The organism is Shewanella denitrificans OS217 (assembly GCF_000013765.1).
Classification (GTDB): domain Bacteria; phylum Pseudomonadota; class Gammaproteobacteria; order Enterobacterales; family Shewanellaceae; genus Shewanella; species Shewanella denitrificans.
The window spans coordinates 575786-633456 of sequence record NC_007954.1 but is presented as its reverse complement, the minus strand read 5'-3'; the positions used below and the strand labels follow the sequence as shown (position 1 = coordinate 633456).

At 45.6% G+C, this 57671-nt stretch carries 54 protein-coding genes, 1 tRNA gene and 1 pseudogene (1 of these 56 cut by a window edge); 15 read left to right on the top strand and 41 right to left on the bottom strand.

What is annotated here, in order from left to right; translation table 11 throughout:
- Positions 1-177 carry the 3' portion of a hypothetical protein gene (locus SDEN_RS02935; protein ID WP_011495015.1) on the top strand. Its footprint begins 822 nt before the window's first position, so only the last 177 of its 999 coding nucleotides appear in the window; the start codon falls outside the window, past its left edge; the stop codon is at positions 175-177.
- Positions 178-219: 42 nt separating this feature from the next.
- Here the strand turns inward: SDEN_RS02935 and SDEN_RS02930 are convergent, their stop codons facing one another.
- The 5 genes from SDEN_RS02930 to SDEN_RS02910 all read right to left on the bottom strand — a co-directional run bounded on the left by SDEN_RS02930 (position 220) and on the right by SDEN_RS02910 (position 4422).
- The gene (locus SDEN_RS02930) at positions 220-1515 is read right to left on the bottom strand and encodes an ATP-binding protein (protein ID WP_011495014.1); all 1296 of its coding nucleotides are present in this window, start codon (positions 1513-1515) and stop codon (positions 220-222) included.
- A complete protein-coding gene (locus SDEN_RS02925) occupies positions 1512-2216 on the bottom strand; it encodes a response regulator transcription factor (protein ID WP_011495013.1) in 705 nt (234 codons plus the stop codon). The genes SDEN_RS02930 and SDEN_RS02925 overlap by 4 nt, the downstream gene beginning before the upstream one ends.
- 2 nt (positions 2217-2218) lie before the next feature.
- The gene (locus tag SDEN_RS02920) at positions 2219-2647 is read right to left on the bottom strand and encodes a DUF3019 domain-containing protein (protein WP_011495012.1); all 429 of its coding nucleotides are present in this window, start codon (positions 2645-2647) and stop codon (positions 2219-2221) included.
- Positions 2648-2652: 5 nt separating this feature from the next.
- Complete coding sequence (locus SDEN_RS02915; protein WP_011495011.1) at positions 2653-3513, bottom strand: MipA/OmpV family protein; 861 nt, start codon at positions 3511-3513, stop codon at positions 2653-2655.
- A gap of 324 nt (positions 3514-3837) precedes the next feature.
- A complete protein-coding gene (locus tag SDEN_RS02910; protein WP_011495010.1) occupies positions 3838-4422 on the bottom strand; it encodes a hypothetical protein in 585 nt (194 codons plus the stop codon).
- 625 nt (positions 4423-5047) lie between these two features.
- Between SDEN_RS02910 and SDEN_RS02905 the strand changes: the two genes are divergently transcribed.
- Positions 5048-7621 carry a family 20 glycosylhydrolase gene (locus SDEN_RS02905; RefSeq protein WP_011495009.1) on the top strand — a complete coding sequence of 858 codons (2574 nt, stop codon included), beginning with the start codon at positions 5048-5050 and terminating at the stop codon, positions 7619-7621.
- Between the two features lie 156 nt (positions 7622-7777).
- Here SDEN_RS02905 and SDEN_RS02900 read toward each other — a convergent pair whose 3' ends face one another.
- Both SDEN_RS02900 and SDEN_RS02895 read right to left on the bottom strand, forming a co-directional pair.
- Positions 7778-8752 (bottom strand): pyridoxal-phosphate-dependent aminotransferase family protein, encoded by a 975-nt coding sequence (locus tag SDEN_RS02900; RefSeq protein WP_269571453.1) that lies wholly within the window; start codon positions 8750-8752, stop codon positions 7778-7780.
- Positions 8753-9013: 261 nt separating this feature from the next.
- Complete coding sequence (locus SDEN_RS02895; RefSeq protein WP_011495007.1) at positions 9014-9535, bottom strand: HPP family protein; 522 nt, start codon at positions 9533-9535, stop codon at positions 9014-9016.
- Positions 9536-9636: 101 nt separating this feature from the next.
- Here SDEN_RS02895 and SDEN_RS02890 point away from each other — a divergent pair, with 101 nt between their 5' ends.
- On the top strand, positions 9637-10236 hold the full coding sequence (locus SDEN_RS02890; protein WP_011495006.1) for a TetR/AcrR family transcriptional regulator: 600 nt from the start codon (positions 9637-9639) through the stop codon (positions 10234-10236).
- Between the two features lie 282 nt (positions 10237-10518).
- Here the strand turns inward: SDEN_RS02890 and SDEN_RS02885 are convergent, their stop codons facing one another.
- The 6 genes and pseudogenes from SDEN_RS02885 to SDEN_RS02860 all read right to left on the bottom strand — a co-directional run bounded on the left by SDEN_RS02885 (position 10519) and on the right by SDEN_RS02860 (position 13749).
- Entirely contained in the window at positions 10519-10902 is a 384-nt protein-coding gene (locus tag SDEN_RS02885; RefSeq protein ID WP_049762931.1) for an SOS response-associated peptidase, read from the bottom strand.
- 389 nt (positions 10903-11291) lie between these two features.
- Positions 11292-11812: pseudogene (locus SDEN_RS02880) on the bottom strand (transposase); the annotation flags it as partial.
- A gap of 145 nt (positions 11813-11957) precedes the next feature.
- A complete protein-coding gene (locus SDEN_RS02875; protein WP_011495005.1) occupies positions 11958-12206 on the bottom strand; it encodes a hypothetical protein in 249 nt (82 codons plus the stop codon).
- 10 nt (positions 12207-12216) lie between these two features.
- On the bottom strand, positions 12217-12708 hold the full coding sequence (locus SDEN_RS02870) for a hypothetical protein (RefSeq protein ID WP_011495004.1): 492 nt from the start codon (positions 12706-12708) through the stop codon (positions 12217-12219).
- 9 nt (positions 12709-12717) lie between these two features.
- Positions 12718-13041: a DUF883 C-terminal domain-containing protein gene (locus tag SDEN_RS02865; protein ID WP_011495003.1), complete on the bottom strand. Its 324-nt coding sequence runs from the start codon at positions 13039-13041 to the stop codon at positions 12718-12720.
- 623 nt (positions 13042-13664) lie between these two features.
- Positions 13665-13749: transfer RNA gene (locus tag SDEN_RS02860), tRNA-Leu, on the bottom strand.
- A gap of 344 nt (positions 13750-14093) precedes the next feature.
- Between SDEN_RS02860 and SDEN_RS20125 the strand changes: the two genes are divergently transcribed.
- A complete protein-coding gene (locus SDEN_RS20125) occupies positions 14094-14231 on the top strand; it encodes a DUF3149 domain-containing protein (protein ID WP_083759678.1) in 138 nt (45 codons plus the stop codon).
- A gap of 58 nt (positions 14232-14289) precedes the next feature.
- Here SDEN_RS20125 and SDEN_RS02850 read toward each other — a convergent pair whose 3' ends face one another.
- Complete coding sequence (locus SDEN_RS02850) at positions 14290-14901, bottom strand: superinfection exclusion B family protein (RefSeq protein ID WP_011495002.1); 612 nt, start codon at positions 14899-14901, stop codon at positions 14290-14292.
- Between the two features lie 195 nt (positions 14902-15096).
- On the opposite strand from SDEN_RS02850, the gene SDEN_RS02845 reads away from it, so the two are divergent.
- The gene (locus SDEN_RS02845) at positions 15097-16701 is read left to right on the top strand and encodes a sensor histidine kinase (RefSeq protein WP_011495001.1); all 1605 of its coding nucleotides are present in this window, start codon (positions 15097-15099) and stop codon (positions 16699-16701) included.
- A 6-nt stretch (positions 16702-16707) separates the two neighbouring features.
- On the opposite strand, the gene tcdA is transcribed toward SDEN_RS02845, so the two are convergent.
- From tcdA to SDEN_RS02830, 3 genes are all read right to left on the bottom strand, one after another.
- Positions 16708-17502, bottom strand: coding sequence for a tRNA cyclic N6-threonylcarbamoyladenosine(37) synthase TcdA (gene tcdA, locus SDEN_RS02840; protein WP_011495000.1), 795 nt, complete (start codon positions 17500-17502; stop codon positions 16708-16710).
- Positions 17503-17654: 152 nt separating this feature from the next.
- Positions 17655-18311, bottom strand: coding sequence for a thiopurine S-methyltransferase (locus SDEN_RS02835; RefSeq protein ID WP_011494999.1), 657 nt, complete (start codon positions 18309-18311; stop codon positions 17655-17657).
- A gap of 99 nt (positions 18312-18410) precedes the next feature.
- Positions 18411-18773, bottom strand: coding sequence for a hypothetical protein (locus SDEN_RS02830; protein WP_011494998.1), 363 nt, complete (start codon positions 18771-18773; stop codon positions 18411-18413).
- Positions 18774-18926: 153 nt separating this feature from the next.
- Between SDEN_RS02830 and SDEN_RS02825 the strand changes: the two genes are divergently transcribed.
- Positions 18927-20729 carry a protein kinase domain-containing protein gene (locus tag SDEN_RS02825; protein ID WP_011494997.1) on the top strand — a complete coding sequence of 601 codons (1803 nt, stop codon included), beginning with the start codon at positions 18927-18929 and terminating at the stop codon, positions 20727-20729.
- Between the two features lies 1 nt (position 20730).
- Here the strand turns inward: SDEN_RS02825 and SDEN_RS02820 are convergent, their stop codons facing one another.
- Positions 20731-24432 (bottom strand): response regulator, encoded by a 3702-nt coding sequence (locus SDEN_RS02820; RefSeq protein ID WP_011494996.1) that lies wholly within the window; start codon positions 24430-24432, stop codon positions 20731-20733.
- Between the two features lie 256 nt (positions 24433-24688).
- Complete coding sequence (locus SDEN_RS02815; protein WP_011494995.1) at positions 24689-26083, bottom strand: PhoH family protein; 1395 nt, start codon at positions 26081-26083, stop codon at positions 24689-24691.
- Between the two features lie 414 nt (positions 26084-26497).
- Between SDEN_RS02815 and rapA the strand changes: the two genes are divergently transcribed.
- The gene (gene rapA / locus SDEN_RS02810) at positions 26498-29404 is read left to right on the top strand and encodes an RNA polymerase-associated protein RapA (RefSeq protein WP_011494994.1); all 2907 of its coding nucleotides are present in this window, start codon (positions 26498-26500) and stop codon (positions 29402-29404) included.
- 178 nt (positions 29405-29582) lie between these two features.
- Complete coding sequence (locus SDEN_RS02805; protein ID WP_011494993.1) at positions 29583-30461, top strand: DUF3530 family protein; 879 nt, start codon at positions 29583-29585, stop codon at positions 30459-30461.
- Positions 30462-30548: 87 nt separating this feature from the next.
- Here the strand turns inward: SDEN_RS02805 and SDEN_RS02800 are convergent, their stop codons facing one another.
- Positions 30549-31355, bottom strand: coding sequence for a crotonase/enoyl-CoA hydratase family protein (locus SDEN_RS02800; protein WP_011494992.1), 807 nt, complete (start codon positions 31353-31355; stop codon positions 30549-30551).
- A gap of 325 nt (positions 31356-31680) precedes the next feature.
- Here SDEN_RS02800 and SDEN_RS02795 point away from each other — a divergent pair, with 325 nt between their 5' ends.
- Both SDEN_RS02795 and SDEN_RS02790 read left to right on the top strand, forming a co-directional pair.
- Positions 31681-32676 (top strand): response regulator, encoded by a 996-nt coding sequence (locus SDEN_RS02795; protein WP_011494991.1) that lies wholly within the window; start codon positions 31681-31683, stop codon positions 32674-32676.
- A 20-nt stretch (positions 32677-32696) separates the two neighbouring features.
- Positions 32697-33662, top strand: a complete 966-nt coding sequence (locus tag SDEN_RS02790) for a GGDEF domain-containing protein (protein WP_011494990.1) — start codon at positions 32697-32699, stop codon at positions 33660-33662.
- 77 nt (positions 33663-33739) lie between these two features.
- Here the strand turns inward: SDEN_RS02790 and rraB are convergent, their stop codons facing one another.
- The 8 genes from rraB to SDEN_RS02750 form a co-directional block, all read right to left on the bottom strand.
- Entirely contained in the window at positions 33740-34129 is a 390-nt protein-coding gene (gene rraB, locus SDEN_RS02785) for a ribonuclease E inhibitor RraB (protein ID WP_011494989.1), read from the bottom strand.
- Positions 34130-34170: 41 nt separating this feature from the next.
- A complete protein-coding gene (locus SDEN_RS02780) occupies positions 34171-34917 on the bottom strand; it encodes a 1-acylglycerol-3-phosphate O-acyltransferase (protein WP_011494988.1) in 747 nt (248 codons plus the stop codon).
- A 91-nt stretch (positions 34918-35008) separates the two neighbouring features.
- Positions 35009-35800, bottom strand: a complete 792-nt coding sequence (locus SDEN_RS02775; RefSeq protein ID WP_011494987.1) for a metal ABC transporter permease — start codon at positions 35798-35800, stop codon at positions 35009-35011.
- A 5-nt stretch (positions 35801-35805) separates the two neighbouring features.
- Complete coding sequence (locus SDEN_RS02770; RefSeq protein ID WP_011494986.1) at positions 35806-36753, bottom strand: metal ABC transporter solute-binding protein, Zn/Mn family; 948 nt, start codon at positions 36751-36753, stop codon at positions 35806-35808.
- A complete protein-coding gene (locus SDEN_RS02765; protein WP_011494985.1) occupies positions 36737-37975 on the bottom strand; it encodes a hypothetical protein in 1239 nt (412 codons plus the stop codon). Before SDEN_RS02765 ends, SDEN_RS02770 begins: the two co-directional genes overlap by 17 nt.
- Before the next feature lie 72 nt (positions 37976-38047).
- Complete coding sequence (locus SDEN_RS02760; protein ID WP_041405986.1) at positions 38048-38344, bottom strand: DUF2607 family protein; 297 nt, start codon at positions 38342-38344, stop codon at positions 38048-38050.
- A 143-nt stretch (positions 38345-38487) separates the two neighbouring features.
- Entirely contained in the window at positions 38488-38814 is a 327-nt protein-coding gene (locus SDEN_RS02755; RefSeq protein WP_198134625.1) for a hypothetical protein, read from the bottom strand.
- A 91-nt stretch (positions 38815-38905) separates the two neighbouring features.
- The gene (locus tag SDEN_RS02750) at positions 38906-39775 is read right to left on the bottom strand and encodes a MaoC family dehydratase (protein ID WP_011494982.1); all 870 of its coding nucleotides are present in this window, start codon (positions 39773-39775) and stop codon (positions 38906-38908) included.
- 341 nt (positions 39776-40116) lie between these two features.
- Here SDEN_RS02750 and SDEN_RS02745 point away from each other — a divergent pair, with 341 nt between their 5' ends.
- A complete protein-coding gene (locus SDEN_RS02745; RefSeq protein ID WP_011494981.1) occupies positions 40117-40584 on the top strand; it encodes a chemotaxis protein CheX in 468 nt (155 codons plus the stop codon).
- Between the two features lie 86 nt (positions 40585-40670).
- On the opposite strand, the gene alr is transcribed toward SDEN_RS02745, so the two are convergent.
- Entirely contained in the window at positions 40671-41762 is a 1092-nt protein-coding gene (gene alr / locus SDEN_RS02740; RefSeq protein ID WP_011494980.1) for an alanine racemase, read from the bottom strand.
- Positions 41763-41851: 89 nt separating this feature from the next.
- Complete coding sequence (gene dnaB, locus SDEN_RS02735; protein WP_011494979.1) at positions 41852-43258, bottom strand: replicative DNA helicase; 1407 nt, start codon at positions 43256-43258, stop codon at positions 41852-41854.
- A gap of 153 nt (positions 43259-43411) precedes the next feature.
- Between dnaB and SDEN_RS02730 the strand changes: the two genes are divergently transcribed.
- Entirely contained in the window at positions 43412-45607 is a 2196-nt protein-coding gene (locus SDEN_RS02730) for a S46 family peptidase (RefSeq protein ID WP_011494978.1), read from the top strand.
- Positions 45608-46720: 1113 nt separating this feature from the next.
- Complete coding sequence (locus SDEN_RS02725) at positions 46721-46996, top strand: hypothetical protein (RefSeq protein WP_011494977.1); 276 nt, start codon at positions 46721-46723, stop codon at positions 46994-46996.
- A gap of 72 nt (positions 46997-47068) precedes the next feature.
- Here the strand turns inward: SDEN_RS02725 and rplI are convergent, their stop codons facing one another.
- The 4 genes from rplI to rpsF are packed head-to-tail and all read right to left on the bottom strand — an operon-like array spanning position 47069 to position 48505.
- Positions 47069-47521, bottom strand: a complete 453-nt coding sequence (rplI, locus tag SDEN_RS02720; protein WP_011494976.1) for a 50S ribosomal protein L9 — start codon at positions 47519-47521, stop codon at positions 47069-47071.
- A 40-nt stretch (positions 47522-47561) separates the two neighbouring features.
- The gene (rpsR, locus tag SDEN_RS02715) at positions 47562-47789 is read right to left on the bottom strand and encodes a 30S ribosomal protein S18 (protein ID WP_011494975.1); all 228 of its coding nucleotides are present in this window, start codon (positions 47787-47789) and stop codon (positions 47562-47564) included.
- A 12-nt stretch (positions 47790-47801) separates the two neighbouring features.
- Positions 47802-48104, bottom strand: a complete 303-nt coding sequence (priB, locus tag SDEN_RS02710; protein WP_011494974.1) for a primosomal replication protein N — start codon at positions 48102-48104, stop codon at positions 47802-47804.
- Positions 48105-48112: 8 nt separating this feature from the next.
- Positions 48113-48505, bottom strand: a complete 393-nt coding sequence (gene rpsF / locus SDEN_RS02705; RefSeq protein ID WP_011494973.1) for a 30S ribosomal protein S6 — start codon at positions 48503-48505, stop codon at positions 48113-48115.
- A gap of 223 nt (positions 48506-48728) precedes the next feature.
- Here rpsF and SDEN_RS02700 point away from each other — a divergent pair, with 223 nt between their 5' ends.
- A complete protein-coding gene (locus SDEN_RS02700; RefSeq protein ID WP_011494972.1) occupies positions 48729-49484 on the top strand; it encodes a DUF481 domain-containing protein in 756 nt (251 codons plus the stop codon).
- Between the two features lie 93 nt (positions 49485-49577).
- The gene (locus SDEN_RS02695) at positions 49578-50957 is read left to right on the top strand and encodes an MFS transporter (protein ID WP_011494971.1); all 1380 of its coding nucleotides are present in this window, start codon (positions 49578-49580) and stop codon (positions 50955-50957) included.
- Positions 50958-51042: 85 nt separating this feature from the next.
- Here the strand turns inward: SDEN_RS02695 and rlmB are convergent, their stop codons facing one another.
- The 7 genes from rlmB to rplM all read right to left on the bottom strand — a co-directional run bounded on the left by rlmB (position 51043) and on the right by rplM (position 57504).
- Positions 51043-51783, bottom strand: coding sequence for a 23S rRNA (guanosine(2251)-2'-O)-methyltransferase RlmB (rlmB, locus tag SDEN_RS02690; RefSeq protein WP_011494970.1), 741 nt, complete (start codon positions 51781-51783; stop codon positions 51043-51045).
- 21 nt (positions 51784-51804) lie between these two features.
- Positions 51805-54258, bottom strand: a complete 2454-nt coding sequence (gene rnr, locus SDEN_RS02685) for a ribonuclease R (RefSeq protein WP_011494969.1) — start codon at positions 54256-54258, stop codon at positions 51805-51807.
- Positions 54259-54293: 35 nt separating this feature from the next.
- Positions 54294-54911, bottom strand: a complete 618-nt coding sequence (locus tag SDEN_RS02680) for a tetratricopeptide repeat protein (protein WP_011494968.1) — start codon at positions 54909-54911, stop codon at positions 54294-54296.
- Positions 54912-55026: 115 nt separating this feature from the next.
- Positions 55027-56322: an adenylosuccinate synthase gene (locus tag SDEN_RS02675; RefSeq protein WP_011494967.1), complete on the bottom strand. Its 1296-nt coding sequence runs from the start codon at positions 56320-56322 to the stop codon at positions 55027-55029.
- 67 nt (positions 56323-56389) lie between these two features.
- Positions 56390-56578 (bottom strand): DUF2065 domain-containing protein, encoded by a 189-nt coding sequence (locus SDEN_RS02670; RefSeq protein ID WP_041405984.1) that lies wholly within the window; start codon positions 56576-56578, stop codon positions 56390-56392.
- 90 nt (positions 56579-56668) lie between these two features.
- A complete protein-coding gene (gene rpsI / locus SDEN_RS02665; protein WP_011494965.1) occupies positions 56669-57061 on the bottom strand; it encodes a 30S ribosomal protein S9 in 393 nt (130 codons plus the stop codon).
- 14 nt (positions 57062-57075) lie between these two features.
- Positions 57076-57504: a 50S ribosomal protein L13 gene (gene rplM / locus SDEN_RS02660; RefSeq protein WP_011494964.1), complete on the bottom strand. Its 429-nt coding sequence runs from the start codon at positions 57502-57504 to the stop codon at positions 57076-57078.
- Positions 57505-57671: the final 167 nt, after the last annotated feature.

Sequence of the window (57671 nt, the reverse complement as noted above, 5' to 3'; positions counted from 1 at the left end):
GGTCAATTAAGTAAAACCGACCCCGCCCATGGCGCGCAGTTAACTTACTTTCGAGAAATGCTGGGCGCTGAAAAAGGTCCAGAGTTTTATTTCTTTACCATTAATGCAGCGCCTGCAGCCAGTATTCATAAGATGAAAAAAGCCGAGATGGTAAAATATAGCCTAATTACTGAATAGTAACCTCTGCTCAATTGCGCTCGCTCATTTCAATGCACTGTCTCAAATGGAGTGCGACTCGAAACTCAGCGATAGCCGAGCGCCACCTAATTCCGGCGCTCGGCTAATATGAAGCTTTGATCCCATCCATAAACCAATGCGCTCCACGATAGCAAGCCCCATACCATGTCCCATATTACCGCGGCTGTGCTTACCGCGCACGAAAGGCTTGACCACTTGCAGTGCTTCTAGTTCGTCGATGCCCTGGCCGTCATCATCCACGTGGATCCACAGCACTTCATCTTGGACCATTAGGCTTACTTGCACTTTTGAGCGGCTAAAACGCAGCGCATTGCTGAGTAAGTTATTTATCTGCATAGACAAATATTTAGGGTCGACATTCACCGTGACTTCATGAGGTAAAGGCAAAAACTCAAGCTGATGTTCAGCGTCATCACTCTCTAATAATTTATTTTGCAACCAAGCATTTAGCGCTATGTCTGTTCTTTCTAAGGGGATATCACCTTGGCCTAAGCGGGCGTAGCTTAGCAAGGTCATCACCAAGTCTTCCATGGTGTCTAAGTCACGATTCACCCGCTGAAAATACTTGGTTTTAAGCTCGGGGTTTTGGGTTTCTTCCAAGGCTTCAATGCCAAATCTTAACCTTGCAATAGGGGTTTTTAAATCATGAGACACGGCGCGGCTCAGTAATTTATTATCATCGAGTAGCTGCTGAATGCGGTCTGCCATACGATTAAACTCGGCTTCAATCGCGCCAATATAGGAGGTTTTACTCACAGCTATCCGCTGCTGCAAGTCTCCCATACCAAAGGCTTGGGTGACTTGACTTAAATTGATCAAACGGCGAATCAAGGGTGACACCCACAGCAGTAAAATTAACACCACACCAAGGTAAAACAGCATGGTATACAGCCTATTGAGGTTCAAACCACTATCGGCTTCTGTCACTAAAAGGGTATTGATATTGAGCACTTGGTCAGTACTAGGCAATAAATAGTGCAGCGATATGCCCTCGTCAGACTCTAACATCAAAAACTTATCGGCATTAAATTTCGCTTTTAGCGGCAGCGGTAAGATAAATTCAGCACTGCCCATTAAAGACAGCTGCTCAATATTGTGTTGATTCCAGCTAGCCAAAAAAGTTTGGCTTTGAAGCGGGTGATTATCTAAGGTTTTTGCTAACCCTGTGCCCATTAAGGTCAGCGCGGCAAGTTGATTGGCCGGATTAGTTTGCTCATCGTCTTTATCATAGAAACTGGCAAACTCACTGATAGACCAGCCTAGGCTGGCAATCGTCACCAACACCACAAGCACTAGAGAGACGATAAGTTTTTTCATGATTTGGGCGCTGCGTCATCGCGGCAAAACAAGTAACCTTTACCACGAATGGTTTTAACTTTATAGGGCTGGTCTTGAGCTTCTTGAAGTTTTTTACGCAGCCGCGACACGCGAATATCCACAGAGCGATCTAGGCCATCATATTCTATACCCCTAAGCTGTGACACTAAATCGATGCGACTCACCACTGTGCCAGCCTGCAGTGCCAGCAGCCATAACACATCGAATTCATTGTCATTAAGCCCTACAGCTTGCTGATGAACCGTGACGGTTTTCGCGGTAGCATTAAGCACTAGCGCGCCAAATACCAACTGCTGTTTAGGCTCTTCATCACTGGCACGGCGCAATAGCGCTTTAATCCGAGCCAGCAAGACTTGCGGCCGAATGGGTTTAGTGAGGTAATCATCGGCGCCCATTTCCAGCCCCTGAATTTCGTCGCCATCTTCAACGCAGGCCGTCATAAATAAGATAGGTCCAGAATAGAATTCCCTCGCCTCTTTGCAGACATCGAAACCATTTTTTACTGGGATCATGACATCAAGTAGCACCAAGTCAGGTAGCTCATCGGCAATCATTTCCAAGGCGTAATCACCTTGACTCGCAACTGTCACCCCATAGCCATGATCCAATAAATAATCACTGATCCACTCAGCCAGTGAGGTATCGTCTTCCACCACTAATATGTGTTTTTCAACTGTCATGGTTAGAACAATCTCCAGCCTGATTGACTCTGTTTTGGCGCCTTATAAACCCAGGTCACCACCACTTTAACTTGTGCCAAGGGCTCTGCGTTATCATCGGCGACCAAACTGAACGAGGTGGTTTTATCTCCTTCAAAACTATAGTGATATTCTTGTTGGCTGGCACCATTCCAACAGGTTATCCGCCGACCACTTTTACTCATTATTAAGCAATACTCACCTTGGCTCGGTGTCTGCCAGCGAAATAGTACCTCTTGATAACATATTTGCCCCTTATACAGGGCAACGCAGCGCTCAGGGGTTGCGGTGAAGGCGATGCTTTTATCCTGACTCCAAACGGAAGTAGCGGTAAAAACAGAGGCTAATATCGCAGTGTGAAACAAGGTTCGTCGCCATAGAAAAGCTAAGGGGAAATTAGACTTATTCATCATCCCCCCTAAAACACATAGCTGAACGAGGCGTTAAAAAACGACCCATAATCGGCTTGATTGAAGGGACTTGCGGTGATTTCTTTGGAAAGCACATTTAAGCGATACACGGTGCGAAACACTAATTTCTCACTCAGCGGGTAAGCCACCCCAAGCTCCATACCATAAGTCACGGCGCTGCTTGGCCGGTACTCAGGGAATAACTCAGTGGCTTCCATGCTTTCTACACCAAACAAGTTGCGGCTCAGCTTAGTCGATGCGTACTCGATACTGGCTAAGGCGTGAAAATTCCAATTGCGAACCTGCCATGATTTGCCCAACCGCGCTGTAGTTGAGATGCCTTGATCATCAAAATAGTCACTCACTATGCGATACTGGAACACATAATGATCGTCCCAGTAGCGCGTGACCCTAAAGCCTGCGCCAATAAAGATAGAATCTGTTTCCATTAGATAGGCATTACGCCCATCTTCATCTAACTGACTTAATTCAGTATTTTCACTCCGACCTGCGGAGCCTTGATAATTTACGGCCAGAAGATCTAAAGACCAATTATTTGAACTCCACAGATTGATGCCGAAATTAATCCCATCTTGAGATTGGTGGACCATTTCCGCAAACAGGCCCTTGTATTGATACATGCCGCTGATAAGCAAAGAGGGTTGTATTGATTCATGCTCAGTTTGGCGAATATCCAATTGATTGGTGCCGTAAACACTGGCTCCAAGTTCAAAATAGCCACCATCAGCAAGGCGCTGCTCACCGCCCTGAGTCACGCTAGTGGCTATGTCTGATGCCATAAGTAAATTAGGTGCTAACAACAAGCCCAATAACCAGCTTCTAAGTAAAATCACATTTATTTTATTCATATTCTTATCATGATATTAGTTTTATAGCGCAAAGAGTGAGTAGCATTTCAGCTAGAAGAATAAACTTACCGTGATTGACACCCATATGGGACTGTTTTCACGGTTTCGCTTACCTCCTTGTTAAAGCGTTATGATTAGCACTTTAGGATAGCAACCTGCAAAGTAAACAATAGCGCTGACGCTAGTTTGCCCTATTAGTCTCTGAAGTGACATCAGCGACCTAGCATAAACAGTATTTATCATACTCAAGTAATAATAGATGCAACCAATGCCAGATTAACGGCATTGGTGCTTAGCTGACTTTATACAGCACAATGTATGTGCTTAGGTTTTAGGTAACGTGACTTGTGGCAATACTGGCTTGGCTAACATGATGGCATCGGTGAGCTCGGTCGGCCATTGGGGCACCAAAGCCGTTATCTGTTCCCTGCCCGCTTGATGCACTTCATCTTTCACATCTTGCACCTTGTCATCGACTGTCGATTTGACCTTATCCTTTATTAACTTTTCGGCGAACACCTGTGGTGAACCACCTGTGAGCAACATCACTGCCATTTGGTTGTTTTCAGCGTTCCACACGAAACCTGCCTTTTCGGCAACCTCTGGGATAGGGCTATGTTTGGAGATCACATAATACAGCGGCCCTTGTTGTTGAATTTCATCGGCTGTCGCTAATATTTTCATGGTACTGGCATAATGCGGCCCTAATATGGACTGCATCCTGCCTTTGATGAGTGGCTGTTCGAACAGGCCCACATCGTTAGGATCTAAACCGACCATAGGCTTCATTAACGCCCACAACAATTGCCCCTGGGGCGACATTAGCAGCAGCGGTACCGCGCAGCCATTCAAAAAAATCAACAACCACAACAGATGTAGTTTACGGGTGATCAAACGAGTTTTACCCAAGATGGCATTTCCTATTTAGTACCTGCAAATGCAGGCGCTAGATTTTAGCCAATTTACTTGCTGCACACGAGCGGAGAATCGCCTTTATCTGGTTATTTTTTTACCAATTCCAATTTAAGTAATCGCTTATATTCTAGGAAAAGGCAAAGTGCGACCAACAGCGGTATCCCGGAATAAAAAGTAGAAAGTAACCGACACCTCTGTTAAACAATGTTCAGATGTACGTTAGCATCACAAATTTCAGGTGCAAGAAAAACCGGTACTGTGGTCGGTAATCTTTTCTTATTTTTAGGTACCGAAAAGAAGTTGTAGTGTCGCATATGGTGTTGTTCTAGTTTATTTTGTCCGTACTTACACTTCATTAACAGCCCTTCAACAACGAATTGACAACGCTGTCAATCTAACGTATAGATACAAAAGTTTAAATATTTGTTAGGACATGGAATTTTTAATGGGTGATAAATTTAATAAGGAAAGCAAGGTATTTTCCTTAAGTGCTAAAATAAAAACTGCAGATTTGCCCCTAATATGAATAGTTACTATGCCGTAGAGGAAAAAACCATCACGATTTAATGGAGTACTCAAAATGCATTCCAAACTATAAAATCACAAATTAGGAGTAAAAGTGGCTACTTTAAAAAGATTAATCCCTTTAGCTATTACACTTTCTAGCTTTAACGCATTCGCCAATTTTAGCCAAACAGAGTTAAACGAATTTGCCGAAAAAACGAGCTGGTCATGGCAAGTAATTGATAACTATCATAATGGCGATAAATCGCATCTCGCCAATATTGAGCTAGTCAACCAATCTCGTGTTGATTTACCTAAAGGCATAGCTGACTGGGTGATCTATACCAATGTTATTCGCCCAATTCTAACGAAAAAGTCCCAAGGATTGGCATTTCAATTTGTACAAGGAGATCTTTATAAAATTACCCCGACAGTAAACTTTAAAGGCCTTAAAGCTGGTGATAAGCTTACTATTCCCTTTGAAGCCGAAAACTGGGCATCTTCTCATAGCGACTTTATGCCTCGAAGCTTTATCACTCAACACTCACTTACCCCAGCAATCTTCAGATCTACTGATACCGAAGATAGCAGCAAATACATAAAGCCACTCAATCGGCCAGAACAATACCAACGTTATAATACGCCTAGAGATCACTGGGAAAAGCCCACCAGCGCATGGCGCTATGACCGCTATAGCCCTGCTCAAGAATATGCGCTTACAGAGGATGATGCCAAGCGAGTGATCATCCCTACCCCCAATAAAGTGAAGTACAGTAGCTCTAGCACTCTATTAACTGCTGATTGGCAAATATCTTATCAAGGAAGCTTAAAATCAGAAGCTCACTTACTATCAGAAACATTAGATAAGAAGCTAAAAGGTTCGCTAAAGATCACCCCAAACAATCTGCCAGCTCAAGATAAAAACCTTATTTCATTATCTATTTATAATGGTGATGAAAGCTGGAAGCCTGAGAGTTACAGCTTAGAAATTGAAAAAAATCGTATTGAAATTGTCGGCGCAGATAGCGCAGGTGTCTTTTATGCTATTCAAAGTTTATTGAGTCTGACACCAAGCGGCACGCAATCTCAAATTGAATTACCTCAACTTAGCGCCAACGATGCTCCACATTTTGAATGGCGCGGCTTTATGTACGATATGAGCCGTAATTTCCATGGCGTGGAGATCACCAAAAAACTCATCGACCAAATGGCGCATTACAAACTCAATAAGCTACATCTTCACTTAACTGAAGATGAGTCTTGGCGAATAGAAATTGGCGGACTACCAGAGCTGACGGATTTAGGTAGCCAGCGATGTTTTGACCTATCTGAAACTGAATGTATGTTGCCAACAAGAGGCTCGGGGCCTTTTAAAACGTCACAAACAAATGGCTTTTACAGCAAAGAGGAGTTTATCGATATTCTCAAGTATGCCAAGCAAAGGCATATTGAAGTCATCCCAGAGGTTGATATGCCAGGTCATGCCCGCGCAGCAATCAAGGCGATGGAACTTAGACACAATAAGTTAATAAAATCTGGCGATAAAACCGGAGCTAACGCCTATCTGTTGTCAGATCCACTGGATAAATCTGTGTACTCAACAGCTCAGTTCTTTAATGACAATTCCATCAATGTTTGTATGGACTCCACCTATAATTTTGTCGATAAAGTGGCTTATGAATTTCAACAAATGTACCGCGAAGCAGGTTTAAAACTCACGAATATCCATATCGGTGGCGATGAAGTCGGCGTAGGCTCTTGGACCGCGTCTCCTATTTGTAATGCATTATACCAAGCTATAGATAGCGGCGTAAAAGGTCCTGCAGATCTTAAAGCCTATTTCACTCGCCGCGCAGCAGAAGTATTAGCCGCGCGTGGGCTGAATATTGCTGCATGGGAAGATGGCATTATGTTTGACAGAATAACACCTTTCCCTATCGAGCAATTTGCTAATAATAAAGTCTACGTTAATGCTTGGGATAATATTTGGGAATGGGGTGTATCTGACCGCGCATATCGACTAGCAAATGAAGGCTACCATGCGATTCTTTCTATGGGCACCCACCTGTACTTTGACCACCCGCAAGAGCCCGATCCAGCAGAACGGGGGCTATATTGGGCAGCGCGCTATACCGATGTCGAAAAGGTATTTAACTTCATCCCTGACAATGTATACGCCAACGCTGACTTCACCCGTGCGGGTGAACCCATTGATAACTTAGAAGATCTAGTTGGACGCGCTTTACATCAGCTCAATAAGCCTGAGAATATTGCTGGTATTCAAGGTCAAGTTTGGAGTGAAACAATTCGCACTCCCGAGCAATTAGGAGAAATGATTTTTCCGCGAATTATTGCCCTAGCTGAGCGAGGATGGCATCGCAATACAGTGCTTGCCAGTGAGCAACAAGAGCAAGCGCGTCAATGGGCTAAGTTTGCGAGTGTGCTCGCACTGAAAGAGTATCCAAAGCTTGAAGAAGCTGGAGTAAGCTTTTACTTGCCAATTCCTGGTGCCAAACGTATCGACAATCAAGTGCATATAATCAGTCAATTACCTGGATTAACACTTGAGTACAGCTTAGATAATGGAGAAAACTGGCAAGTGTATAACAAGCCTATACGCTTACCTGACGCCATAAAAGTTCGCTCACGTTCAGGCAAGCATACGAGTCGTGTAGGAAGCTTTGAGTAGGTTCTATTAGTAAGCCTAGATTACACTTTGGGGCAAACGTTTTAAGGTGTAATCGTCTTTTGTCACACAAAAATATCTACAAGCTCCTTTATTGGTTAAAGTCCTTCGGCTATATATAAGAAAAAGAGCCAGATTGAGGCAATCTGGCTCTTGAGTTTAGGCGAAAGATTCTGTTTTACACTTAATCTTAACGTCGTCTTGTACTAGAACTTTCGATAAAGCACTAATCAATCTCTGCATATTCTCTATACGTGCTCCGTTACCCATCACACCAATACGTATGACCTTGCCCGCTAACATGCCTAAACCAGCCCCAATTTCTATATCGTAGGTACTCAGCAACGCTCTTCTTAGTTTTGCTTCATCCAAGTATTCGGGGATTTTTACCGTGATCAATTGTGGTAAGCGGTATTTATCTTCGACCAAAGGATGCAAACCTAATATTGAAAGCCCTTTGACTAGCTCCGCTGATACCGCGGCATGTCTTGCAAAGGACTTCTCATTGCCTTCATAGTGGTATTCCACTAGCGCTTGGTGTAAACCATATAAAGCATTCACTGGCGCGGTATGGTGGTAAGCACGTGCCTGTCCTGTCCAATATGAAGATACTTTCGTTACATCCAGAAACCATGATGGTATAGCTGATTTTCTTGATTGTATCTTATCTATGGCTCTTTGACTGAAGCTCACTGGTGATAAGCTCGGAGGACACGAAAGGCATTTCTGGGTTCCCGAAAAGATTGCATCGATTCCCCATTCATCAACACAGACTGGTATCCCACCAAGAGAAGTAACTGCATCAACAAGGGTTAAAGCCCCGTGTCGATTGGCTATTTCACAAAGAACCTTAGCATCATTCCTGACACCCGTTGACGTCTCAGCATGCACAAAGCTGACAATCTTGCAATTTGGTGTTGCTGACAATGCCTGCTCTAATTTTTCAGGAAGGACAGGTGTTCCCCATTCTGAGTGAACCTCAGTCACAATCCCGCCCACTTTAGCAACGCTTTCCGCTATTCGTTGGCCAAAGGCACCGTTGATACACACAATAACCTCGTCACCCGGTTCAATTAGGTTGACGACACAAGTGTCCATACCCGCGCTGCCTGGCCCTGATACGGGAAATAGAATTTGCCTGTCGAAGCCACGCTTCGCACTCTTCTTCAGAGTTCGTGCCTTCCGTAATTGAGATGCTCAAGCTGTAGGTAAAGCCGACTGTAGCTTTTCCAGCTAAGAACATTGAAACTGTATTGATGTCCACCCTTGTTACGCTGGGCTCTTTCCTTAGAACCCGTGATGTAACGTCTGTGAGTGCTTCAGCGATTTTTTCTAGCGTGTTTTTATCCAAAATCTCAGATAGAGACAGCGTTAGTAAAGGCATTGCTATTATCCTTATGTTTTACCAAATCCGTGCCAGTAGACAGGCCAACCATCTTTTACGCCATAGTTGTTTACAAGGGATGCGATAACAACCAGTAGTACACTGCCAACAAGAACCGGAGTAAATAAGAAGCTCAAACTGACCGCAGACTTGCCCGCAAGTATAATCACGATTGGATTGGCCCCAGCCGGAGGGTGTACCGCACGCAAAAATTGCATGGCTACGATTGCGACGCCGACTGCCACAGACATAGTAATGTATGAATCACCCAATCCGTAAAGTGCGGCTATACCGACAGATGCCGCGATAAAGTGGCCACCTATAACATTTCTTGGCTGTGCTAGAGGGGATGTTGGTGCGGCAAACAGGATGACGCATGTGGCGCCAAATGGCGCCATTAGCCAAGGAACTCCTGAGTACTGACCAAGAAGACATAAACAAAGAATTCCAAGTGTACCGCCAATTAATCCTTTTAAAAGTTGGAGCAGTGATGGGCGTGGTGGAAGTGAGCCGCCGCCTTTTAATTTGTTCATAATTAATTCCTCAAAAAATAACGATATATTTCAAATTTGTGATACATTAAGCTTAAGTACAGATCTGTACCGGTAGGGGATGATACAGATCTGTACTTTCTATGCAACCGTTTTATTTTAAACAATTTGGAAATTTGGAAATGGGCACAAAAGAACACATATTAGATATCGCCGAATCCTTGTTTAACGCGAATGGGTACACCGCCGTTGGAGTTGACCTCATTCGTGATACGGCTTGCGTATCGAAAACCTCGATGTATCGTCATTTCGGTTCGAAAAATAAATTGATACTCGCTGTTCTCGTTCGAAGACATTTACGCTTCGAAGATAAGCTCGGCGGCGCAATCTCGCCTGAAATGACCATGGAAGAAAAATTGAATGCGCTTATTGATTGGCACTTTAAGTGGTTTAATGCAGAGGATTTTCATGGATGTATGTTTATGCATGCAATGTCGGAATTTAAAGAATCCGATGACGCAATTGCTGATTCTGCATCTATGCACAAGAAGTGGCTTAAGGCACTGATCAAGCAGATTATTTCGAATACCCCAAATGACGATGAACAACTAGCGGAGTCAAAAGCCGAATCCATCATGGCGTTTATTGAAGGCATGATTGTACGAGCAGAATTCGATGATATCACTTCGTTTAGACCAATATATCGATTTGCGATTCAAACATTATCTAAAACAAATTTCTAAAGAAGAAAAATAACAATGCCAATGACGAGTGGAACACATCATATTGGATTAGCGCTATTAACATTGGAAGTGTAGTGAAAAATCAATGGGAAAATGCTCCTCAGCTCAAGAACTAGCTAGCTAATATTTTCATTTTATTATCAAGGCTATTGAGCAACAGATTTTCTCGCTGATTAAGTTCCGACTGAAATCACGCTAGCATCTACAGCAGTGGCATTCTGTGATGGCAAGGCCTGCATTCATCAGTTGGTGTTGTTGTCAGAGTAACCAACTGCGGCATCATCACTGGGATATAGAATGCACGCCATATACAGGTTCATTATCTTCATAACTAAATAGGTACTTTTGCTTCTTAGCGCCGTCTTCACCACGCCACTCAAACCAGCCAGAGCAAGGCACTAGGCATCGATGATGAGCAAAGGCAGAAGCAAAGGTTTTCTTTTCCGCCACAGTCTCGGCTTGGGCATTAATCAACAAGGTCTTTGACCAAGCAGGCTGTATGCCCCAAGTCGCCGCTTGTTGATCTAGGGTGTCATTATGCATCACTAGAGTCGCAATCTTTTCAGTGGGGCGTAAATCAAGGTTTTGCTGCACAGGAAAATCTAAGCCCAAGCGATTTGATACCGTTAGGCCGAGCATGTCATTGATATAGAGTCTTCCACACATAGGGGGTTTCCTGTTGGCGTTAATCACCTTAGCCTAATGAAGCTGAGCCAATAAGAAACGCCAAAGGTTAAGAAAGACTAAGGTTCAGGTTAAATAGCATATTCCGCCCACAATGGACCACTAAATACCATCGCTATGGGCATGTCGAACAAGCAATCGAGAAACACACCGAGCAGTCCAACGATAACGAGCTGGCAGCCTAAGCCAGAAACAACAAAGCCCGCACTGCGGGCTTTGACATCACTTTATTCACTGACTAATATTTTTAACAATGGGTGATGAGTAGCGAAATAAGCTAATATCAGTGAGAAATAGAAGTTTCAGGCAACAGTATCTCACCCCATGAAGTTTTAGAGGCCTAAGCATTCATTGCTGCGATATGATTTATGTCAGCCTGCTTTTAAGTGCTGACAACAACTAGCGAAGTGTCGTCGCCGCTTGTCTAAATGTTCACAATAGCGAGTCAGTTTTGAAGTGTGCCCACAGGATCATGAAATAGCTTGCCGAACTCTGTGGTGAGTTTGAGCCAGTTATCTTGAGGGATATTCAATCGGGTGAGTCACTTAGCGCTGCTAACATTAAGATCGCTGATAGCACCTCGCTTGTCGTTGCGAATAATTCATCCCGTATCATCGACCAATTCGAGATAATCTTGTAGCGAAAAGCCAATGCCTTTGGGCTCAACGATTTTCGAGTAAAGCTTGCGTTCATTAACAATGAAAGGCTGTAAGCTTAGTGGTTGCTCACCTTTTAATGCAGCCCTAATGCGCAATTGAATGCTGGTATAGTTTGATTGCTCTGGCGTGCCTGCAATCTTAGATCTGATTGGACTTTCTGTTAACAAAGAGTGGTCAACCTAAGCCAATCTAGCGAGCACTGCTGTATCATAGAGCTGGGCCTGATTTTTGTAAAAGAATAGGTAAACCTCCTCCCTCCCACGAAGTCGTCTGGAACGAATTTGAAAAACTTAAGCGAGACCGAAGGGGGAGCGCCATATATGGCCACATTTATTTAATTCTGCGTTCAATGACCTTGAAGCCTTTGCGCTCAAACGGTTAGAGTTTTGTGAACCAGCGCAAGCCGACCACACTGCGCAGTAGTTTTACCATGCTATGATGGCGCAATTGAAACAGACATCCAAGGCTGAAGCTGACCAATAAGCCAGAGGTCGATCCCATAAAAGCACGAACGCTTTGCGTCAATTGCAGATTACTGGCCAACAACAATTTTTGCTGTTGCTGGCTTTGCTCTGCTAGTTCAGTCAGGTTCAACTGCTGTTTTTTTAGTAACTTTTGAATAAGCATGCGGATGCTCCTATTGAGGTGTAAACAGCAAAAGGCGTAACTGTCGCCAGGTCTTTGAAAAGCCAGCTTGGGAAAGTATATAGCCGAGGCTACGCCAACACCAAAGCAATAAAACGAACTGCAACATGACTAACGCTGTAACCGTTATCAATAGCGAACTACTCAATTGAAATAGCAAATAACCCAGCAACAACAAGCTACTACCCCAGAATAAAATAATACCCGCACCAAAACAGACAACCAAAGCCGCTGCGATGAGCAGGCTACGCCCAGTTAACTGCCATTCTGCGGTTGCTATTTTTCCAGCCAGTTTTAACTGACTGATATATGCTTGCTTCACTGAGCTGCTCAGTGCTGCTATCTGAGCCAGCTGTTCTATCGCCTGTTGCATTACGTTATTCAGGGCAGACTGTGTTGATCCAGCTTGCCCTGTAAGATCGGTTTGCGCTGCACTTTGATCGGGTTTTTGCACTGGTGCCTCAGACCTTTCACGGTTTTGCATAAATCCACCTTAGCGACGGCGTAGCAAGGCCGTCAGCACTATACCCGCGGCAAACGCGATCCCTGCTGTAGCCAGTGGGTTTTGCGCTGCGAGTTCACGGGTTTTGCTCAATGAGTTTTGCAGTTGCTGTTTGATTTCCTCCTGTTTGTGCACCAGAGTTTCCTGTGAGCTGGCGGCTGTTTTACGCAATGTATCTTCGGCAATAGCGGCTTTCACTGCCACGGCATCAACTGCGTGATGCGTAGCTTCGCAGGCTTTTGCCGTGGTTGGCGAATTTAAAGCGCTGCTGCCTTTACTGTTAGATTGTTCTGTTGCACTTTGTGGACTGGCCATATGTAGCCTCCTTGGTGAACATTGTGAAATGCAGCAAATTGCCACACCTTGCATCTTAGCTAGTGCAATGGCTGCGCCAAATAATATAATTAAGTAAAACAGTACGTTAATTCCACCCCCTATTTAGCCCCACCTTTTTTAACAGTAGAAATTACCTGTTTCTGGTAATTTTTACCTGCTAAGGAAGGTGATAAAGAGTGAGCGAAGCCCAAGGCAGAACGGGGTTAACAAAACACTTATACTAAAGCTCAGGTTCACGCTGATTATCATATACCAAGGGTTAACTGAGTCATGAATAGGGTTCACATTTCGGGGGCTTTGCAGAATGAAAAGATGAATAACTCTGCCACTCAAGCATGGTTGAGCGTCCAATCAGGATGAGTGCTACTTAACAAGAAAAGGAATGGATCGCTTTGCTGACTGCTGGCGAGCATAACAATAATCTCGCCTTCATTTTTCAAGATACTCAATTAAGAAACAGGGTTTAAAATTTGCTACCTGAGGTCGCATCCCGCAATAGGAAACAACTGATACCTCTTTTACCAAGACACCGGCTGTATTCGAGTTTTCAAATTTCAGGCATTAAAAAACCCTGTTCAATTAAGAAACAGGGTTTAAAAATTTGGTACCTGAGGTCGGACTCGAACCGACACGTCTTGCGACAGGGGATTTTGAATCCCCCATGTATACCAATTTCATCACTCAGGCATCATGGAAGTTTACATCATCAGATGACTTAATCTGCCCTTGGGCTCATTAAGTGCTGGGGATTATACCTTTGCTAGCATCAATGGCAAGGGGTTTGGCGCGACTTTTAGTAAACTTTTGTCAAACTTTTATCAAAATAAGGTTCAACCGCTCAAATCTCAAACAGGTGTGCTTAAACAACAGCGAACAAGAGGTCAAAATCGCCCTAGGGCATTAATGTGATCTCCGCCGCAGCTCAGCGTTATCAGAAGGTTAGATCCTCGCAGAGATTGATCGAGATCAGTATTTAACTGTAAAAGTGCCGTTAGGCTTGAAGCTTAATGCACACTAAGGGGATGGCAATCATGGCATTTTGGTTAGATTTAATGTTTGGAAACTTTATCGGCTTGCTCTCTATGATTGTGATTTTTTGCACTATCGGCATAGCGTCTTATATCGGCTGGCTGTTTGTGGTTAAATCGGCACCCATTGAAAAGAAATAAGGAAGGGGCTGAATAGCCCCCTCAAACAAAAACCTGGTTGTGTCACTCAATCATTAGCTTATGCTGCGTGCTTTCGTTGCTGCACTAGGCCAGAGACAAACTGAGGTCTTGCCTTAATTAAATTTGATAGCTCTTCTTTACTTGGCTCACCAGCGGGTAATCTGAGCACATCACGATTGAGGTAAATGCGCGCTCGCATGGTAATTTTATATTCGGCGGTCGGCCCTTGAATCGCATAATGGCGCACATTACCGACGACTTCTAGAATTTGTGTCTCAACTAAACTTCTCACTGCCAATTCATCTTGTGGCAAGGTCAATATGGTGGCCCCTTGTAAGAAGAATTCTCTTAATAAGGCCCGCTCTGCTGGGTCAAGTAATTTTACCTTAGATTCTATGGTTTCGATTGAGCGCTTGTTATTGAGATGCACTATAGACTCATCGACAAAAAATCCCAGCAATTGGCTTAGAAAGTAGGCCACGCCAACAATTAATCCCAGACCAATAAAGTCTGCATAATGCGTCACGAAGTCTTGCAGTGATAATGCCACGAGGATTTTTGTTGGCATTAATAGTAAAGCACCACAAGCCAATACCCACCAAGACATAAAACTCATCAATACTTTTTTATTCGCCACTTGGGTCATGCTCGCTAATTTCATCTTCATCATGGTGTCACCTAGTCAGTGTCAGATTTTTGAACTCCATTGAGTCCATATGAGATAAAGCAAGAATGATGCCAATAAAAAATTAGCCGTAATGGGGATAAAGTACTAAATTTATAATGAAAAATTGACCCAGTTTGACGATAGCGACTATGATTAATACCACAAAACTCATAATAGACAACACGACCCAAGCAGCCTATGAAGCTAAGCACTAGCCAACTGTTAAAGAGCCCTATCGGCCGGCGACTCATGCTGTCAATCGTGCTATTCAGCTCATTTATTACTTTATTGACCACTGGCTATCAGCTCATTAATGACTATCGAACCGATGTCCAGCGCATTGACCAAGCCTTCTCCAGCATTGAAAAGGCAAACTTAGAGGTATTAGCGGCCAGTATTTGGGTTATCGATGAAAAGTTGATTAACACCCAATTAAAGGGCTTGAGTCAATTATCCGACATTACTTATGTATCGATTAAAGATGACAGTGAACAAGAATGGCAACTGGGCACAAAAAAAACCGCCAACACAATCGAAAAACAATACGATTTACTTTATCGTCCCGCCGATAATACTAAGGTCGGGACCTTAGTGGTGCAGGCTGACCTAAATTTTATTTATAACAAACTCTATGACAAAGCCATTTTGATCTTATTGTCCAATGGGGTTAAGACCTTTCTTGTGGCCGGTTTTATTCTTTTTTTAGTGTGGATCCATGTCACCAAACACTTATTAAACCTCAGCCAATATTGCAACGAAATCGATTTTAAAAAGCCTTTCACCCCACTCAAATTTGAGCGAAAAGCCTTCAAGGATGAATTCCATTCGGTAGCGCAAGCCATTAATCACATGCAACATCAGGTTCGATTGTCGCTGGATGAATTGCAAAATTCTAAATTCCAATTACAAGATTCGTTAGCCGACCGGGAGCGGTTACTGGAAATTGAACGCAGCTATAAACAAGAACTGGCAGCTCAAGTTAAAGCCCAAACGGCAGAATTAGAGCTCTCTTTAGCTAGGCTCAAGAAAGCCCAACAAGTCATGGTCGAGCAGGAAAAAATGGCCGCTTTGGGCGGCTTAGTCTCTGGGGTTGCCCATGAAATCAACACCCCTATTGGCATTTGCTTAACCGCTGCCAGTGCTCAGCTGGTGCATGTTGATGAACTCATCCTATTAATCCACAGCGATGATGCCACCTTAGAGCAAATCAACGGCATACTGCTCGATTACCAACAGAGCTGTAAGCTCATCATCAACAACATCACTAAAGCCAGCAACCTAATTCAGAAGTTTAAAACCATTGCCGCAGAGCAGCAAAATGAAAAGAGTGTACAGTTCAATATCTATCAGCTGTTAATGGGGGTTCTCGATGCCAGCAAGCTTATCCACCCAACACTGGATGTCGACATAGGCATAGAAGTGGATAAAAACTTATGCATTACCGCAAACTACAGCTTAGTTAATCAGATTGTAACCAATATAGTGTCGAATATTTATTACCATGGTTTCAATGAAATAGATAAACCTAAGCTGATCATAAAGGTCGAGATTGCACAGATGCAGGCGAGCATTGCCTTACACAACAACGGCGTTGCGATCCCAGAAGAAGTGTCGGCCCATATGTTCGAGCCTTTCTTTACTACCGCTCGTCATAAAGGAGGCACAGGGCTTGGTTTATCGGCGGCATTTAATGCCGCAACCTTACTCAAAGGCAAGATAGATTATCAGGCAAACTCCCCTTTGGGCGGCCCACTATTTACCCTGTTGTTCCCCATAGAGCGTCAACATGAATATGTAATCTAAAGGTTTTTATAGCGCCAATTTCGCCAATACTCGGCTCGCCGCCACAAAGCCAAAGGTGCCCGTTACCATAGTGACGGCGCCAAATCCTGACGCACAATCCATCCGCATACTGCCATCGGCTCCAGCCTTAGTGTTGCAGACACTGCCATCATTTTGTGGATACACTAAATGCTGACTCGAAAACACCGCATCGACGGCAAAACGCCGTTGGGGGTTTTTAGAGAAGTTATAATCTTTTCGAAGTATATTTCGCACTTTTGCCAGTAATGGGTCTTGATAGGTCTTTGAAAGATCGAGCAATTGAATTTGAGTGGGATCCGTTTGCCCCCCCGCACCACCGACTGTCACTAAAGGTAGCTTATTGCGTTTACACCAAGCGATTAAGGCGGCTTTTTGCTTTACCGCATCAATACAGTCGACCACAAAATCGAGCTCACCGCCCTCGGCCTTAGGCACTAAATGCTCGCCAAGATTATCTAGGGTCAGAAAATCTTCAATTTCATTCACCTTGCACTCAGGATTGATATCCCTAAGGCGCGCAGCCATCACAGCCACCTTAGATTGACCTATGGTGGACGCCAGCGCGTGGGATTGACGATTGCTATTGGTGACACAAATATCATCTAAATCCATCAGGCTTATCTGTCCTATGCCGCTCCTTGCTAACGCTTCGGCAACCCAAGTCCCTACCCCACCTATGCCGATAACCATCACATGAGATTGAGAGAATTTGACCAAGGCATCTTGACCATAGAGGCGGCCAATACCAGCGAAACGAGAAAGATAGGATTCTGACAACATAACTGCCCCAATATAGACTGATTTTTTTCAGCTGCGAGTGTATATGAAAATGCCGCCAACATCACTCACAGACTGAGTACTCGACTGAGGTCAAATGTGACTCAGATTAACCGCAGACGACCTAAATCGCTTGCCGCAGGAGAGCATCACACTCACTTTCGCTTAAGTAGGTAAGCCGATTCATTTAGCCAAGGCACATCTTTTTTAATGAACCTAGGGTTATCGTCCAGCACGTCTCGGCAAGCTAGTAGTGTTATGTCAAAATATTCACTCAGGTGGGTCTCAACCCAAGTTGGGCTCACTGCAAACGGCGGGCCTTGCAATGTCTCTTGGGGGTAATCTAAGGTCACCAGTAACCCTCTGCAGCCTTGGGGGATGAGCTTGGCAAGTTGCTTCACATAAGCCTGGCGCAGTGATTCTGGCCAAGCAATCAAGGCCGCCCTGTCATAAAAGCCGCTTATGTCTTGAGTTATTTTTGGGGCTAAGGTGAAAATATCCCCTTGCCAAATTTGTACCTGCTCACAATCAAAAAACTGGTGTTCGCCAATAGGTTCGCATGTTACCGTCAACTGATTTTCAGCATAAAACTGCTCAACGGCGCTTAAATTAAGCTCACAGCCAAGTACGTTATGGCCAAGTTCGGCCAAATAGCACATGTCTAAGGATTTACCGCACAAAGGCACAAACACTTGTCCTTGTGGCTTGATTTCAAGCTGCTGCCAATGAGTCAATAACAGGGCATTCACGCTGGCTTGGTGAAAACCTATGAGTTGCTGATGCCATTTATCATGCCAAAAATTCGGCTCCATAGGGCGACTCCATTCATGTATTGGGGAAAGGATTAATTTCTGCCTGCCAATTTACTCGCTAACTTATCCCCTTGCAAACGCCGTTTCTGCTGACACTGTTTAGGGCTTCAACGTGTTAATGTCTTTATTGAGCGCCTGCTGCACGCGATTGCGCCAATGGCAATTGTCACAGTCACAATCCCGGCGAGATAAATGATGGGGAGTGAGGTTTGCATCTATGTAATCCACAGCGATCAGCAGTTGCTGCTTTAATTCATCTATTGGCTTTTCTTCCAGTGCAATCAAAGCATCATTGCGGTTCATCCACAAACATTCCTCGCCCTGATGGCAAGTAATGCAGCGCTCATCCCTTTGATTATAAAAAACCGCATGGGGGCAATGATAGACGTCCATAGATTGTAGAATGCGCTTTCGAGGGAAGTCGAACAAGGGAGCTAAATCTTTGTATTCCAAGCTAGACATAACAGGGCTACCTCAAATAGAGTGTCTAATGACCATTAATATTATCCCTAGCGCAATTTGGATAACTTGATGCAGGTCAAGGTTCCCGCTGCCTAAGACAATAACAGCAGAAATTCAAGCCTTAAGGCTCGCAAAACCAACAAGGACACGCCCTTGCAAGTACCTCAGTTACAGCATTTTTACATCAATGAAGAGCAATCGATATATTTGCTTAAGGCTAATGATGCGCGCCAGCATAAGGCGTGGATCCGCCTGTGTAAGCAGCAGCTAAGCAAACTGGGTTATGCACAAATCGAATTTATTGGTAAAGGGGCATATGGCTTTGTATTTGCGGGAATAAACCAAAATAACCAATCACATGTGTTTAAATTTTCGCGAATTAATTTGCCGCAAAATATCCAAGACCGCTTAGAGGAAGAAGCCTATATGCTGTCGCAAGTGCAGCATCCCAACGTGCCTAAGGCTATTAAATTCCAGCGTGTCGGCAAGCAAGGGATCTTAGTGATGGAGCGCGGCAAAGGGGAAGACTTAGACAAAATTTGCCTGCGTTTAGGCGCCTTACCAGCGGCGATGATCTTAAGCATTGCCCGTCAGTTAGCCGATATTCTGGTGTATTTACGCCAGGGAAAACCTTTGGTCCATGGCGATATCAAGCCGTCAAACCTGGTCTACGATATAGCCACTGACCATTTATCGCTGATCGATTGGGGTTCGGCGGTATTTGCCCAGCAAGATGAGCATTATCATGGGGTGGCTGACAATGTTATGGCCTTGATGTCTCACTCTCAGCAAGACACCAATGCCCGCATGGGCGATGTGTATTTTATCGGTGAAGAGCAACTCAATGGTGCCCAATCTACCCCTAGATTCGATGAACAAGGGGTGGCAGCAACCTTATATGCCTTAGCATCGGGGCAAATAAGCCGTTTTGGCTGCCGCGTTATTCCCGCCACCAGCATAGGCCTGCCCGTGGAGCTGGCGAAAACCTTAACTGCCATGTTAAGTGAGGATCCCCACACCCGCCGCCTTGGGGGGGATTATTTTATCAAGAGTCTATGCAATGGCCCCAAATTATACCTGCCCACACTCAATACGCTCCCTCACACGGCGCAAATTCCAGTCTGGAGCCAATCTAAGACGAAACAGGTGGAAACCGTATGCTATAGCTCACGTAAATCCTTCTTGAAAGAGCACAATACTCAAGATCCCATAGAAAAAATGGATGATATCCAGCTAGAGAAGTATTACCGCAATTTTATGGCAGGCATGGGAGATACTGAGAAAGGCTTTATTGCCGCCGTGAGCCGCGTTGGTCAATATCCCATAGTGGGTGGTCTGGCGATTCATTGGCAGGAGACTGGCGTCTATATCGACTCAAATTTAGCGATTTATGACCCCAAAGCTAAGGCGGCACTTATTCAAGCTGTGAATAATATGGTGACCTTGGCCCGAGGCATTAGGCGCATTGGGGTATTTAAGGTCTGCTTCTTTAATGCTAAAGATACCTTGCACTTGGAGCGGGCAGACTCATCCTCCCCCTTTATCTCAGCCAGTGATTTCCCCTTGCCCTTCGAGGTCGGTGATGTGCCCACCCTTGAAGACAAGTCGCGATTGCATTCGTATTTTGAGGACGGTAAAGATCCCGATGAAAATCTAGAATTACCCAATGAAATCATGACTGAACTGGGCTGGCTCAACCAAATTCACCATACAGGCTGCATTATTTTTGAGGCCTTGCCGAATCACCTTAAGATCCATAGCTACTTAAGACTGCTCAATCCCAGAAAACAGGCCGCCTTTCGGGCAAGCCTTGACAGGATATTATTCCACGCCAGTAAAATTCAAGGCCAAGGCGTATCAGGCTTTATGAAGCTGCCCTATAAAAATACCCGTCACTTTGAGTTTATCGAACAACAACCCGAGCGGTTTTACCCAAAAAACCCTAAGCAAACATAGCTTAGCCTTGGTTTTTTAAGGCTATCCAATAGGCCAGCGTCTCAAACAATTCAGTCAACACGATTGGCTTAGTGATATGGGCGTTCATGCCGGCGTTCAAACTCTTTTCTTTATCCCCTGACATGGCGTGCGCTGTCATAGCGATAATAGGTAATTGCTGCGTGCTGTAGGTTTCTCTTAAGATTTTGGCCGCGGTTAAGCCATCCATCACTGGCATTTGAATGTCCATCAGCACTGCATCAAATTCTTGTTTTGCCACCAAATCTAAGGCGATTTGACCATTGTCGGCGATCACTACATCATAGCCTGCGCTCTTGAGTAACTCGCTGGCCACTTGTTGGTTAATAAAGTTATCCTCGACCAACAAAATCAACCCTGATTGCAGCGGCTGTGGTTCGACTTGTTCGGCAATTTCTTGCTTAATTTTGGCCGGCGCTGCGAATGCACCAATAATTTCATCGAATAAGGATGAGGCTTTAAAGGGCTTTTGCAGCACGGCTTGATATTCGTATTTATCTAATTCTAGATTCAATGGCTCTGTGGAATAGGCCGTCATTATGATGATAACCGGACGTTTCTTAAGGCGACCATCGGCAATCATTTCATCCACGGCTTTAATCACCATGCCGCCACTCACCACTGGCATCATCCAGTCTAGTAAGAGTAAGTCTATGTCTTGCTGTAATAAGCGCTCGATTGCTTCTGCGCCGCCGGTGGCAGTATTCACCCCAAAGCTGAAGTCACGCAATAAAGTAGAGTAAATTTGCAGCGCGCTCGGATTGTCATCCACCACTAAACTAGTCAAGTTATTTAACTGCTTAGGCACGACTAACGGCTGTTGCGGCAGTTCTTTGGCTATGTCAAAGCTGAGAGTGAAACTAAAGGTGCTGCCCTGCTGCGGCTCTGATTCAACACTTAAGTTACCGCCCATCATGGACACTAAATGTTTACTGATGGACAAGCCTAACCCTGTGCCGCCATATTGACGGGTGGTTGAGCCGTCAGCCTGTGAGAAGGCATCAAATAGATTCGCTTGTTGTTCACGGCTGATGCCTATACCGGTATCGCGCACCCAAAACTTAAGGCTGATTTGGGTATCGCGTTCGCCCACGTCTTCACAACCCAGCTCAATCTCACCGTCTTGAGTGAACTTCACCGCGTTAGACAACAAGTTGACTAACACTTGCCCTAACCGCAGCGGATCGCCTTTTAAGGTTAAGCCTGTGGTTAGTGGTGAGAACAGCAATAACTCGACGCCTTTCTCTTGGGCGCTTAAGGCATTCATGTCAATCACATGATCCAGCACTTTCTCCAAGGAGAATGGCACACTTTCAAGCTCAAGCTTGCCGGCTTCGATTTTAGAGAAATCGAGAATATCGTTGATAATTCTTAATAATGACTCGGCAGAGAAGCCCGCTTTATTAAGGTAATCTTGCTGCTGCAGGGTCAACTGAGTACGAGATGCCAGCTGCAACATGCCGATAATGGCATTCATCGGGGTGCGAATTTCATGACTCATGTTGGCCAAGAATTCACTCTTATACATGTTGGCCAATTCGGCGTCGTGCTTAGCTTCCAGCAGCGCCACTTCATTGCTCTTTTGACGGGTAATATCCTTATGGGTACCCAGCATACGGCTCGGCATGCCATCGGCGGTAAACTCTACCACTCGGCCACGGGAGAGCACCCACAAATAACGCCCTGACTTAGTGCGCATTCTAAATTCTGTTTCGTAGGCGCCGCTGGGTTCACTTAGGTAGAGATCGCGGTAGGTTTTTACCCTGTCCCTATCATCGGGGTGGATAAGCTCTTCGATGGATGAAATTAACGCCGGAAATTCATTGGTCTCATAGCCCAGCATAGAATAATAAGACGGGTTACAGATGATTTGCTCTGAGTCTAAATACCAATCCCACAGGCCATCTTCTACTGCATCCATGGCCAAGTGATAGCGCTCTTCTGACAGCCGAAGCTGCTCCGCCGATTGGTACTCGCGGGTGACATCGCGCCAGACAGAAATTAGCCCCAATAGCTCGCCGCGGCGATTGTAGAAAGGTAATTTTAAGATGTCCAGCAGCACAGATTTGCCTGAAATATCCACCTTTTCTTGGTAACGCAATGCGGCCCTGTCTTTGAGTACTTGACTGTCTTCTAAGCGGATCCGCGCCCCTTGCTCAGGGCTTGTCAGCTCAACCGAGGTCATGCCGATCATTTCGCTTTCGCTGTAACCCAGCATGTGCTCGGCAGATTTATTACAACCTAAGTACTTACCTTCTTGATCTTTAAAGACAATCGCCTCTGGAATAGAGTCAATCAAGGAGCGCAGCAAGGCATATTCGCGCTCTCGCCTTTCAGTGGTTTCTCTCAACCTTTGGGTGCGTTTGGCCACTAAGTTATCCAAGCGCTTATTTTGCTCGGCCAAATGCAAGGTGTATTGTTTGTTTTCTTCGAAAATGCGGCTCACCAACTGAAACCAAGGCTCCCAGCCTGAGGTGATTTTATGGGGCGGCTTAATCGGCGATTGCGAGCACACTTCAAGGTGAGTCAGCAGCCTTGATGCAGGGCTTACGAAGGCGCGGCGCGTCTGCCAATGGACTATAGTCACCAGCACAGAGAGGGCCAACACCACCAGCAAGAAGGTTAACTGTAATTTGTCCCAAGCATCTTGAAACAGCGCGCTTTCTTCTTGTAAATAAAGCAGTCGCCAAGGGGCGTTATGCAAAGCCACAGAGTGAATGTAATAGCCATTACGCAGAACGCCTTCATGGGCGTCGAATATTTCCGACTCGGCCAACGAATGTAATTCGGAAGGAATACGCTGACTGATGTGATAGACACGGTTCATCTCAGTGCTATCGAAATCGCTATGGGACAAGATATTGTTTTGCTGATCCAGCAAGATAACTGTGCCTGGCATCTTAAAATACATGCGTATTTGCTTAGCCAGTGACGACAAGGTCATGTCTAAATTGATGGAGCCGATAAATTCATTCTCAAGGTAAACCGGTAGGCCTAAGGTGGTGAGCAAGCCCTGCTCAGACACGTCCACATAAGCTTGGCTCCAGAATACACTGCGCTGAGGATTCATCTCAGGGGTTGCCAGCCTAAATTGGTTTTTGTTGAGCAACTCTTCCCGAAAGCCTTGCTCATTGGCAGACCAAGGGTAGGATGACATAATCCTTTGATTGGAGATGTAATAAATCGAGGAGGCCTTGGGGGCGGCTTCTTTAGCCACTGGGAATGACAGCGACAATTCAAACAGCATTTCCAGCTCTTGATAAAACTTATCGCTGCGGTTTTTAAGTGAACCTGAACCTGTAATGCGGCCCATATTAGTAAAAGGTTCGCCGCCGTTGGCATAACTAGGTTCTAAGGTAAAAAATTGTCCATCTTGATTAAATTTTTCATACTCGGGCAACATGTCCTTGCGCGCCAGCTCGCCGAGTCTTAGGTGATCCACCGCAACATTGCGCAGGCTCTTCACCGCACGAATGCTCGACTCCAGCAACAAGTCAATTTGCAACACGTGACGTGCCACTTGCTCTTCCCGCTGTTCGATAAGTTGTACTTTTTGCCTATCGAATAACACCCATGCCGACAACAAGGCCATGACAATCACACCAATATAGGTATAGAAAACGGCGCGGTTATAATTTCGCTGAATAGGGGATTTTAATTGTAAGTCTGGCTCAGTCGATTTCATTAATAACCCTTGGGCGGCTTAAGGCAAAAGAGGTGAGTTAAGGGAGTACAGCCGCGTTCTATGCATAGTATTTGCACATAATATCAGGAAGATATCAGCAAAGGCAGTTAAATTACGCCTCAATAACAGCGAAAAGACTAGCCTAAGCTAGCCTTTTGGGTGCTAAACGCTTATTTTAACGCTTAAGCAGGGTTATAAGTGTTCTTCAGCGTACTGCCCTCGACGGATTGTAAAAAGGTCAGTCCCGCAGTGACGGTTATAAATGTTCTTCAGCGTACTCGGCTAAGCGTGAACGTACCACGCCATTTAAGTACACATTGGCACTGCCTTCAAAGTCTTTAAAGCGCTCGACTATGTAAGTGAGTCCTGAGGTGACGGCAGTTAAATACGTCGAGTCAATTTGGGACAAGTTGCCACAACAGATCAATTTAGTGCCCTCCCCCATGCGGGTTATCATGGTTTTTATTTGCGATGCGGTGAGGTTTTGGCATTCATCGAGCAAGACCACAGAGTTTTGAATCGAGCGGCCGCGCATAAAGTTTATCGACTTAAACTGAATGTTGGCCTTCTCCATGATGTAATTCATGCTGCCACTGGGATTCACATCATTTTTATGCAGTACTTCTAAAGTGTCAGTAATGGCAGCAAGCCAAGGCGCCATTTTCTCTTCTTCCGTGCCGGGCAAGAAACCGATGGACTCGGCTATTTCTGGGGTATTTCGAGTGACTATGATCTTGTCATAGCGCTTACGCTCCACCACAAGTTCTAGGGCTGCGGCTATGGCCAATAATGTCTTACCGCAACCTGCGGGGCCGGTGAGAATAACCAAATCAATTTCAGGATCGAGTAAAGCATTGAGTGCCATCCCTTGATAGATATTCTTAGGCTTAATACCCCAGGCTTCTATATGATTTAACCTGTCACGGCCCAGATCGATTATGTCTAGCTGAGTGTCCGTCTTACCGGTAATACGGCCACAGAAGTTGGCTTCATCATCCAGTAAATATTGGTTAAGGTAGAACGCCTCCTTGCCTAAGGCCGCTATAGGCACATGGTGAATGGTGTGCTTGCCCTGGCGCTCAGTGGTGACTTTATCCAGTTTTGACCAGAAATCCCCTTCAAATTGATAGAAGCCTTTGGCCAGAAAACGGATATCATCAATCAATTGATCTGTGCGGTAATCTTCAACTTTTTCTATGCCAGCGCCCTTGGCTTTAAGGCGCATATTAATGTCTTTAGTCACTAGCACTACAGTGCGCGGCTTATGCACTTTTTGTAGGTGTAAGGCGACGTTGATGATCAGGTTGTCGTTATTGTCACCCGGCAGGGCGCCTGCGATGAAGTCCACTTGGTGGTCAGGGAAAATGGATAAGCTGCCCGCCACATCCAGATGGCCTTCTCTGCTGGGTAAGGGCACGCCTTTTAGAATTTGTTCAGGGGTAGTGGGGCCACCGAGGATATCTTCTAAGGCGCGAATAGCCACCCTAGCATCTCGGCTAATATCGTGCTTCCTGTCTTTGATGTTATCGAGTTCTTCAAGCACAGTCATGGGGATCACCACATCGTGTTCCTTAAACGAGTAAATCGCCAAAGGCTCGTGCAGCAACACATTGGTATCCAGTACAAACAATTTTCTGCGGTCTTGTTTCATGGCGCCTCCAGGGTGACTTGGCGTCAATGGGATTGCGACTCACATCGGCTTTGGCGGTCAGGCTGTCGCTGCGCGGGCAAACCCGTTAACGTCCTTATATGCTATCAACAACAAACAACTAAATAGCATTGAATAGCTGATTTCAAATACTACACCTTGAACTTATGCATGGTGCTAAATCAGCATTCGCTCAATTTGACTATGGCAGTTAAGTGACAAAATCTCAACTGTCACTCAGTTTCTAAATCAGTGTCTTAGGCGAATGTAACCCCTAATACATGACAAAAAGATGACATTATTACGATAGCTTGCGCCTCACAGTCAGTTAAATCACTGCTAGAATTCAAATCTCACTGGGTTTGGTATAAGATACGCGCCCTCGAATTGAATCCGTCTGAACATGAGAGTTTAAAAATGCCGTTCGCTTTAGGTCAACGTTGGATAAGTGATACCGAGTCAGAGCTTGGATTAGGCACTGTTGTACAAGTAGAAGGCCGTATGGTCACGCTACTCTTCCCCGCCACCGGTGAGAACCGTATGTTCTCCCGCGCTGAAGCGCCATTGACACGTGTTATTTTCAATCCTAATGATACCGTTGAAAGCCATGAAGGCTGGAGTATTACTGTCACTGAAGTGGTAGAGAAAGACCAGCTAGTGGTCTACCACGGCACCCACAGTGAAACGGGAGAAACCGTTAGCCTACGGGAAACACTAATCAGCCACAATATCCGCTTTAATAAGCCCCAAGACAGGTTATTTGCCGGACAAATTGATCGCTTAGACAGATTTGGGATCCGCTACCAATGCCAGTTACTGCGCCATAAATTAGCCAGCTCAGATTTATTGGGATTACAAGGCCCAAGAGTGGGGCTTATCGCCCACCAGCAGTGGATAGCCCATGAAGTGGGTCGTCGCTATGCGCCTAGAGTGTTACTCGCCGATGAAGTCGGCCTAGGTAAGACCATAGAAGCCGGCCTTATTATGCATCAGCAGCTGCTGACTGGCCGCGCCGAGCGCATTTTAGTCATAGTGCCAGATACCCTACGCCATCAGTGGTTAGTAGAGATGCTGCGCCGGTTTAATTTACGTTTCTCTGTGTTTGATGAAGACAGGTGTGTCGAGGCTTATGCCGATAACGACAACCCTTTCTACACAGAGCAGTTAGTCATTTGTTCACTGGAACTACTGCGTAAGAAAAAGCGCTTAGATCAAGCCCTCGATGCCGACTGGGACTTACTGGTGGTGGATGAAGCCCATCATTTAGAGTGGAGCGAAGATGCCCCGAGCCGTGCTTATCAAGTGGTTGAAGCCTTAAGTGAAGTAGTGCCTGGAGTATTATTGCTCACGGCAACACCAGATCAATTAGGCCACCAGAGTCACTTTGCTCGGCTGCGCTTACTGGACCCCGACAGATTCTACGACTACGACGCCTTCCTAACTGAAGAGCAAGGCTATCAAGCCGTTGCTGAAGCCGCAGAGGCTTTAAGTGGCGAGAAGAAGCTCAATGATAGCGCGATCAACAGCTTAACTGAGTTGTTGTCTGAAAAAGACATCGCACCTAGCATACGCTTAATTCAAGCAAACGAGGTCGACCCTGAGCAACAACAGGCGGCTCGTGATGGCTTATTGCAAGAGCTACTGGACCGTCATGGCACGGGCAGAGTCTTATATCGCAACAGCCGCGCCTCAGTGAAGGGGTTCCCTAAGCGTATTTTCAATCCGCATCCGCAGGCCATGCCGGAACAATATGTGACCGCAGAGCGCGTTAATGCCATGATGAGTGGTAAAAAGACGCCGCAAGCCAAAGCATTAGAAGCTTTAAGCCCTGAGAAACTCTATCAAGCCTTTGAAAGTGACAGCGCTAGCTGGTGGAAGTTTGATACCCGTGTCGACTGGTTGATTGCATTTTTAAAATCCCATCGCAGCAAGAAAGTGCTTATTATCGCCAGCCAAGCGGAAACCGCACTTAGCCTTGAAGAAGCGCTGCGCACCCGCGAAGGTATTTTGGCAACCGTATTCCATGAAGGCATGTCCATCATAGAGCGTGACAAGGCCGGTGCCTATTTCGCTCAGGAAGACGCTGGCGCTCAAGCCCTAATTTGTTCGGAAATTGGCTCTGAAGGACGTAACTTCCAGTTTGCCAGCCATTTAGTCTTGTTCGACTTGCCATTAAATCCAGATTTATTAGAGCAGCGCATCGGTCGCCTTGACCGTATCGGTCAGAAAAATGATATTCAAATTCATCTTCCTTACCTTGAAGGCACTGCCCAAGAAAGATTAATGCAGTGGTATCACCATGGCCTCAATGCCTTCGAGCTCACCTGCCCTAGCGGCCATGTGCTGTTTAACGAATTTGCCGAAGAGTTGACGCAAGTTCTGTGTGAAGACGACGCTGACGCTATGACTCAGCTACTGAATCACACTCAGCATAAATACAAAGAACTAAAGCAAGCCATGGAGAGAGGCCGCGATAAGCTGCTGGAAATTAACTCCCACGGTGGTGCCCGCGCTGCGGCATTAATTGAACGTTTAGCCCAAAAAGACAATGACACTCATCTTGTGGGTTCAGTCATTAGACTGTGGGACATTATCGGTGTCGATCAAGAAGATAACGGTGAAAACACCATAGTCTTACGCCCCAGTGAGCACATGCTATTCCCAACTTACCCGGGCCTTCCCGAAGATGGCGTCACAGTCACCTTCGATAGAGAAACGGCGCTATCTCGAGATGATATTGCCTTTATCTCAGAAGAGCACCCGCTGGTACAGACAGGCTTAGATCTCATCACTGGCTCTGAAACTGGCACTACTAGCGTCGCCGTACTCAAGAATAAAGCATTGCCCGCGGGCACCTTGTTCCTTGAGCTTATCTACATGGCCGATGCTTCTGCGCCGAAATCGAGCCAGTTATATCGTTATCTACCACCGACACCAATCAGGGTATTGCTTGATAAAAACGGCAATAACTTGGCCACCAAAGTGGACTATAACAACTTCGAAAAACAGCTCAGCGCGGTAAACCGCCACATTGCCAGTAAGCTAGTCAATGCGTCACAGCCACTACTGCACCCCTTGCTAGCAAAAGGACAAGAGCAAGCCCAGCAGGGATTAGATGCGCTATTAGTGGATGCCAGAGCATCGATGACAAGCCAGCTCACCGCTGAACTTGAACGCTTAGAAGCACTGAAAGCGGTTAACCCCAACATACGTGAAGAAGAGCTTGAATATGTGCGTAACCAGATGGCTGAGCTGAACGGCTATTTGGATGCCAGTCAGTTACAACTGGATGCTATTCGAATGGTGCTTGTGAGCCACGTCTAGCCGCCCAAGTGCTGAACAAGTAAAATCAAAGTCTTTAACCCTTAGTCCTTAGTCCTTAACAAAGGAAAGGAAAGGAAAGGAAAGGAAAGGAAAATAAAAAGCCCTGCTTAATGCAGGGCTTTTTATTAGTCATGGAATTGGCTATGCTTAACACTTTATTTTATAGGGCTTTACTTGGATGCTGACTCGTCGCGATTTAATCTTAGTTATCTTGTTCAGTGCCGCTATTAACTTACTGCACAGCCCAAGTGTTTATGGCAAAACTGACTACGATTATTTGCCACAAGATGAAGTCACCAGCATAGAGGTCGAAGGTCAACCTCTGCCAGTGTTAGTGCGCCCTTGGGAAGGTAAATTGCGCCTTGGCAGCGTGATTATCATAGGCCCCTCGGACAGTAATGCCGATGCGGCAGGCTTTATCAGTCATCTGCGCAAATCCCTCAACCCAGAAGGTTGGGCTAGCATCAGCCTCACGCCGCCAAAAGGCCTTTATCGTCCAAGTTTTGCCACTGGGGCTGAAGAAATAGCTAAAGCGGGCAGCGAGCAGCTTAGTGTCAGCGGTTACCAGCCTACCCCCTTGTATAACTCGGCGCAGTTGCTAGAGCTTAGAAACTTCCAACAAGAAGCACTGACCAAGAGCTTTACCCCACTGGAAGCCCTCAGCGATTCCTATACTGGCCTTAAAATGTATTTAGTGTCTGACGACAGCGCAGGTATTCTGGTCAGCTTATTGTTTGATAAGAAAATTCCAGCACCCGATGTACTCGTGCTCATCAACCCTTACCGCGAACATGAAGAGCTTATCGATGAACCCAGCCGACGTAAAAGCATAGCCCAGCAGTTACTCATGCAGACTTTTCCTGTGCTGGATCTGCAGTCCCCCAATGGCCACCCAGTGTCCTTAGCCAATGCACACCAAAGGCAAGCCGTGAACCAGTTGAAATCACCTCGCCTTTACCGGCAATACAGGCTCAATTTACGCTTAGATAACCCCAGTGGCTGGGAAGAAGCTCAGAACTACATCGAAGGCTTCGCACGTATTGCCACAGGCAATTAACCTGCTATTGCTAGGCTGAACAGAGAGGCAAAAAACGCCCAGCCATTAAGCTGAGCGACTAGGACTTTGGAGTATAACCTCGCTCATCTACCACCAAGGCTGGCGATTTCTATAAGGTTTTTGCGGATCTTTAGTCTGCCTTAATGCGGCGATCAGGCGATTTCTGCCCAGTAATAGGCGTACTTGGCTCAATGATTCTCGGCTTAATAAACTGCGCAAAGACGCGGTCCAGCTGCGATTGATGCTCAGTTTTATTGCGGCGCATGCATCGGGTGAGGTCTGCATTATCTGCTCAGCTAAGGCTTTAGCTCGTGCCATAGGTTCAGCCGCGACCTCAGTGACTAACCCTAAACTTAAGGCTTCATCGGCGTTTAAAACTTCAGCGGTATAGGTGAGTTTCAGCGCCTGATCTTTACTAACAAGCTGCCTTAATCCGGCAAGGCCTGCCATATCGGGGACTAAGCCCCACTTAGCTTCCATTATGGATAGTTTGGCAGTATCCGCTGCTATGCGTATATCTGCGCCCAACACAATTTGCATACCGCCGCCATAGCAAACCCCTTCGATAACCGCTATCACAGGCACAGGCAGCCTCTGCCAACCTAGGGACACTCGTTGAGCCAAGTTGGCATTACCGGGAAGCCACTTAAACAACAAATTCAGCGCCTTACCTGGGTCTTTACTTAGGCTTTTCACATCCAGCCCAGAGCTGAAATTACCACCCGCCCCAGTCAATATCACCAGTCTAAGCTGTTTATCTTGCTGCAGTTGCTTAATGGCCTTATCAATCGCCTTAAACATATCAAAATTCAATGCGTTATATTTATCTGGCCGTGACAGGGTGACATAGGCTATCCCCTGATGTTTTTCTAACCTAACTAAACCACCTTCCATGAAACATTTCCTTACTGGTCAGTCCAGTTTTTAGGTTAACACATTTGGCGTAACTGTCGAATAGTTATAACATGGCAGAATATTGACCCTAGTCAAAAATGTGTCTTGAGTGTAAAGCTGAACTGCAAGCCAGCGTGAAAGCATTAAGGCGTTGCTACACTTTTTTCACTTGTTCTTTAATATTCATGAATTTTCATGCAGAAATTAGCCTATCTTTTAGTGACGAGCATGATGACAATTTTCGCTATTCTGATTGAGATAATCAGCCGGATCGAAATTTAGGTGTTATCTTCAATATAAGGTGAACAAAGGATCAACAGCCACAATGACAATTCCGATATTGATATGTGATGACTCTGCCTTAGCAAGAAAACAGATGGCCCGTACCCTGCCGAAAGACTGGGACGTGGAGATCAGTTATGCGACTAATGGTGCAGAAGGCATAGAAGCCATTCGTGCTGGCAAAGGCGAAGTGGTATTTCTAGACTTAAACATGCCAGTCATGGATGGCTACGAAGTGTTACAAATAGTTCAACAACAAGACTTACCAGCGCTCATCATAGTGGTGTCCGGTGATATACAGATTAAAGCGCATGAAAGAGTGAAAGCCCTTGGAGCTTTGGATTTTATTCAAAAGCCCGTGAGCGCTGATTCTATTAGTAATATTCTTCAAGAGTATGGCATTCTAACCTTGACCCAGGGCAAGGAGATTGAAGACACACCTATGATCAAGGTTGACTTGCGTGACGCCTGTCAAGAGATCGCCAACATAGCCATGGGCCAAGCCGCCGACTTGTTGGCTAAATTATTAGACGTGTTTGTTTTGCTACCTATTCCCAATGTTAACGTGCTCGAGGTGAGTGAGTTAACCATGGCATTGAAGGCGACCACAGAAAGTTCTCAGGTATCGGCGTTATGCCAAGGATTTATCGGTGCCGGGATCGCAGGTGAGGCACTCTTGCTATTCCATGACTCCAGTTTCGAAGACATGGCGAAACTGATGAAACTCGATACTGCCAAGGATACCAGTACTCAAGTAGAAGTCATGATGGATACAGGTAATGTCTTGATAGGGGCTTTCCTAAACGGGATATCTGAACAACTGGATATGTCTTTCAGCCAATCTCACCCGGTTGTACTTGGTAGGCATTGCACAGTGAACGATTTGATCAACGATAATTCTGAAAAATGGCAACGTACCTTAGCCATGGAAATTAATTATCGTATTGAAGACTATAATATTCAGTGCGATCTCTTGCTGTTATTTACTGAAGACTCTTTACCGACATTGAATTTTAAGCTTGGCTACTTACTAGATTAATAAAGGCTGGATGCGACCCTATGGAGAATGATCAAAGCGCAATGAATGAACTACACTGGCTAATCGATATGGTGCAAACCATAGATGTTGGCTTAGTAGTGTTAGATCGAAATAATGACATCCAGCTATGGAATGGTTTTATGGAGAACCACAGCGGGGTTTCACCCAATTCCATTAAGGGTAAAAACCTATTTGAAACCTTCCCAAAGTTGCCCGCCGACTGGCTAAAACAGAAGATGCAATCTGTGTACTTGCTGAAAAACCGCACCTTTATCAGCTGGGAACAAAGGCCTTATGTCTTTGAATTTAAAAATTACCGCCCTATTACCGGGCGCGCAGATTTTATGTATCAAAACATAACCTTACTACCTCTAGCATCCCTAACGGGTATACATCATATTTGTATCATAGTGTACGATGTGACCGATATTGCGGTTAATAAATTGCAATTAAAAGGCGCCAATGAACAGCTTGAGTTATTAAGCCAGACTGACGGTTTAACTCAATTGCACAACCGCCGTCATTGGCAAGAGTGTATGGAGCATGAGTTTGAGCGCTTCAACCGCTATGCCGATATCGCAAGCTTAGTGATGATAGATATTGATAATTTCAAACAAATTAACGATAAATATGGTCATCCCGCTGGGGATAAAGTCATCCAGCACATAGCGCATTTACTGAAGAATGCCCTAAGGGAAACTGACTGCGCTGGACGCTACGGCGGTGAAGAATTTTCTGCAGTGCTTGCTAAAACCAATGCCACCGATGCGCTGCAATTTACCGAGCGACTGCGCACACAAATTGAAGCATCTGAAGTGAGTTATAAAGATCAAAAAATTAAGGTCACGGTAAGCCTTGGGATTAATGCCTTGCATTCAGGAATGGGCAGTAGCTCAAGCTGGCTATCAGGCGCCGATAAGGCCCTCTACCAAGCGAAACAAATGGGCCGAAACAAGAGTGTTATTTATACCGATGAGCAAGAATAGCCTATTCATTTAAACCCAGATAATAAAAAAGCCCATTTTTCATGGGCTTTTTTATTGCTGACATTGAAATAACAAGATCACGCTTGCTCTTCTTCGTCATCTTCTTCGATTTCATCACCGATAAAATAAGTGCCCCAACCGTCATAATCCACTTTCTGTTTATGGGCCACTTGCATTAACTGCTCGCAGGCTTTATCCAGTAAAGCAACATCTAACTTGTGGTTAGCGATGGCGTCGAAGCAAAAGATTTCAGAGCCATCTTCAAGCTCCATCTCTTCGGCATCATTCACTTCAAAACCGAGTTTGAACGCATCGACAGCGGCTTTTTCAAGCTTATCAAAATTGGTCGAAGAGAAATGATGCTCAATGACATACTCTGAATCGGCGTCTGAGCCGTCACCCAACAGTGCTTCAACAATTTCTCGGTTCTCGGCAAACTGCTCTTTTAACTGACGTTCCATAGACATGGATTTTCTCCGTACACAATATTAACAATAACTGCGGCAGATTATACGCTATCTTTGCCCTGTGGATCAGCCATTAATAACTTGGCTTCTTGATTCAATTGCTCAAGTCGCGTCGACATCTTGGCATGCACCTCAGCGCAGAAGCTTTTCGCCTCAGTTTTACCTAACCCTTGAGTAGAAATAGGCGCCATCATTTCAACGATCACCACGCCATTGTTCCAACGATTTAGTTTAATGTGGTTCTGACAAGAAGCTAATACAGGCACTACAGGTACTTGAGCTGCGATGGCGGTATGAAAAGCACCGACTTTAAACGGCAACAAACCACGGCCACGGGAACGCGTGCCTTCGGGAAAAATCCACACAGACAAGAGATCTTTTTTCATTTTCTCTATGGTTTTCGTCATAGTATCGAAGGCGCTATTGCGATTATTACGATCAATTAAAATATTGCCCGATAGCCAATAAATCTGACCGAAAAGCGGCATCCAAGCCAAGCTCTTCTTACCTAAGCTCACCGTTCCCTTAGGCACGGCTGAAGTATGGGTAAATAAATCGAAATTATTTTGATGATTCGATAAATAAATGCATGGGGATTTAACCACGTTAGGATCGACGCATCGATTGATCACCTTAATGCCAAGCACTGGGGCTACCGCACCAAAAATATGGGCAAATACATGGACATTATCACGATGACGAGGACGTAATAAACAATAAACAATAGCAAAAACAAATGCTAAAGAAAGCAACACAAAAAGGATGATTGAACGGGCAATAAGCAGCACTACTGACTCCTGCAAATAAAGTGGCGCCAGTATAGCCAGCTGGCGCCAGGGACTCAATCAATTGTTTACATATGTACGCTGAATTTGACTGCTAAGCTTGTGCCTTACCCCTATGGCTCTGGAGCAAGCCAACAACATGAGCCAATAATCTAAAGACTAAACAGCAGAGCGCCAGTGTTGCCACTATCGCAGCGCCACTGGGTAAGTCGTAGCTAGCCGAGAGCATTAAACCGATAAAAAAGCCCAACATGCCTACGGCATAGGCATACCAAAGCCTGTTATTCGTCTTGAGTCGATTCACGGCTAATGCAGGTAAAATCAGACTGCTAAATACTAAGTACACCCCAACTAGCTCCACAGAAAGCGTGATGACAATGGCAAATAGAAAGTAAAAACTATTGCCAGCTAACAAGGATGGCCTCAGGGCTATCAAGACCAGCACGAGCATAGACACTAGCATGGGCAAGAGTAAATCATCCCAACTGACCCAGAGAATTTGCCCCGACATTAATTGCTTTAATAGCTCGCCGCCGTGGGGGTCATTTGCCAACAATAGCATAGCCGCCACAGCGCTAAGCACATAGAAGCAACCAATAAAGGCCTCGAGCTCGGTTTCAAAATGCTTAGCTAGCCAAGCGATAATCCCCGCACCGCCGAGAGCAAATAATGCAGGCATCCACACATGGGCATAAGCCAAACTCTCAATCCTGTGATCTATGTGAGAGACGATGGCCCCAAGTGCCGCCACTTGGGCTATGGCCAAATCGATAAAAATGATCCCTCTGGCCAAGACTTGTCTGCCCAGCAGCACATGGGTTGATAACACTAAAATACCGGCTGCAAATGCGGGTAATAAGATTGAAGCGAGCTCAAGATCTATCATGGGACTCACTCTCCTGATGTAGCCGCAGTGGTTTCTGCTGCATTGGTGAGAATGGTCAGCACGCTGTCATACAAGCTGATTAAATCAGTGCTGTCATCATTGCCCCCCACAGACATGGGCAGCACCAGCAAAGGTAACTTAGCCCTGTCTGCCAGCCAAACTCCGCCGCGCTCATCTTGATAAGACGCCACCACCACAGCCATCACATCACCCATTTTTGTCCGCTCGAGCAAGCTGACTAAATGACTGGTGGTCGGCGCCAAACCAGGCTTAGGTTCAAGATCTGCCACCTGCTCCATGCCAAGCCAGGCAAACAAGTACCTAAAGCTTGAGTGATAAGCGATAACCTTGCGCCCTTGCAATGGCTTAGCCTGCTGCTGCCAGCGCTGCATCGCCACCTGCCAATCTGAGCTAAAACCCTGTAAGTTCTGTTGGTACTCAGCTTGGTGCTCAATATCGAGACTAATGAGCTTTTGCGTCAACGCCTCGGCAATTTGCAACATGCGCTCAGGATCAAAATGCACATGAGGATTACCTTTTTCATGCACATCCCCCATGCTTCTGTCCACTTGAGTCAGCTTATCTAAGGTTTGCACTTGTTCAGTGGCAAAGAACAAACCTTTATCTGTGCTTAAGACCTGGGAGTTAGATGCCTTCATTTGCAACATAGGCAGCCAGCCGATTTCAAGATCGCCTCCGGCGCATACCAGTAGATCAGCCTGCCTCAGCTTAGCAATAAGACTCGGCCTAGCTTGCACTTGATGTGGGTCTTGCATGGCCGTAGTCGCACTATAAACCTTGGCATTGGGCGCCAAGGTTTGCACTAACGCGGCATACTCAGGTTCACAGGCGAATACATTTAACTCGGCCCTAGCTGAGACACTGTAAAATGAGCTTAACGATGCAAATGCGATTAAGCCCAAGTATAATTTTTGCTTAAAATTGATGCGCACTGTGAGCTCCTAACGTCATAACGTACTGTAAACTGAAGATACTATCATCAGTGAAACCATCAAAATTGGTGCCATCTTGATGGGTATACTGTAAGCGCACACTAGAGAAATGACTGCTGTGCCAAGCCAGACTAAACTCGGTTTCTTTCAACTCTTGTCCGTGCAAATGATCCCCATGAATAGTTTGGGTATCCACTTCACCGTAACGTGCGCCGGCGGACCAACTTGGGGAGAACTGATACACACTACTCAAGTACCAACCTTGATGATAATCCTTACTTTTTCCCTCAGCGTGGCCTTCGTCATGATCCTCACCATGATCATCCTCATGGTGTTCCTGCTCCTCGTGAGCTTCTTCAGCTAAGGCTGCAATATTATCAACCCTGAAAAACTCGCCACTCACGCTCAAATGTTGGTATTTATAGTTACCATCCGGCGCCCATTTATACACAAAATCAGCAACATAAGTGTTTTCACCTGTATAAGCTGCACTGTGACTATGGCCGCTGTGATCATCATGGCTATCTGCGTGTTCATCATGCGCTTCATGATGTTCTAGGTAGGCTTGACCATTTTCATTGCGAAGATAATTAACCCCTAGCTGCCAAGAGCTTGATAGGCTCAAATCACCGCCCCATTTACTAAACGCAGAATAGACACCTACATCACTAAATTTACGCTCACCATGCTCATCGGCAGCACGCATTTTCTCGCCTTTAAAGGCTTCAGTCCCTAAGGTCCAATAAATATCGGTTGGCGCCACGTAACTGACTCTCACACCATCATCAAAATAGTGGCCTCCAAGAAAGGCGCGATACACCGCCGGTCTATCAATAAAAGCATCGGTATGTGAATGCTGGTTGTTGAGGTAACCAATATCAGACAGAAAACGGCCACCACGAATAGAGAAGCCACCTGGTAGCGCCAAGGTTTGAATAAAGGCTTCTTCTAAATTAACTTCAGTGTCACCATCATGTGTTTCTAACACCGCAGTAATTTTGCCGTAGAAGTTATTGTCGATATTGGCGCTCAGCGCAAGCTCAGTCTCCCCAAGACCAAAGCCTTCTTCAGTCCCACCAAGCGCGCGATCACCACTTTGATAATGGCCATTCAGCACACCACTGATATTCGGATTAGTTAAGCTACCATCGGCGGCCATTGAAACATTAGAAACACTGGCGCAGGCAAGCGCCAACAGAGAGAATCTGCTTAAAATTTGCATTTTGGTTACTCCAAAAAATCATACACCTCACCCTCAGCAAGTGCTGGGGTGAAAAATTAATTAAAAATTGTGTTAAGAAATGGAGTCACTAGGAGGGCCACGAGCAAGATAATGAGCCGTAAAACCTGTGATACGAGACTCGAGTATGAACTCAAGTTGCACCACGCCTTGCTTGATAACAGGCAAGAAGACGGTTTTACTTTCTAAAAGGTGGTTAAGCTGATGCTGATGAAAGCACAAAGTACAGTGAGTACTGGCGCCATCATCATAGTGTAAGGATTCATGGGCAGAAGACGCTAATGACAAAAACATCAATAAGGCACAAAGCCCTATGGATATCATTTGTCTAATATGCGGCTTAATTCTCACGATACCTAACCTTAAGGAAAAGAATAAAAAATACTGAGCTTGCATTCTACTGCAGCCGCTCATTTTTTCAATCGACTAAATGTGACAATTTACGTCTAGGGCTTAAATTTACCCAATTAAAGCCGTTTATATTACTAATGAGCCTAAGGTTCAGCATCTCGAGCTTGACGCTTACGCTCTGAAACTTGTCGCAATGCTCTGGCAGAACTAATCTCTGGTGCTTGGGTTACCAACAAGTGATCCATCAAATGACTCACCGCCAGCACTATGGCGAATAAAATCATCCCAAGGCTCACCAGCCGAGTATCGAGTTCTAGAAAATAGCCCACTAGTCCAGCGCTCACCGCGCCATAAAAGCCTACCAGCTTAAGCCCAGATAAGATCCGGCTACGTCCAAGCCAAGCTTGACAATGAGGGCATTGGATCTCAACCCCTAACCCTTTTCCCCTGTGGTTAACTTGATTATCCATTTTGATCGACAGATAACAATGCGTGCATTTCACCGACATACTAAAACCTTAAATTACAACATTCATTTAAACAGGGGAAATTTGAACGGCATTAGTCTAAATAACTGACTTGCCCCTGAATATGGGGGCGACGGCCTTTGCTGTCTCTTAATTCAAACACTAGGCCAGTGTCATTTTGCTCAAAGGCAAAGCTCACCTCAGATGGCATAAATACAGGTAACTTGAACTCCACATCCACACTGAAGCCGCGCTCACCAATCACAGGCATGACTTCAGCCAAACAGCGCGCCTTAGACCACATGCCATGGGCAAGCACGCGTTCAAAACCAAAACGTTTAGACAACAAGGGGTGCAAGTGGATCAGGTTATAATCCCCCGACGCCTTAGCGTATTGTCGACCTAAGTCTTCAGATAAAGACCAGTTTTTTGCACTGTCCCAAGACATTTCACTGCCCCGTGGTGGGCGGGCTCTGCGCCCTGCTGACTCGATACGATAAAGGTAAGTCGAATGTGCTTGCCACACTAATTCCGTGCCCACATACGCCTTAGAAACCAGTTCAAACTCAAGCCCAGCCTCTTTTAACTCGCTGCTGCTTAGCTCACACTCTAGGCTGACTGCTTCTGTAATCTTTACCCTTCTAAAGGCTTGAATGCTGTTTTTTAAGTGGATCATGCCCAGCAGAGGAAAGGTCATGGCATTATGAGTAAAAATCACCGCATGTAAGCGAAACGCTTGCACATAAAGGTAAGTTGGCGGCAGATATACACCATCAAAATTAAAACCACAGACATTCGCGTATTGAGTCAACTTGTCCGCAGACAGGGCAGTGTTGGCCACCTTGACGTGAATTTTCGGCAAGGGCTTGTTATCCCAGCCTGGCTTTCGGCCAAAAAATATCTTTCGATACAAGCTGAATAGCGAAGGCATATGGGTTAATTCGACATTATAAGACTGACTCAAGCTAAGCTACCTTTGATGTTACAGCGAGGCATCTCACCGTATATAAATATCCTGAGCGGCATTATACCTAGGCATGAGCATATCGTTAAATATTATCGCAGTTTAAACATACCTGAGAGCCAATATGCGCAATCTGCATAATTAACTAGCATATGACTAAGATGTTGAATAAAAAAGTAATCACAACCATACTCAAGAATATATGATTTATTTATCGGGAAATGACTATCAATTATTTCTGCGTCATCTAAGATGAATAAGTGTGATACTCACCAGTGAATTATTATATTTTGAGGCAGACCCACTCCTCAGGATTTCTGAATTTAAGGATATTTTTTTGCATGAATGTTGAATTTATTAATCCCTTTTTAGCCTCTTTGTTGAACGTGATTTCGACCATGGCCAGCATGCAACTCACCCCTGGAAAGCCCCAAGTAAAGACCCATAATTTAGCTAAGGGTGATATTTCAGGGCTTATGGGCATGGTGGGGCCTAAGACCAAGGGCTCACTTTCAATCACCTTCGAGCAAGGGCTGATTTTAGAGATCATGGACAAGATGCTAGGTGAAAAACCAGACTTCTTGAACGAGGATGTCAGTGATTTGGTGGGCGAAATCACCAACATGGTCACAGGTGGCGCTAAAAATTTACTCAGCGATAAAGGCTATGATTTCGATATGGCGACCCCAGCGGTAGTCGTAGGTAAAAACCACAGCATTTCACATAAAGCCAAAGGCAAAAAAATCCTTATGCCTTTCAGTCATGCCGCCGGTAATGCCTATATCGAAATTTGTTTCGACGAAGAGTAACATCCAGCCAGAGTTTAAACAGACTTATACCCATAGTATTATTTATCTGCTCCATAAGCGGGAGCGTCAATAGACAACACCCGATACTAAGGCAGTAAGGCTACTGCAACCCTAGGGGTTAACTTGGTGACTAACTCATAGGCTATGGTGCCAATATGGTCTGCCACTTCTTCCACCGCCAGTGCGCTACCCCAGAGTAGAACTTCATCACCCACTTTATCTTGGGAATCTAAACCTAAATCAACGGTTAACATATCCATAGACACGCGGCCAACGATAGGCACCCTGCGGCCATTGAGCCACACAGGCGTGCCCTCTGGGGCATGTCTTGGGTAGCCATCGCCATAACCTATGGCGACCACGCCGATGCGGGTATCTTTGCGGGCTCGCCAAAAAGCCCCATAACCGACACTGTCACCCGCCTGATGATCTTTGACCGAAATCAACTGAGACTTAAGCTCCATTGCTGGCACTAAACCATGATTACCGCCTTTATCCCCCACCATAGGCGACACCCCATAGAGTGCGATACCAGCACGGATCCAGTCTCGTTGACTCTGAGGCCAAAAAAGCATTCCTCCAGAGTTGGCAAGACTTCTGTCCCCGTCAAGGGAGGCTGTCACGCTTTCAAATGCATCGATTTGCGCTTGAGTAAAACTGTTATCAGGCTCATCCGAACAAGCAAAGTGCGTCATCAAGTGTATCGGCTTAGCGATGTTGTGACATGCCAGCAAGCGCTGATAAATGGCGTCAAACTGAGCCAAACTAAAGCCTAACCTGTGCATGCCAGTATCGATTTTCATCCATACGGTAACCGGCGTAGTGAGTTCAGCCTGCTCTAACATCTCCACTTGTGATTCGTGGTGCACCACAGTATCGATATGATGTTGCACCAATAAGGGTAAGTCTGTGACCCTAAAAAAGCCTTCGAGTAACAATAGCCTTGCATTAACGCCGCCACTTCTAAGCTCTAAGGCTTCTTCCAATCGCGCCAAGCCGAAACCATCGGCGCCTTGATCATAAGTGGCCACACTGTTAGCCACATTCAATAAACCATGGCCATAGCCATTCGCCTTCACCACAGCCATGATTTTACTCTGCGGGGCTAATTCTCGAATGCGAGCCAAGTTAGCTTGCAATGCCTTGCGGCTGATTTCTGCGCGGGGAAAAGGTTTCAACGCTACGCCTTCTATTAAGGAGCAAAAATATCAACTAGGCTGCCTTGCTATAACATTGGCAGCCAGTGGTTCCATTAATGCAATGTAAGTTAGTCTTCTTCGAACTGAGGGCCAGCGTAATTATCAAAGCGCGAATAATGGCCTTGGAAGGTCAATCGCACTCGACCAATAGGGCCGTTACGTTGCTTACCAATAATAATTTCTGCCGTGCCTTTGTCTTCAGAATCATCATGATAGACCTCATCACGATAAATAAACATAATCAAATCGGCATCCTGCTCAATAGAACCCGATTCACGCAAATCCGAGTTAATCGGGCGTTTATCGGCCCTTTGCTCCAAGGAGCGGTTAAGCTGCGACAGGGCAATAACAGGAATATTTAACTCTTTCGCCAATGCCTTAAGGGAGCGGGAAATCTCGGCGATTTCCAAGGTACGGTTATCCGATAACGACGGCACTTGCATCAACTGCAAGTAATCCACCATGATCATAGACAAACCGCCATACTCACGGGCAATACGCCTTGCACGGCTGCGCACATCTGTTGGGGTTAAGCCTGAGCCATCGTCTATGTACATCTTGCCTTGTTCAAGCATGATACCCATGGTCGATGATACCCGCGCCCAATCTTCATCGTCCAGCTGACCGGTACGAATTTTGGTTTGATCCACTCGGCCCAGTGAGGCCAACATACGCATCATGATCTGTTCTGAAGGCATCTCGAGGCTGAAAATAAGCACAGGCTTGTCTTCATTCATCGCCGCTTGCTCACACAAGTTCATCGCGAAGGTGGTTTTACCCATAGAAGGACGGGCCGCCACAATAATCAAATCGCCGCCCTGGAAACCTGCGGTCATCTTATCTAAATCGCCAAAACCACTGGATACCCCAGTAACACCGTTATGGGGGTTGTTATAGAGCTTTTCGATACGGTCGACGGTTTTTTCTAGAATGCTTTTGATGCCCTCGGGGCCTTCGTTAGCATTGGTGCGCTTCTCGGCGATTTTGAAGACCTTGGTTTCGGCCAAATCTAATAGCGCGCTAGAGTCGCGACCTTCTGGGTGATAACCCGCATCGGCGATTTCATGAGCCACATGGATCATCTCACGTACCACGGCGCGCTCACGCACAATCTCGGCGTAAGACACGATATTGCCGGCACTGGGGGTGTTTTTAGCGATTTCACCTAAGTAGGCAAAGCCGCCAGCGTCTTCCAGCTGATCTTCAATTTCAAGTTGTTCAGAAACTGTGATCAAATCTATCGGTTGGCCAGTTTCCACTAAACGGTTCATGGCCGCAAAAATCATTCGATGCGAACGAGAATAAAAATCTTCAGCCACCACGGCTTCGGTCACTCTATCCCAAGCCTCTGCATCTAACATCAAACCGCCGAGCACTGATTGCTCAGCCTCTATGGAATGGGGTGGCAGTTTAAGCGCGTCGATTTGTGCATCTCTTGGCTTCTTTTTGGGCTTAAAAGCACCTTGCTGTGACATTCCTACTCCCAATTTACAACGACTAATAACAAAATATGGTATAACACTCGGGTCAAGCTTACCTTTTTAGGCAATGGCTATTCATGCTATTTGAGCGAATGGCTAGCGCCAACCGTTTTTACGGACTACAGCTAATAACAATAAGGAAAAAACATGCGTATTGCACTCGTTGCAGCCCTAGTGCTGTCCTCTGGTTTCGCCTATGGCGATGAAGGCCAGTGGCAACCCTATCAAATGCCTTCCATTGCTGACAAACTCGAACAACACGGCATTAAAATTCCAGCGAAACAATTGGCAGACTTGAGTCAATACCCAATGAATGCTGTCGTCAGCCTCGGCTATTGTACTGCCAGTTTTGTTTCCCCCCAAGGCCTAGTTGTGACAAATCATCACTGCGCCTACAGAGCGATACAATATAACAGTAAATCAGAGCACAACTATCTAGAAAATGGCTTTCTAGCCAAAACAAAAGCCGATGAGCCTTCGGCCGGCCCTAATGAGCGTTTATACATCACAGAAGCCGTGACCGATGTCACCAAGCAAGTGATGGCAAATTTAAGCGCCGACCCATTAGCGCGCTATGAAGATATCCAAACCAACAGCAAAGCCTTAGTTAAAGACTGTGAAGCCGATGATAATTATCGCTGTGAAGTCAATAGCTTCCATAATGGCTTAGAGTTTTACCTTACCAAGCAGCTTATCATTCGTGATGTACGCTTAGTGTATGCGCCACCTGAAAGCGTTGGCGGCTACGGCGGCGACATAGATAACTATGAATACCCACGCCACTCAGGCGACTTCGCTTTCCTACGCGCTTATGTGGGCAAAGACGGCAAGCCGGCCACCTATTCAAAAGACAATGTGCCTTTTACCCCTAAAAGCTTTGTCAAAGTGAATGCCGATGGCGTTAAAGCAGGCGACGGCGTATTTGTGGCGGGCTACCCAGGTTCAACCAGCCGCTACCGCATGACCAGCGAACTTAAGTTTGCCAGCGATTGGCTCTACCCCACCTATGCTAGCCGCTATCAATTACAGATAGACACGATCAAAGCCATGGGTGCGGGCAACAAAGATGTCGCCATCAAATATGCCGGTACCATGGCATCCATGGAAAACCGCATGAAAAAGCTTAACGGTCTATTAGATGGCTTTAAAGCCACTGATATCGTGGGAATTAAGCAGGCTCGTGAAAATGATTTCCTTGCCTGGTTAAAGCAAGATAAAGGCGCCAACCAAGCCTTAGTCACTGAATTGCAAAGCCTACTTAGCACTCAGCATCAACAGCTTCAAGGCAGCTATTATTTTAGCAACGCCCAATCAAGCGCCTTATTAGATGCGGCAAAAAGCTTATATCGCTTAGCGAAAGAAAAGCAAAAGAGTGACGACAAGCGCGAGCAAGGCTACCAAGAGCGTGATATGAAAATGTTTACCGCCAAGCTTGAGCGCATCGACAGCAGCTTTGAAGCCAGTGTTGATCAGATGTTATGGCAACAAGACTTAAACGCTTACTTAGCCCAACCGTTAAAAGAAGCTGCACTTGATAAGGCCTTAGGGATCACATCCCCAGCGCAGCTTGACGCTAAACTTGCCAGCTTCTATCAGGCAACTGAGCTTAACGACCAAGCCAAGCGTTTAGCATGGATGAATGCCGACACTGCAGCCTTTGAAGCCAGTAGCGATCCTTTTATCGCCCTTGCTGTAGCGCTATATGATGCCAACATGGCTCAAGAAAAAGCCGAAAAACGCTTAGAGGGTGAGTTATCAGTCGCGCGCCCTGCCTACATGAAAGCTGTTATCGCCTACAACCAAGCTAACAACTGGCCCGTGTATCCCGATGCCAACGGCACCTTGAGGATCACCTACGGCATGGTTGATGGTTATCAATCTAAAGATGCGTTATACAAGCAGCCCTTCACCCGCCTAGAAGGCATAGTGGCTAAACATACCGGTGTTGAGCCATTTAACGCGCCGAGCAAGTTAGTTGATGCCATTAACGCCAAACGCTATGGCAGCCATGAGGTTGAAAACCTATACCCAGAGCTGGGTACTTGGATCTGCCGTTTATTCTCATGCCTTGACGAAGCCGGTAAATTTGGTTCAGTACCCGTTAACTTTTTGTCTAGCGTGGACACCACTGGGGGTAATTCAGGTTCACCGGTATTTAATGCCAAGGGTGACTTAGTAGGACTAAACTTTGATTCCACCTATGAAGCCATCACTAAAGATTGGTTCTTCAACCCCACCATCACCCGCGCCATTCACGTGGATTTTCGCTACATTCTGTGGATGATGGATGAAGTGGACAATGCCGACAACTTAATCGCAGAGCTTGAATTAGTGCGTAACTAATCCCTTTTTTTGCTACAACTTAAGCCGCCAACACTAACGTGCTGGCGGCTTTTTTATTGCTTGGAATCATAGCAACTGACTTTTGGACAGAAGTGAGCTAGAAAATTTAGACTGAACTTGCCTCAAAAAGCCAGTTGATGACATTCCTGCATACTGGCTTGCCATGGTATTCACTCGTCGACACGCCGTAAACTCGTCCATGAGGGCTCGAACATCCCGTCCATGGGATGGACGGTCTTCTCGCAAACACTCATGGTTCACCTTTTTAGCATTCGTGCAATCTTTTAGCTCTTAAAATCTAGTCCCATGCCTATGTTAAGCCTAATAATACTCTCACAGGTTGCACCCATTACCCTCGAAGTTGCCGATTTATTCACCTAAAAATCCCGTGAAACCATCAGGGATGATGGTTAAGGCTCGTTGGGCACATGGATGTGCTGTCGAGCCGTTAGGTATTTTTAGGTGAATATGAGGATCAACAACTTCGCGGGCGGCACAGGGGTGTTCCAAGAGGGGAGAATGCTGTTGTTTTCCCCTCTTGGCCAGTGCAGAGTGGAACCCTGCGACTTTGATCCAAACTAAGTTTGGACATCTTGCAAACAAGCTTTGGGGCAAAAAACGTAATAAAACTCAATCCAAAATTAAACAATGAAAAGTCCAATTAATACCAGTGGATTAAAGCTGAAAGGTAACACTGAAGTCAATGGAAGGGGGTTGGCTAAATGGTCGAGTCTAGCTCTTGAATTAAGCAGCGGGGATGCTACACCTGAGTCCGTAGGGATACCTTCTTACAGAAAAGAACAATAGTCGCCACCAATCGAGACACTAACCTCATAACGGATGTCAACAGAGCATAGTAATGGGCAAACCAGATGCCCACAAGCAAACTGTAACCTTAATGACATCAAACGCTGAACTACCCTACTTTGGTCCCAAGAATCGCGTATGGCAACTCAACAGATCGCATGATTTTAGGCTTTTTATGCTGGGTCAACATTGCCGTTATCTTAAGCTATGACTAGATTCTATCTGGGCTTGATGAGCGTGATGCAAGCCAAAAAGCACGTGGCAACATGTGCAAATCATGGATAGTAAATTTAATGGAGTAATACCATGTCAAATCAAATGCTAGGCGCGTTCGGACCTTATACCAGTGAAATTAATCCAGAAGCCAAGGCTGCATTTGCCGATGCGATGGAACATTTTGTTGGGGTTAAATATTCACCCGTGGCTGTGGCTAGCCAAGTTGTGTCAGGAACGAACTATTCATTTTTCTGTAATGCTGAAGTCGTGGTACCTGGGAGTACGGTTTATCCAACTATGGTAGATGTTTATAAGCCGCTCAATGGCCCAGCCCAACTCACCCACATTGGTAAGTTGAATCGCTAAGCTTAGCCGCTAGAATTTAGGCATAAAAAAACACCGCCATTTGGCGGTGTTTTCTTTTGGAGCTAAAGGTAATTAAGCTTCTGCAACAACAGTAACTTTAACTACAGCTTTAACTTCAGTGTGTACTTGTACTTCAACTTCGAAGTTACCAGTAGTGCGCAATGCGCCTAATGGTAGACGTACTTCAGATTTAGCAAGTTCAACGCCAGCTGCAGTTACTGCATCAGCGATGTCACGGTTACCAATTGAACCGAACAACTTACCTTCATCACCAGCTTTAGAAGCGATAACAACAGCTTCTAGTGCAGCTAGTTTCTCAGCACGTGCAGTCGCAGTGGCTAATTCAGCAGCTAATTTAGCTTCTAATTCAGCACGACGAGCTTCAAATACTTCTACGTTTGCTGCGTTGGCAACAACCGCTTTACCAAATGGTAAAAGGAAGTTACGTGCATAACCCGCTTTAACAGAAACTTGGTCGCCTAAGCTGCCTAAGTTTGCAATTTTATCAAGTAGAATAACGTTCATTATCAAATCCTCTATATTCGATTAGGAATTAATACTGCGATTACTGATGTAAATCAGTGTATGGCAGTAGAGAAAGATAACGAGCACGCTTGATAGCGCGAGCTAGTTGGCGTTGGTATTTAGCACTAGTACCAGTGATACGGCTAGGAACAATCTTGCCGCTTTCAGTGATGTAGTTCTTTAAAGTAACGATATCTTTGTAATCAATTTCTGCAACACCTTCAGAGGTGAAACGGCAGAACTTGCGACGACGGAAATAACGTGCCATGTTGACAGTCTCCTAAGTTTTCAATTCGACATTTTCAGCATGCAAGACCAAACGGTTTTGTCCATTTCGCCCTTGTTGTAGTGAAAGAAACCCTTCTACTTCAACCTGCATACCTGCTTTTAATTCATCTGCTACGCTGTTAAAGCGTGGACCACTCAATATCACTTGGATTAGGCAGTAGACGTTTCGCAACATATCTACTTCATACCGCTGAGATTTATGTTCCAATGTCACCACTACATGAGCAATGCCACTTGGACTTTCAAAGCGTCTTGAACGGGTTATCGTCCCAGACAGCGATAAGTGGTTATTCACAGAGTAAATTATTCAGCGTTTTCTTCAGCGCTTTCTTCTTCTATACGGTCATCAGAAGGTGAACGACGTGAATCACGCTCGTCTCTTGCTTTTGCCATAGGAGAAGCTTCAGTAACGGCAACTTTAGTGCGCATTACCATGTTACGCAGAACAGCGTCGTTGAAACGGAAAGCTGTTTCTAATTCTTCAATAGACTCTGCAGTAGCTTCTACGTTCATAAGAACATAGTGAGCTTTATGTAGGTCTTGGATTGGGTAAGCCAGTTGACGACGGCCCCAATCTTCTAAACGATGAATTGTGCCATTAGCAGCGGTAATAACACCGGAGTAACGCTCAATCATACCTGGTACTTGTTCACTTTGATCTGGGTGAACCATAAATACGATTTCGTAATGACGCATTTATTGCTCCTTACGGTTAGGTAGCCTCGTTTTGGCTCAGTCAGACCAAGTTAGAGGCAAGGAACGAATTAAAGTGACTGATTTAGGCGCGTGATAGTACAGAAACTCAAGGCTAAACTCAAGCAATAACTTTTGTTTGCTTTGCACCACTTTAGATAAAGGGGTATCATTGCTGGCCCATATATGGTCACACCGCCTTGCCCTCAATTGAAGAACCTTAGTAATGAAAAATGTATTCGCAGTTTTTGGTCTTTTATTAACGTCCAGCTTAAGTGCTAATTTGGCTTGGGCCTTAGTGCCACCGGATTATCAAGATCCACCCAGCGACTTCACCGCCGAAGTCGAAGCTGGTTTACAGCTCAATACTGGCAACAATGAGTCAAAAAACTTCAACAGCCGCGCTTACTTAACCTATGACACCCCCAAGACTCGCCAAGAAGGTACCTTTAAAGTCTATTACGCTGCCGATGGCACAGAAACCACCTCGGAAAAATACGATTTGTTCTTGCAATCGAGTTATAAGCTCAATCGAGGCTATGTGTTTGGCCGTGGCGAATTCACTTGGGACGACTTCGGTTCATTTACGGAAATAAGAACTTTATCAACGGGTTATGGTTTTGATTTGATCAAAAGTTACAAAACAAAGCTAAGCCTAGAAGCCGGCCCTGGTTACCGTTACGATATGCCAAGGGCAACACTGTCTGATCCTGAGCCTAGAGCAAACCGTGAGGTCATTTTACGTACAGCAGCTCGATATTCTGTCAAACTTCAGGAATATACTAGCCTAAACGCCGACGTCACTGCTGAAACCGGTCTGGATAACAACACCCTGACACTGGATATGAGCTATAAGAACACTTTCTTGCAAGATTGGGCGTTTAAAATTGGCATGAACGTACGCTATACCCAAGATGTTCCTCAAGATAGCCAGCGCACAGATACAACAACAACCTTTAATTTGCTGTATACATTCCAATAATTATCTCCTACAGTTTCAAAACACCCTATTGAAATAAGGACAATAAGCCTCAGGTTTATTGTCCTTTCCCATGCCATTGGAGGCAGTTAAGCCATGGTCAGCCCTATGCGCACTTTTACATCCTTATACAGCACCACCTTCTTGATGGTGCTTGCCGCCGGCTTACTGACGACTTATCTAGGCCTACGTTTGACCGTGATGGCTGTGCCACAATTATGGATTGGTGCCATGATGTCCGCCTATTATGTCGGCTTGGTGGCAGGTTCAAAGCTTGGCCATAAACTTATCGCCCAAGTCGGTCATATTCGCGCCTTTGTAGCCTGTGCCGGGATAGTGACAGCCTCCGCATTGGGGCATGCATTAATCGATGATTTGAGCGTTTGGTTAGTGTTACGACTCTTTGTGGGTATGGGCATGATGTGTCAGTACATGGTGCTCGAAAGCTGGCTTAATGAACAGTCGGACGACAGTCAGCGCGGCACGGTATTTGCCAGTTACATGATAGTGTCATATTTGGGTTTAATGGCGGGTCAAGGCGCCATCAGCCTCTATCCAGAGCTTGGCATAGAGCCGCTGCTGTTGATTGCTATCTGCTTTTCCTTATGCATAGTGCCCATTTCCATTACTCGCCGTATTCACCCTGCGCCCTTAACTCCTGCACCACTTAATATGTTGCTCTATTGGCGTAAAGCGCCCCAAGCACTCACTACTGTCGCCCTAGGCAGTATGATTGTCGGCTGCTTTTATGGTTTAGCCCCCGCTTATGCCAGCAGCCATGGGATAGCCCCAGAAGAAGTCGCGCTGTATATGTCATGCACGATTTTAGCAGGACTACTGGCGCAATGGCCCATGGGTAAACTGTCCGATGTCATGCCAAGAAGCCGATTAATACGTATCAACTGCGCCTTATTAGGGATCTTAGTCTTTTTCATCGCCATGCTGCCATACAATGAAATCTATTCATTGGCACTGACGGGGTTATTTGGCATCTTGGCCTTTACCTTTTATCCCCTAGCCACAGCACTGGCAAATTCACGAGTCACACAAGAAGAGCGTGTCGGCCTATCCGCCACTATTCTCGTGACTTTCGGTTTAGGTGCCAGTGTGGGCCCCTTAATTGCTTCTAGCTTGATGCAAGCCTTAGGTGACGCCATGCTGTATGTCTTTATGGGGGTTTGTGCTTTTGGATTGCTAATCGCCTTGCACTTTATTAATAGCCGTCAGAAGAGTGAGCGCCAAGTGAGTGGGGATTATGTGATGGGCGGTGGCGATCTGGTGCTTTCCCCTTACGCTGCGGCAATCGATCCTAGGGTAGACATGGAGTCAGTTCAGGATCAAATGATCAACCCACATGAAGAAGATATTAACGCATTCGAATTTGATGATGAACTGTCTGACTATGAGCCGATTGAAGATGATTTTATTGATGATCAATCAGAATACGACATCGAGCCGAACAGTAAAGAAGCCTAGAAGTCAGTTCAGTATTGAAAAGAGTCAAACATAAAAAAAGGGCGCCATTTGGGCGCCCGCTTTTTATTGGCTAAATCTTGATGTTCTACTTAATCCGCTGACGCACAGCTTCAAACAGACACACACCCGTGGCCACAGAAACATTTAAACTGGATACACTGCCCGCCATGGGGATAGAAACTAACTTATCACAGGCCTCACGAGACAAACGGCGAAGACCTTTATCTTCGGCGCCCATGGCAATCGCCAGCGGTCCTGTGAGCTCTGCCTGATAAAGCGCTCCATCGGCTTCACCGGCGGTACCCACAATCCACACACCACGGTCTTGTAAATGGCGCATGGTGCGGGCTAAGTTGGTGACCTGAAACAAAGGCACGGTTTCCGCCGCGCCACAAGCGACCTTACTGACTGTAGGCGTAAGTCCTGCTGAGTTGTCTTTAGGCACTATGATGCCTTGTACCCCCGCAGCGTCTGCATTACGTAAGCAGGCACCTAAGTTGTGTGGATCCGTCACACCATCTAAAATCAACAAAAAAGGCACTTCTGTGCTATCGAGAAGCGCATCAAGTTCGTTTTCAGCCAAAACCTTAGCGGCCTGAACTCTTGCTACTACCCCTTGATGTTGGCTGCTATCGGCTTTTTCATCTAAGGTTTTTTTAGTAGCGCGCTGGGCGGTGCAACCAAAGTCTTGAGCTGCCTTCAACAGCGGCGCTAAACGATCATCATCACGGCCTTGTAGCACCCAAAGTTCAAGAATACGCTCTGGACTATGAGTTAACAGTGACTCAATGGCGTGGATACCGTATATAAAATCTTGTTTTTTCATTTAATGATTTTCTCTGAGCAGTTACTGCTTGGGTTTCTTTTTAACTGTTTTTTTAGGCGCCGACTTATTAGCGGCAGGCTTCTTAGTCGCAGGCTTTTTCTGCGTGCTTTTACTGCCAGACTCTGCCGCTGATTTTGCCGGTTTTCTTTTCCTGCGCGGCTTAGCATCGGACTTCGCTGCTGCTTTAGTCGATGATTTTTTATCAGTTTTTGCGCCTTCCAGATTAGTTCTTTCTCTGGCGGTTAATGGTTTACGGCTCCCTGAAGCGCCAGATTTGGCTCGACCTTTGACATTATCGCCAATCATCACCAAATCGATTTGCCTGTCATCTAGGTTTACCGCAGCCACCTTCACAGAAACCGCATCACCCACTTGGTAAATTTTACGGGTATTTTCACCAATTAAACGCTGTCGAGTACCATCGAACTGATAGTAATCACTAGCAAGGCTTGAAATATGCACTAAACCATCGATAAACAGCTCATTTAAGCGCACAAATAAACCAAAGTTAGTCACAGAGGCAATCACGGCTTCGAAGCTGTCGCCCACATGATCTTGCATGTATTCACACTTAAGCCAATCGCTCACATCTCGGGTCGCTTCATCGGCACGTCGCTCAGTGGTTGAACATTCTTCACCAAGGGCATCCAGCTCTTCAGTCAGGTAGTGGTAACCACCATTCTGAGTCCATTTATCTTTGGTTTCACCTGCTTCTTTGGCCAACAGGTATTTGATAACCCTGTGCAACACGAGATCGGGATAGCGACGAATAGGCGAAGTAAAGTGCGAATAGGCTTCCAACGCGAGGCCAAAGTGACCTTCATTGTCTGGGCTGTAAACCGCTTGACGCATAGAACGCAACAACATGACCTGAATCAATTCAGCATCGGGCCTATCGGCGATCTTTAGCATTAAATTTTGGTAATCAGATGGTGTGGGTTCAAGCCCACCGTCCATGCTTATTCCACGTTCTGCCAGAAACTCTTTAAAGTTTGCCAGTTTCTGCTCAGAAGGTGCTTCATGGACCCGGTATAACACCTCACCTTTGTGTTTTTTAACAAAGTTTGCCGAGGCAACGTTGGCTAAAATCATGCACTCTTCGATGATCTTATGGGCCTGATTACGACCGCGAGGCACAATTTTTTCAATCTTGCGTTGCTCATTGAAGATAAACTGAGTCTCTAAGGTTTCAAAGGCGATGGCACCACGTTCGGCGCGGCGTTCATCTAAGGTCAAATACAAAGACTGTAAACACTGCAAATGCGGGAACAAGGCGGCATGCTCGGGGGCAATAGCCCCGCCTTCTAACATGTCAGCCACTTGGGTGTAAGTAAAGCGCGCATGAGAGTGCATCACAGCCGGATAAAATTTAGTGCCCGATAACTTGCCGCTAGCGGCGATAGTCATTTCCGCTACCATGCACAAGCGATCCACATGAGGCATCAGCGAACAGAGGCCATTGGATATCTTTTCTGGCAGCATAGGGATCACTTGCGACGGGAAATACACTGAGTTGCCACGTGCACGAGCCTCTTCATCTAAGGCAGAATCTGTGCGCACATAATGGCTCACATCGGCAATCGCAACCCATAAACGCCAGCCGCCGCTTGGTTTTTTCTCAGCGTACACGGCATCATCGAAATCCCGTGCATCTTCACCATCTATGGTGACCAAGGGTAAATGGCGTAGATCGACTCGGTCTAATTTATCTTCTTCGGTCACTTCATCAGGAATACGCTTAAGTTTTTTCTCAATAACCGCAGACCAAGTATGAGGTAAATCATAATTGCGCAAGGCAATTTCAATTTCCATCCCTGGCGCCAAGGTTTTACCCAGCACTTCGGTCACTTTCGCTGCCGCTTTAACAAACCGGCCGGGACGACGGGTGAGTTCAACCACAACCACGTCACCCGCTCTTGCGCCATGAGTGTCTTCACTGGCAATTAAGATTTCTTGGGTGATACGCCTATCATCGGCGATGACAAAGCCCATGCCTGCATCCACGTGATAACGGCCGACTAAGGCCGCTGTGCGTGGTTGCACCAAACGTACAATGCGAGCTTCACGGCGACCGCGCCTATCTGTACCCGCTTTCTGCGCTAGCACTTTATCGCCATGAAAATACATCAGCATGTCACGGTTATTGATAAATAGATCATCACCGCCTTCATCAGGCTTAAAAAATCCAAAGCCATCTCTATGCCCAAGCACTGTGCCTGACAATAAGTCCATACGCTCTGGCAAGCCGTAACTTTGACCGCGAGTAAAGACTAACTGACCATCACGCTCCATGGCGCGCAGGCGACGACGAAGGGCTTCTAAGGGCTCTTCATCATGGATATTTAATGCCTTGGCAATGTTATCGCGAGTAATAGGTGACTTTTGGGCGCGCAAGTATTCTAAAATGAACTCACGGCTTGGAATGGGGTTGTCGTACTTGTCTTGCTCTCTCTCAAAATGAGGATCGTTGATCATTCAATTTCCAAATATTTTGCCTCTTCATTGAGGCCTTAACGGGTGGAGAAGCGAGCTTGCTGCGCCCTTTCCACAACACTGGTGGGCATTTTTGCAGCTAAAACTCGCAATAATGACAAGGCTTTATTTTGTGTTGCCTCGTCTTCAAATACATTGTTGTACAGTAAATGGTAAGCCAATGGATAATCTCTCGAGCTACCGTGACCTTCACTAAACAGTCTCACCAGCATCATTTGTGCTGCGATACTGCCATTGGTTGCTGCCGGCAATGCGTATTGCACCGCTCGTTCTTTATCTTTAATGACCAACTTACCTTGGTAATAGTATTCAGCCAATTTTACCATAGCTTCGGCGCTGCCCTGTTCAGCAGCTGTACGCAACATTGCCATTCCGCGGGAGGCATGTTGCTTAACACAGACACCTTGATTGAGCATTTCGCCCCACAAAAATTGATACAAGGGCTGCTGTAATACTTCGGCTCTGGCTTCTATATCCTGCACTAGCTGACATTCATCAGCCTTAACACGGTGCAGATAGGTACCATCACGTAATAACTTTATTAGTTGTTCATTGCTATAAATATCAACGGCAAGTGACTCTGCCATCGCGGAAGATTGCAATAAACACAATAATAACAGTGATAGTCTTAACATGATAATGTCTCAGTAATGCCTAAGTTTCATATATCCATCGGCATTATAACGCATTTCTTGAACAAAAATGCCAGTACATGATTAACAAAAAGGCCGCTAGAAGCGGCCTTTTTGATTAATTGAACGGATTCACCAGAATCATGGTCTCATTTCGGTCTGGACCGGTTGAGATGATGTCTATCGGTGTTTCCAACAACTCTTCTATGCGCTTGATATAAGCGATAGCGGCTGCAGGCAATTGTTCAATTGAAGTGGCACCAAAAGTGATGTCACTCCAGCCAGGCATGGTTTCGTAAACAGGGGTTACTTCTTCATAGCCTTCTGCTGCTAATGGCGTGACTGTCTCGACAGTGCCATCAGGATACTGATATCCAACACAGATTTTAACTTCTTCTAAGCCATCTAATACGTCAAGCTTAGTTAAGCAGAATCCGCTTACGCTGTTTATCTGTACGGCGCGGCGCATCGCCACGGCATCTAACCAACCTGGACGACGCTTACGACCAGTAGTGGCACCAAACTCTTGACCTTTATGACCAATATAGTCACCAATTTCACAAGAAAGTTCAGTTGGGAAAGGACCTGCACCAACACGAGTGGTGTAAGCTTTCATTATGCCCAGTACATAATCTAAGTGACGTGGACCAAAACCAGAACCGGTAGCAACGCCGCCAGCTGTAGTATTTGATGAAGTCACAAAAGGATAAGTACCGTGATCGATATCAAGTAGCGTACCTTGTGCACCTTCGAACATGATTGGCTCACCCGCTTTACGCGCTGTATCCAATAATTCGGTCACATCAGTACACATGCTCTTCAGGTAATCGGCAATTGCCAATGCATCATCGAGTGTCTTTTGATAATCAACGGCTTCAACTTTATAGTACTCAGTAAGCATAAAGTTATGATATTTCATGACTTCTGCAAGCTTAGTAGCAAAAAGCTCAGCGTTGAATAGATCGCCAATTCGCAGTCCACGACGAGAGACTTTATCTTCGTAAGCTGGACCAATACCACGACCTGTAGTACCAATGGCTTTATTACCGCGCGCTTTTTCGCGAGCAATATCTAATGCACAATGGAAAGGAAGGATAAGCGGACACGCTTCAGAGATAAGTAAACGCTCTTCAACCGGAACACCACGCTCTTTAAGCATGTTGATCTCTTTCAGTAAGGCATCAGGTGCGACAACCACACCATTACCGATAATGCATTTAACATTATCACGTAAGATACCTGACGGGATCAGATGAAGTACTGTTTTATCGCCATTAATAACTAAGGTATGACCCGCATTGTGGCCACCTTGATAGCGAACTACATATTTTGCCTGTTCTGTTAGAAGGTCGACAATCTTACCTTTTCCCTCGTCACCCCATTGGGTACCGAGAACGACTACGTTTTTGCCCATTGTTTGCTGCAAGGTTGTGGTATAAAGTCGAATTTTAACAGATTTTAGGGGGAGGTAGGCAAGTATTTTATGAAAAAATAACCAATAAAACTAACCCTGCTGTGACCAGAGCACCACCTAATCGCCTTAGAACGTCCTGATTTTGTTCAGAAACCTCCTTTAAGTAACGACGCCATTTATTAGGAAATAATAATGGTCCTATGCCCTCAAGTACCAAGACAAGACCTAACGCCAGCATTAAAATCTTAAATTCCATGTCAATCTCCTTATTCCCCTGACTCATTTTACAAATTTCAGGCAATAAAAAACCCAGCATAAGCTGGGTTTTTTTGCATTCCAAAGCAGATTAACGCTTAGAGAACTGTGGCTTACGACGTGCTTTACGTAGACCAACTTTCTTACGCTCAACTTTACGAGCATCACGGGTAACGAAACCTGCGCTGCGTAATGTTGGACGTAGTGCTTCATCAAGTTGCAATAACGCACGAGTGATACCGTGACGAATTGCACCAGCTTGGCCAGTAGTACCACCGCCCTTCACTGTTACATAGATGTCTAACTTATCAGTCATTTCAACTAACTCTAATGGTTGACGAACAACCATACGAGCCGTTTCACGACCAAAATAGACATCAAGAGGACGTTGGTTAACAACGATGTTGCCACTACCAGCTTTTGCGAAAACGCGAGCTGTAGATGTTTTGCGACGGCCAGTGCCGTAGTACTGAGTTGCAGACATTTGCTTAATCCCGTTTAGATATCAAGAACTTGAGGTTGTTGTGCAGCGTGGTTATGCTCAACGCCAGCGTAAACTTTAAGTTTACGGAACATAGCGCGGCCCAATGGACCTTTTGGCAACATACCCTTAACTGCTTTCTCGATGATCATTTCTGGCTTTTGCGCCTGCAGCTTTTCGAAGCTGATTTGCTTAATGCCACCAGGGAAGCCTGAATGCGAGTAGTAAATCTTACCAGCAGCTTTGTTACCAGTTACAGTCACTTTTTCAGCATTGATAACGATGATGTAGTCACCAGTGTCAACGTGTGGAGTGTATTCTGGCTTATGCTTGCCGCGTAAGCGAATTGCGATTTCAGTTGCGATACGACCTAAAGTTTTGCCTTCAGCGTCAACAACAAACCAGTCACGAGTTACAGTTTCTGGCGTAGCAGTAAAAGTCTTCATTATTACAAAAACCCAAAGTTAATTTTCTGTCACACATGTTGAATGCACCTGCAAACAACACAAAATTACCGATCTATGCCCCTTCGAGCATTGATATTGGCTTAAAACTTCCGCCCAATGGCGGAGTAACGTGGGCAGGGTGCGGATTATAGACAAACCTGAGTTAA

Excerpts from the sequence above, each read along its gene's own strand:
- SDEN_RS02930 (WP_011495014.1), bottom strand. The coding sequence starts at position 1,515 with ATGAAAAAACTTATCGTCTCTCTAGTGCTTGTGGTGTTGGTGACGATT.
- SDEN_RS20125 (WP_083759678.1), top strand. The coding sequence starts at position 14,094 with ATGGCATTTTGGTTAGATTTAATGTTTGGAAACTTTATCGGCTTGCTC.
- rplI (WP_011494976.1), bottom strand. The coding sequence starts at position 47,521 with ATGAACGTTATTCTACTTGATAAAATTGCAAACTTAGGCAGCTTAGGC.
- dnaB (WP_011494979.1), bottom strand. The coding sequence starts at position 43,258 with ATGTCACAGCAAGGTGCTTTTAAGCCCAAAAAGAAGCCAAGAGATGCA.
- rraB (WP_011494989.1), bottom strand. The coding sequence starts at position 34,129 with ATGTCTATGGAACGTCAGTTAAAAGAGCAGTTTGCCGAGAACCGAGAA.
- SDEN_RS02800 (WP_011494992.1), bottom strand. The coding sequence starts at position 31,355 with ATGGAAGGTGGTTTAGTTAGGTTAGAAAAACATCAGGGGATAGCCTAT.
- SDEN_RS02830 (WP_011494998.1), bottom strand. The coding sequence starts at position 18,773 with ATGTCTAGCTTGGAATACAAAGATTTAGCTCCCTTGTTCGACTTCCCT.
- SDEN_RS02925 (WP_011495013.1), bottom strand. The coding sequence starts at position 2,216 with ATGACAGTTGAAAAACACATATTAGTGGTGGAAGACGATACCTCACTG.
- SDEN_RS02895 (WP_011495007.1), bottom strand. The coding sequence starts at position 9,535 with ATGAACAAATTAAAAGGCGGCGGCTCACTTCCACCACGCCCATCACTG.
- rlmB (WP_011494970.1), bottom strand. The coding sequence starts at position 51,783 with ATGAAAAAACAAGATTTTATATACGGTATCCACGCCATTGAGTCACTG.
- rapA (WP_011494994.1), top strand. The coding sequence starts at position 26,498 with ATGCCGTTCGCTTTAGGTCAACGTTGGATAAGTGATACCGAGTCAGAG.
- rpsF (WP_011494973.1), bottom strand. The coding sequence starts at position 48,505 with ATGCGTCATTACGAAATCGTATTTATGGTTCACCCAGATCAAAGTGAA.
- SDEN_RS02695 (WP_011494971.1), top strand. The coding sequence starts at position 49,578 with ATGGTCAGCCCTATGCGCACTTTTACATCCTTATACAGCACCACCTTC.
- SDEN_RS02920 (WP_011495012.1), bottom strand. The coding sequence starts at position 2,647 with ATGATGAATAAGTCTAATTTCCCCTTAGCTTTTCTATGGCGACGAACC.
- rplM (WP_011494964.1), bottom strand. The coding sequence starts at position 57,504 with ATGAAGACTTTTACTGCTACGCCAGAAACTGTAACTCGTGACTGGTTT.
- SDEN_RS02890 (WP_011495006.1), top strand. The coding sequence starts at position 9,637 with ATGCAACCGTTTTATTTTAAACAATTTGGAAATTTGGAAATGGGCACA.
- SDEN_RS02700 (WP_011494972.1), top strand. The coding sequence starts at position 48,729 with ATGAAAAATGTATTCGCAGTTTTTGGTCTTTTATTAACGTCCAGCTTA.
- SDEN_RS02795 (WP_011494991.1), top strand. The coding sequence starts at position 31,681 with ATGACAATTCCGATATTGATATGTGATGACTCTGCCTTAGCAAGAAAA.
- SDEN_RS02675 (WP_011494967.1), bottom strand. The coding sequence starts at position 56,322 with ATGGGCAAAAACGTAGTCGTTCTCGGTACCCAATGGGGTGACGAGGGA.
- SDEN_RS02680 (WP_011494968.1), bottom strand. The coding sequence starts at position 54,911 with ATGTTAAGACTATCACTGTTATTATTGTGTTTATTGCAATCTTCCGCG.
- SDEN_RS02850 (WP_011495002.1), bottom strand. The coding sequence starts at position 14,901 with ATGATGAAGATGAAATTAGCGAGCATGACCCAAGTGGCGAATAAAAAA.
- SDEN_RS02670 (WP_041405984.1), bottom strand. The coding sequence starts at position 56,578 with ATGGAATTTAAGATTTTAATGCTGGCGTTAGGTCTTGTCTTGGTACTT.
- rnr (WP_011494969.1), bottom strand. The coding sequence starts at position 54,258 with ATGATCAACGATCCTCATTTTGAGAGAGAGCAAGACAAGTACGACAAC.
- SDEN_RS02765 (WP_011494985.1), bottom strand. The coding sequence starts at position 37,975 with ATGCAAATTTTAAGCAGATTCTCTCTGTTGGCGCTTGCCTGCGCCAGT.
- SDEN_RS02745 (WP_011494981.1), top strand. The coding sequence starts at position 40,117 with ATGAATGTTGAATTTATTAATCCCTTTTTAGCCTCTTTGTTGAACGTG.
- SDEN_RS02835 (WP_011494999.1), bottom strand. The coding sequence starts at position 18,311 with ATGGAGCCGAATTTTTGGCATGATAAATGGCATCAGCAACTCATAGGT.
- SDEN_RS02845 (WP_011495001.1), top strand. The coding sequence starts at position 15,097 with ATGAAGCTAAGCACTAGCCAACTGTTAAAGAGCCCTATCGGCCGGCGA.
- SDEN_RS02885 (WP_049762931.1), bottom strand. The coding sequence starts at position 10,902 with ATGTGTGGAAGACTCTATATCAATGACATGCTCGGCCTAACGGTATCA.
- rpsI (WP_011494965.1), bottom strand. The coding sequence starts at position 57,061 with ATGTCTGCAACTCAGTACTACGGCACTGGCCGTCGCAAAACATCTACA.
- SDEN_RS02875 (WP_011495005.1), bottom strand. The coding sequence starts at position 12,206 with ATGCTTATTCAAAAGTTACTAAAAAAACAGCAGTTGAACCTGACTGAA.
- SDEN_RS02915 (WP_011495011.1), bottom strand. The coding sequence starts at position 3,513 with ATGAATAAAATAAATGTGATTTTACTTAGAAGCTGGTTATTGGGCTTG.
- SDEN_RS02790 (WP_011494990.1), top strand. The coding sequence starts at position 32,697 with ATGGAGAATGATCAAAGCGCAATGAATGAACTACACTGGCTAATCGAT.
- SDEN_RS02820 (WP_011494996.1), bottom strand. The coding sequence starts at position 24,432 with ATGAAATCGACTGAGCCAGACTTACAATTAAAATCCCCTATTCAGCGA.
- SDEN_RS02805 (WP_011494993.1), top strand. The coding sequence starts at position 29,583 with ATGCTGACTCGTCGCGATTTAATCTTAGTTATCTTGTTCAGTGCCGCT.
- SDEN_RS02865 (WP_011495003.1), bottom strand. The coding sequence starts at position 13,041 with ATGGCCAGTCCACAAAGTGCAACAGAACAATCTAACAGTAAAGGCAGC.
- SDEN_RS02725 (WP_011494977.1), top strand. The coding sequence starts at position 46,721 with ATGTCAAATCAAATGCTAGGCGCGTTCGGACCTTATACCAGTGAAATT.
- SDEN_RS02730 (WP_011494978.1), top strand. The coding sequence starts at position 43,412 with ATGCGTATTGCACTCGTTGCAGCCCTAGTGCTGTCCTCTGGTTTCGCC.
- SDEN_RS02755 (WP_198134625.1), bottom strand. The coding sequence starts at position 38,814 with ATGGATAATCAAGTTAACCACAGGGGAAAAGGGTTAGGGGTTGAGATC.
- SDEN_RS02815 (WP_011494995.1), bottom strand. The coding sequence starts at position 26,083 with ATGAAACAAGACCGCAGAAAATTGTTTGTACTGGATACCAATGTGTTG.
- tcdA (WP_011495000.1), bottom strand. The coding sequence starts at position 17,502 with ATGTTGTCAGAATCCTATCTTTCTCGTTTCGCTGGTATTGGCCGCCTC.
- rpsR (WP_011494975.1), bottom strand. The coding sequence starts at position 47,789 with ATGGCACGTTATTTCCGTCGTCGCAAGTTCTGCCGTTTCACCTCTGAA.
- SDEN_RS02775 (WP_011494987.1), bottom strand. The coding sequence starts at position 35,800 with ATGATAGATCTTGAGCTCGCTTCAATCTTATTACCCGCATTTGCAGCC.
- SDEN_RS02870 (WP_011495004.1), bottom strand. The coding sequence starts at position 12,708 with ATGCAAAACCGTGAAAGGTCTGAGGCACCAGTGCAAAAACCCGATCAA.